47 protein-coding genes, 1 tRNA gene and 5 pseudogenes are annotated in these 55,899 nt (G+C 63.4%); 41 read left to right on the forward strand and 12 right to left on the reverse strand.

Annotated elements, in window-relative coordinates:
- From UYS_RS17530 to UYS_RS0214710, 6 genes are all read left to right on the forward strand, one after another.
- The coding region (locus UYS_RS17530) for a DNA polymerase III subunit gamma/tau C-terminal domain-containing protein (protein WP_040478638.1) at positions 1 to 382 on the forward strand (382 nt) is incomplete at its 5' end.
- 100 nt (positions 383 to 482) lie between these two features.
- A complete protein-coding gene (locus UYS_RS0214690; protein WP_026068584.1) occupies positions 483 to 809 on the forward strand; it encodes a YbaB/EbfC family nucleoid-associated protein in 327 nt (108 codons plus the stop codon).
- 88 nt (positions 810 to 897) lie between these two features.
- Positions 898 to 1,503, forward strand: a complete 606-nt coding sequence (gene recR, locus UYS_RS0214695; RefSeq protein ID WP_016856282.1) for a recombination mediator RecR — start codon at positions 898 to 900, stop codon at positions 1,501 to 1,503.
- 34 nt (positions 1,504 to 1,537) lie between these two features.
- Positions 1,538 to 2,665 (forward strand): ribonuclease D, encoded by a 1,128-nt coding sequence (gene rnd / locus UYS_RS0214700; RefSeq protein WP_026068585.1) that lies wholly within the window; start codon positions 1,538 to 1,540, stop codon positions 2,663 to 2,665.
- Entirely contained in the window at positions 2,662 to 2,964 is a 303-nt protein-coding gene (locus UYS_RS0214705; RefSeq protein WP_016856284.1) for a YcgL domain-containing protein, read from the forward strand. Before rnd ends, UYS_RS0214705 begins: the two co-directional genes overlap by 4 nt.
- 61 nt (positions 2,965 to 3,025) lie before the next feature.
- The gene (locus tag UYS_RS0214710; protein WP_016856285.1) at positions 3,026 to 3,478 is read left to right on the forward strand and encodes a YcgN family cysteine cluster protein; all 453 of its coding nucleotides are present in this window, start codon (positions 3,026 to 3,028) and stop codon (positions 3,476 to 3,478) included.
- 59 nt (positions 3,479 to 3,537) lie between these two features.
- Here the strand turns inward: UYS_RS0214710 and UYS_RS0214715 are convergent, their stop codons facing one another.
- Entirely contained in the window at positions 3,538 to 5,649 is a 2,112-nt protein-coding gene (locus UYS_RS0214715) for a S9 family peptidase (RefSeq protein WP_040478643.1), read from the reverse strand.
- Positions 5,650 to 5,721: 72 nt separating this feature from the next.
- On the opposite strand from UYS_RS0214715, the gene UYS_RS0214720 reads away from it, so the two are divergent.
- The 8 genes from UYS_RS0214720 to UYS_RS0214760 all read left to right on the forward strand — a co-directional run bounded on the left by UYS_RS0214720 (position 5,722) and on the right by UYS_RS0214760 (position 17,593).
- Complete coding sequence (locus UYS_RS0214720) at positions 5,722 to 6,147, forward strand: hypothetical protein (protein ID WP_016856287.1); 426 nt, start codon at positions 5,722 to 5,724, stop codon at positions 6,145 to 6,147.
- 9 nt (positions 6,148 to 6,156) lie between these two features.
- A complete protein-coding gene (locus tag UYS_RS0214725; RefSeq protein ID WP_016856288.1) occupies positions 6,157 to 8,019 on the forward strand; it encodes a vWA domain-containing protein in 1,863 nt (620 codons plus the stop codon).
- Positions 8,012 to 8,797, forward strand: coding sequence for a class II glutamine amidotransferase (locus UYS_RS0214730; protein WP_026068587.1), 786 nt, complete (start codon positions 8,012 to 8,014; stop codon positions 8,795 to 8,797). Before UYS_RS0214725 ends, UYS_RS0214730 begins: the two co-directional genes overlap by 8 nt.
- Before the next feature lie 145 nt (positions 8,798 to 8,942).
- Positions 8,943 to 10,634: an AMP-binding protein gene (locus tag UYS_RS0214735; RefSeq protein ID WP_016856290.1), complete on the forward strand. Its 1,692-nt coding sequence runs from the start codon at positions 8,943 to 8,945 to the stop codon at positions 10,632 to 10,634.
- Between the two features lie 357 nt (positions 10,635 to 10,991).
- Positions 10,992 to 15,008 carry an ATP-dependent RNA helicase HrpA gene (gene hrpA, locus UYS_RS0214745; RefSeq protein ID WP_016856292.1) on the forward strand — a complete coding sequence of 1,339 codons (4,017 nt, stop codon included), beginning with the start codon at positions 10,992 to 10,994 and terminating at the stop codon, positions 15,006 to 15,008.
- Between the two features lie 115 nt (positions 15,009 to 15,123).
- Positions 15,124 to 15,897 (forward strand): MlaA family lipoprotein, encoded by a 774-nt coding sequence (locus UYS_RS0214750; RefSeq protein ID WP_016856293.1) that lies wholly within the window; start codon positions 15,124 to 15,126, stop codon positions 15,895 to 15,897.
- A gap of 9 nt (positions 15,898 to 15,906) precedes the next feature.
- Entirely contained in the window at positions 15,907 to 17,097 is a 1,191-nt protein-coding gene (locus tag UYS_RS0214755; RefSeq protein ID WP_016856294.1) for a PP2C family protein-serine/threonine phosphatase, read from the forward strand.
- On the forward strand, positions 17,084 to 17,593 hold the full coding sequence (locus UYS_RS0214760) for an STAS domain-containing protein (RefSeq protein WP_016856295.1): 510 nt from the start codon (positions 17,084 to 17,086) through the stop codon (positions 17,591 to 17,593). The genes UYS_RS0214755 and UYS_RS0214760 overlap by 14 nt, the downstream gene beginning before the upstream one ends.
- A 140-nt stretch (positions 17,594 to 17,733) precedes the next feature.
- Here the strand turns inward: UYS_RS0214760 and tal are convergent, their stop codons facing one another.
- Positions 17,734 to 18,672: a transaldolase gene (gene tal, locus UYS_RS0214765; RefSeq protein WP_016856296.1), complete on the reverse strand. Its 939-nt coding sequence runs from the start codon at positions 18,670 to 18,672 to the stop codon at positions 17,734 to 17,736.
- A 129-nt stretch (positions 18,673 to 18,801) separates the two neighbouring features.
- On the opposite strand from tal, the gene UYS_RS0214770 reads away from it, so the two are divergent.
- From UYS_RS0214770 to arsJ, 7 genes are all read left to right on the forward strand, one after another.
- Entirely contained in the window at positions 18,802 to 19,986 is a 1,185-nt protein-coding gene (locus UYS_RS0214770) for a Bcr/CflA family multidrug efflux MFS transporter (RefSeq protein ID WP_026068588.1), read from the forward strand.
- Between the two features lie 180 nt (positions 19,987 to 20,166).
- Complete coding sequence (locus tag UYS_RS0214775; RefSeq protein WP_016856298.1) at positions 20,167 to 21,180, forward strand: substrate-binding domain-containing protein; 1,014 nt, start codon at positions 20,167 to 20,169, stop codon at positions 21,178 to 21,180.
- 117 nt (positions 21,181 to 21,297) lie between these two features.
- Positions 21,298 to 22,554 (forward strand): phosphate ABC transporter permease subunit PstC, encoded by a 1,257-nt coding sequence (pstC, locus tag UYS_RS0214780; RefSeq protein WP_016856299.1) that lies wholly within the window; start codon positions 21,298 to 21,300, stop codon positions 22,552 to 22,554.
- A gap of 18 nt (positions 22,555 to 22,572) precedes the next feature.
- The gene (gene pstA / locus UYS_RS0214785; protein WP_016856300.1) at positions 22,573 to 23,739 is read left to right on the forward strand and encodes a phosphate ABC transporter permease PstA; all 1,167 of its coding nucleotides are present in this window, start codon (positions 22,573 to 22,575) and stop codon (positions 23,737 to 23,739) included.
- Between the two features lie 93 nt (positions 23,740 to 23,832).
- Positions 23,833 to 24,615: a phosphate ABC transporter ATP-binding protein PstB gene (gene pstB / locus UYS_RS0214790; RefSeq protein ID WP_040478648.1), complete on the forward strand. Its 783-nt coding sequence runs from the start codon at positions 23,833 to 23,835 to the stop codon at positions 24,613 to 24,615.
- A 148-nt stretch (positions 24,616 to 24,763) separates the two neighbouring features.
- On the forward strand, positions 24,764 to 25,810 hold the full coding sequence (locus UYS_RS0214795; protein WP_016856302.1) for an ArsJ-associated glyceraldehyde-3-phosphate dehydrogenase: 1,047 nt from the start codon (positions 24,764 to 24,766) through the stop codon (positions 25,808 to 25,810).
- On the forward strand, positions 25,803 to 27,029 hold the full coding sequence (arsJ, locus tag UYS_RS0214800) for an organoarsenical effux MFS transporter ArsJ (RefSeq protein WP_016856303.1): 1,227 nt from the start codon (positions 25,803 to 25,805) through the stop codon (positions 27,027 to 27,029). The genes UYS_RS0214795 and arsJ overlap by 8 nt, the downstream gene beginning before the upstream one ends.
- A gap of 18 nt (positions 27,030 to 27,047) precedes the next feature.
- Here arsJ and UYS_RS0214805 read toward each other — a convergent pair whose 3' ends face one another.
- On the reverse strand, positions 27,048 to 28,250 hold the full coding sequence (locus tag UYS_RS0214805) for an MFS transporter (protein ID WP_016856304.1): 1,203 nt from the start codon (positions 28,248 to 28,250) through the stop codon (positions 27,048 to 27,050).
- A 96-nt stretch (positions 28,251 to 28,346) separates the two neighbouring features.
- Here UYS_RS0214805 and UYS_RS0214810 point away from each other — a divergent pair, with 96 nt between their 5' ends.
- Together UYS_RS0214810 and UYS_RS18920 are read left to right on the forward strand one after the other, a co-directional pair.
- Complete coding sequence (locus UYS_RS0214810) at positions 28,347 to 28,697, forward strand: metalloregulator ArsR/SmtB family transcription factor (RefSeq protein ID WP_016856305.1); 351 nt, start codon at positions 28,347 to 28,349, stop codon at positions 28,695 to 28,697.
- Between the two features lie 222 nt (positions 28,698 to 28,919).
- Positions 28,920 to 29,045, forward strand: coding sequence for a hypothetical protein (locus tag UYS_RS18920; RefSeq protein ID WP_237738479.1), 126 nt, complete (start codon positions 28,920 to 28,922; stop codon positions 29,043 to 29,045).
- On the opposite strand, the gene UYS_RS0214815 is transcribed toward UYS_RS18920, so the two are convergent.
- Together UYS_RS0214815 and UYS_RS0214820 are read right to left on the reverse strand one after the other, a co-directional pair.
- Positions 28,987 to 29,649, reverse strand: coding sequence for an NADPH-dependent FMN reductase (locus UYS_RS0214815; protein ID WP_016856306.1), 663 nt, complete (start codon positions 29,647 to 29,649; stop codon positions 28,987 to 28,989). The genes UYS_RS18920 and UYS_RS0214815 overlap by 59 nt on opposite strands.
- A gap of 173 nt (positions 29,650 to 29,822) precedes the next feature.
- Positions 29,823 to 31,010 carry an acetyl-CoA C-acyltransferase gene (locus UYS_RS0214820; RefSeq protein ID WP_016856307.1) on the reverse strand — a complete coding sequence of 396 codons (1,188 nt, stop codon included), beginning with the start codon at positions 31,008 to 31,010 and terminating at the stop codon, positions 29,823 to 29,825.
- A 119-nt stretch (positions 31,011 to 31,129) separates the two neighbouring features.
- Between UYS_RS0214820 and UYS_RS0214825 the strand changes: the two genes are divergently transcribed.
- The 3 genes from UYS_RS0214825 (at position 31,130) to UYS_RS0214835 (ending at position 34,407) form a co-directional block, all read left to right on the forward strand.
- Entirely contained in the window at positions 31,130 to 31,699 is a 570-nt protein-coding gene (locus tag UYS_RS0214825) for a TetR/AcrR family transcriptional regulator (protein WP_016856308.1), read from the forward strand.
- Between the two features lie 256 nt (positions 31,700 to 31,955).
- Positions 31,956 to 33,623, forward strand: a complete 1,668-nt coding sequence (locus UYS_RS0214830) for an AMP-binding protein (RefSeq protein ID WP_020476700.1) — start codon at positions 31,956 to 31,958, stop codon at positions 33,621 to 33,623.
- Positions 33,624 to 33,639: 16 nt separating this feature from the next.
- Complete coding sequence (locus UYS_RS0214835; RefSeq protein ID WP_026068590.1) at positions 33,640 to 34,407, forward strand: SDR family NAD(P)-dependent oxidoreductase; 768 nt, start codon at positions 33,640 to 33,642, stop codon at positions 34,405 to 34,407.
- A 223-nt stretch (positions 34,408 to 34,630) separates the two neighbouring features.
- On the opposite strand, the gene UYS_RS0214840 is transcribed toward UYS_RS0214835, so the two are convergent.
- Together UYS_RS0214840 and bioA are read right to left on the reverse strand one after the other, a co-directional pair.
- Positions 34,631 to 34,942, reverse strand: a complete 312-nt coding sequence (locus UYS_RS0214840) for a winged helix-turn-helix domain-containing protein (RefSeq protein WP_016856312.1) — start codon at positions 34,940 to 34,942, stop codon at positions 34,631 to 34,633.
- Positions 34,943 to 35,022: 80 nt separating this feature from the next.
- Positions 35,023 to 36,300 (reverse strand): adenosylmethionine--8-amino-7-oxononanoate transaminase, encoded by a 1,278-nt coding sequence (bioA, locus tag UYS_RS0214845; RefSeq protein ID WP_016856313.1) that lies wholly within the window; start codon positions 36,298 to 36,300, stop codon positions 35,023 to 35,025.
- Between the two features lie 423 nt (positions 36,301 to 36,723).
- On the opposite strand from bioA, the gene UYS_RS0214850 reads away from it, so the two are divergent.
- Together UYS_RS0214850 and UYS_RS0214855 are read left to right on the forward strand one after the other, a co-directional pair.
- On the forward strand, positions 36,724 to 37,410 hold the full coding sequence (locus UYS_RS0214850) for an HNH endonuclease (protein ID WP_016856314.1): 687 nt from the start codon (positions 36,724 to 36,726) through the stop codon (positions 37,408 to 37,410).
- 427 nt (positions 37,411 to 37,837) lie between these two features.
- A tRNA-Leu gene (locus tag UYS_RS0214855) sits at positions 37,838 to 37,922 on the forward strand.
- A 2-nt stretch (positions 37,923 to 37,924) separates the two neighbouring features.
- On the opposite strand, the gene UYS_RS18150 is transcribed toward UYS_RS0214855, so the two are convergent.
- Together UYS_RS18150 and UYS_RS0214865 are read right to left on the reverse strand one after the other, a co-directional pair.
- Positions 37,925 to 38,302: a MarR family winged helix-turn-helix transcriptional regulator gene (locus tag UYS_RS18150; RefSeq protein WP_026068591.1), complete on the reverse strand. Its 378-nt coding sequence runs from the start codon at positions 38,300 to 38,302 to the stop codon at positions 37,925 to 37,927.
- A gap of 106 nt (positions 38,303 to 38,408) precedes the next feature.
- Positions 38,409 to 39,458, reverse strand: a complete 1,050-nt coding sequence (locus tag UYS_RS0214865; protein WP_016856315.1) for an IS481 family transposase — start codon at positions 39,456 to 39,458, stop codon at positions 38,409 to 38,411.
- A 22-nt stretch (positions 39,459 to 39,480) separates the two neighbouring features.
- Here UYS_RS0214865 and UYS_RS17535 point away from each other — a divergent pair, with 22 nt between their 5' ends.
- The 4 genes and pseudogenes from UYS_RS17535 (at position 39,481) to UYS_RS18160 (ending at position 44,998) form a co-directional block, all read left to right on the forward strand.
- Entirely contained in the window at positions 39,481 to 40,485 is a 1,005-nt protein-coding gene (locus tag UYS_RS17535; RefSeq protein WP_237738477.1) for a sugar transferase, read from the forward strand.
- A gap of 572 nt (positions 40,486 to 41,057) precedes the next feature.
- A pseudogene (locus tag UYS_RS17540) lies at positions 41,058 to 42,015 on the forward strand (IS30 family transposase).
- Positions 42,016 to 42,023: 8 nt separating this feature from the next.
- Positions 42,024 to 43,589, forward strand: coding sequence for a lipopolysaccharide biosynthesis protein (locus UYS_RS0214880; protein WP_016856318.1), 1,566 nt, complete (start codon positions 42,024 to 42,026; stop codon positions 43,587 to 43,589).
- Positions 43,586 to 44,998: a Coenzyme F420 hydrogenase/dehydrogenase, beta subunit C-terminal domain gene (locus UYS_RS18160; protein WP_156821639.1), complete on the forward strand. Its 1,413-nt coding sequence runs from the start codon at positions 43,586 to 43,588 to the stop codon at positions 44,996 to 44,998. Before UYS_RS0214880 ends, UYS_RS18160 begins: the two co-directional genes overlap by 4 nt.
- A 266-nt stretch (positions 44,999 to 45,264) precedes the next feature.
- On the opposite strand, the pseudogene UYS_RS18570 reads toward UYS_RS18160, so the two are convergent.
- Positions 45,265 to 45,390 (reverse strand): annotated as a pseudogene (locus tag UYS_RS18570) (IS630-like element ISHsp2 family transposase); the annotation flags it as partial.
- 107 nt (positions 45,391 to 45,497) lie between these two features.
- On the opposite strand from UYS_RS18570, the gene UYS_RS18170 reads away from it, so the two are divergent.
- The 5 genes and pseudogenes from UYS_RS18170 to UYS_RS17555 all read left to right on the forward strand — a co-directional run.
- Positions 45,498 to 46,631, forward strand: coding sequence for a polysaccharide pyruvyl transferase family protein (locus tag UYS_RS18170; protein ID WP_083868160.1), 1,134 nt, complete (start codon positions 45,498 to 45,500; stop codon positions 46,629 to 46,631).
- Complete coding sequence (locus tag UYS_RS18175) at positions 46,628 to 47,635, forward strand: glycosyltransferase family 2 protein (RefSeq protein WP_083868161.1); 1,008 nt, start codon at positions 46,628 to 46,630, stop codon at positions 47,633 to 47,635. Before UYS_RS18170 ends, UYS_RS18175 begins: the two co-directional genes overlap by 4 nt.
- 21 nt (positions 47,636 to 47,656) lie before the next feature.
- Positions 47,657 to 48,757 (forward strand): polysaccharide pyruvyl transferase family protein, encoded by a 1,101-nt coding sequence (locus UYS_RS18180; protein ID WP_083868162.1) that lies wholly within the window; start codon positions 47,657 to 47,659, stop codon positions 48,755 to 48,757.
- On the forward strand, positions 48,754 to 49,734 hold the full coding sequence (locus tag UYS_RS18185; protein ID WP_083868163.1) for a glycosyltransferase family 2 protein: 981 nt from the start codon (positions 48,754 to 48,756) through the stop codon (positions 49,732 to 49,734). Before UYS_RS18180 ends, UYS_RS18185 begins: the two co-directional genes overlap by 4 nt.
- A gap of 104 nt (positions 49,735 to 49,838) precedes the next feature.
- Positions 49,839 to 50,621: pseudogene (locus tag UYS_RS17555) on the forward strand (IS30 family transposase); the annotation flags it as partial.
- Positions 50,622 to 50,734: 113 nt separating this feature from the next.
- On the opposite strand, the pseudogene UYS_RS17560 reads toward UYS_RS17555, so the two are convergent.
- Positions 50,735 to 52,017: pseudogene (locus tag UYS_RS17560) on the reverse strand (IS110 family RNA-guided transposase).
- Between the two features lie 68 nt (positions 52,018 to 52,085).
- Between UYS_RS17560 and UYS_RS0214905 the strand changes: the two are divergent.
- The 4 genes and pseudogenes from UYS_RS0214905 to UYS_RS18200 all read left to right on the forward strand — a co-directional run.
- Positions 52,086 to 52,400 (forward strand): annotated as a pseudogene (locus tag UYS_RS0214905) (IS30 family transposase); the annotation flags it as partial.
- Positions 52,401 to 52,541: 141 nt separating this feature from the next.
- Positions 52,542 to 53,576, forward strand: a complete 1,035-nt coding sequence (locus UYS_RS18190) for a glycosyltransferase (protein ID WP_192813937.1) — start codon at positions 52,542 to 52,544, stop codon at positions 53,574 to 53,576.
- Entirely contained in the window at positions 53,573 to 54,328 is a 756-nt protein-coding gene (locus tag UYS_RS18195; RefSeq protein WP_083868165.1) for an EpsG family protein, read from the forward strand. The genes UYS_RS18190 and UYS_RS18195 overlap by 4 nt, the downstream gene beginning before the upstream one ends.
- A gap of 303 nt (positions 54,329 to 54,631) precedes the next feature.
- Entirely contained in the window at positions 54,632 to 55,531 is a 900-nt protein-coding gene (locus tag UYS_RS18200; protein WP_083868166.1) for a glycosyltransferase family 2 protein, read from the forward strand.
- Positions 55,532 to 55,720: 189 nt separating this feature from the next.
- On the opposite strand, the gene UYS_RS18205 is transcribed toward UYS_RS18200, so the two are convergent.
- A partial coding sequence (locus UYS_RS18205; protein ID WP_016856324.1) for a transposase occupies positions 55,721 to 55,899 on the reverse strand: 179 nt, incomplete at its 5' end.

The raw sequence follows: 55,899 nt of genomic DNA on the forward strand, positions 1-55,899 counted from the left end.
GCTGGCGCGCTTCGACGCCCTGGGCCTGTCCGGGCTGACGCGCAACCTGGCGGCCCATTGTGTGGTCGAAGCCGACGACGGCGACGCCCTGACGCTGCGGCTGGATCCATCCCAGGCGGCGATGCAGGCCGACGTCCACGTCGAGCGTATCCGCGAGGCGCTGGCCGGGGCCGGCTTCGCGCGGCGCCTGACCATCGCCGACGGGCCGCTGCCCGAGGGCGTCGAGACGCCGCGCCAGCGCGCCGACCGCCTGGCCGCCGAGCGCCACGCCGAGGCGGTGGCCGCGCTGCAGGCCGATCCCCAGGTACAGAAGATCCAGCAGGCCTTCGGCGCCCGGCTGATCGAGACCACGGTGAAGCCCGCCGAGGCGGCGCGTCACTGAACGGACGCGCACGTCACGCGTCGGAAGGGGTAGCACCGACCGTACACGACACCGGCCGCCCGGGCGGCCGGACCGAACATCCAATCGAGAGGACGTCACCATGATGAAAGGTGGAATGGGCAACCTGATGAAGCAGGCCCAGGAAATGCAGGAGAAGATGCAGAAGGCCCAGGAAGAGGTCGCCAAGGCCGAGGTTCACGGCGAGGCCGGTGCCGGCATGATCAAGATCACCATGAACGGCCGCCACGACGTGCTCAAGGTCGACATCGACCCGAGCGTCATGGAAGAGGACAAGGAACTGCTCGAGGACCTGCTGGCCGCCGCCGTGAACGACGCCGTGCGCAAGGTCGAGGCCAACTCCAAGGAGATGATGGAAGGCGCCACCTCCGGCCTGAACCTGCCGCCGGGCTTCAAGATGCCGTTCTGAGGCGCCTCGCCGGAACGCAACGACGAGAGATGAGCGCCCGCGTGGCGCTCATCTCGTCCCATGACGAGACGTGAGTCCTGAACGACCCATGAGCTTTTCCCCCCTGGTCGAACGGCTGATGGAGGCCTTCCGGGTGCTCCCCGGCGTAGGCCCCAAGACCGCCCAGCGCATGGCCATGCATCTGCTCGAGCGCGACCGCGACGGCGGCCGGCGGCTGGTCGAGTCGCTCGGCACGGCCCTCGAGTCGGTCGGCTACTGTCGTCGCTGCCGCACCCTCACCGAGGAGGAGCTGTGCGGCATCTGCGAAAGCCCACGCCGCGACGACGGCGTGCTGTGCGTGGTCGAATCCCCGGCCGACCAGCTGGCCATCGAGGAGGCCGGCGGCTATCAGGGCCGCTACTTCGTGCTGCACGGCCATCTGTCGCCGCTGGACGGCGTCGGACCCGAGGACATCGGCCTCGACCAGCTGGAGGCGCGGGTCGCCGAGGCCGGCGTCGAGGAGGTGATCCTGGCCACCAATCCCACGGTGGAAGGGGAGGCCACGGCCCACTACATCGCCTCCCAGCTCGCGCCGCAGGGGCTCAAGCTCTCGCGCCTGGCCTATGGCGTGCCCATGGGCGGCGAACTCGAATACGTCGACGGCGGTACCCTGAGCCGGGCCTTCAACGGCCGGTTGCCCTTCCAGGGCGAATGATCGCCGTCCCATCCCTGCCATGCCGGATGACCGCATGTCCCTGACACCCGAGATCCGCTGGATCGACACTCCCGAGGCGCTGGACGCCGCCTGCGCCGAGGTGGCCGAGGCCGATGTCCTGGCCCTGGATACCGAATTCTTCCGCGAGCGCACCTTCCACCCGGTGCCGGCGCTGATCCAGTTCTGCGCCGGCGGGCCGGCCTATCTGGTCGATCCCCAGGAGGTCGCCTGCACCGAGCGCTTCCGCCGCCTGCTCGCCGAGGGGCCGCTGAAGCTGCTGCACGCCTCCAGCGAGGACCTCGAAGTCTTCGCCCACTGGGCCGGCGTGCCCATCGCGCCGCTGGTGGACACCCAGATCGCCCAGGCGCTGCTCGGCGAGGTGACCTCCATGGGCTACCAGAAGCTGGTCGAGTACTGGGTGGGCGAGACCCTGCCCAAGGACGAGACCCGTTCCAACTGGCTCGAGCGCCCGCTCTCCGACGCCCAGAAGACCTATGCGGCGCTGGACGTGGTCTATCTGCTGGACGTCTGGGCGCACCAGCGCGAGTCCCTGGAGCGCCACGGCCGCCTGGAATGGCTCGAAGAAGACTGCGCCGCCCTGACCGACCAGGCCTCGCGCAGCGACGAGGCCGACGGCCAGTGGTACCTGCGCCAGCGCAACCTGTGGCGCCTGGGTCCGCGCCAGATCGAGGCCTATCGCCTGATGACCACCTGGCGCGAGGGCGAGGTGCGTCGCCGCGACCTGCCGCGCAGCTGGCTGGTCAGCGACAAGCTGCTGTTCGCCATCGCCGAGCGGCTGCCCGAGAATCGCTATGAGCTGGCCGCGGTGGAGGGCATCAAGCCGCCGCTGGTCAAGCGCGAGGGCGACGTCCTGCTGGCGCTGGTCAAGGAGGCGCACCTGCTCGACGAGGCCGAGCTGCCGTCGGTGCCGCTGTCGCCCTTGTCGCCGGCCTTCAAGCGCTGCCTGAAGGCGATGAAGAAGGTGGTGAATCTCGAGGCCGAGTCCCTGGGCCTGGCCCCCGAGATGCTGATGCGCCGCCGTGACCTGGAGGCCCTGGCCAGCGCCCGGCTGCGCGGCCGCTCGCTGCCGCTGCCCGTCGGCTGGCGTGGCGAGCGCCTGGCCGATGCCCTGGAGAGCGCCCTGAACGAGGTCCCCGCATGACCACCATGAACGGCAAGCTGCTGTGCGAGGTCTTCAAGAGCTCGCGCAAGGACGAGATGTATCTCTACGTGGACAAGCGCCGCGGCCTCGAGGACGTGCCCGAGGCGCTGCTCGAACGTTTCGGCAAGCCGGTCTCGGCGCTGACGCTGATCCTCACGCCCGAGAAGCCGCTGGCCCGCACCCGCGGCGCCGAGGTGATGGCGGCCATCGAGGAGAAGGGCTTCTATCTGCAGATGCCGCCGGCCAAGGAGGACTATCTGCTGGATCTTTATCGCACGCCGACAGAAGCCCGTTACTAGTCTGAAGCATGGGCACAAGGGGCCTGCCTGAAGGGCTCCCCGTGAACGACACGAGAGACGAATGACCATGCGTGAAAGGTTCTGGGAGCGCTTCCCGCTGGAAGAGCTGACCGATGAAGAGTGGGAGGCGCTGTGCGACGGCTGTGGCCAGTGCTGCCTGCTCAAGTTCCAGGACGACGAGGGCGACCTGGCGGTGCTCAACGTGGCCTGCGAGCTGCTCGACATCGAGGGCTGCCGCTGCAGCGACTACGCCAACCGCTTCGAGAAGGTGCCGGACTGCCAGCAGCTCACCGTCGAGCGCATCGAGGCGTTTCGCTGGCTGCCCAAGTCCTGCGCCTACCGGCGCCTGGCCGAGGGGCGCAAGCTCGCCGGCTGGCATCCGCTGATCTCGGGCGACCCCGAGCGGGTGCACCGCAAGGGCATCAGCGTGCGCAGCTTCGCGGTGTCCCAGGCCGAGGTGCCCGAGGAGGAGCTCGAGGACCATATCATCGCCATCCTCCCCATTGATGGCTAGAACGAAGAAGGCGGCCTCTCGGCCGCCTTCTTCATTGCTGCGCCCGATGTTCTCTCCGCTCAGGCCTCCCGCGTCTCCAGCCCCAGCGCCCACAGGATGAAGGCATCCTGGCGGGCGTTGTCGTGCCAGCCCTTGAAGCGACCGGAGGCGCCGCCGTGGCCGGCCTCCAGGTCGGTACGCAGCAGCGTGGGGTGGTCGCTGCCGTCCACGCCGTGGGTCTCGGCCAGCTCGCTCAGGCGGGCGTAGAGCTTGGCCGGCTCCCAGTAGGGCACCCGGGTGTCGTGCCAGCTGCCCTGCAGGAACACCGGCGGCCAGGGCCGCTCGGGCAGGTTGTCCAGCGGCGAGTAGTCGCGGATGCGGCTGCGCGCGGCGGGCTCGCGCGGGTCGCCCCATTCGCTGTACTCGGCGGTGGTCAGCGGCAGGTCGGGATTCTCCATGGTGCGCAGCACGTCGACGAAGGGCACGTCGAGCACCGCGGCGCAAAAGCGCTCCGGGGCAAGATTGAGGCTGGCGCCGACCAGGAGCCCGCCGGCGCTGGCGCCGTAGGCGACGATGCGCTCGCCGTCGCTGACGCCCTGTTCGACCAGGGCGTCGCGGGCGGCCAGGAAGTCGTGGAAGCTGTTGGCCTTGTGCTCGAGCTTGCCGCTCAGGTACCAGGGCTCGCCGCGGTCGCCGCCGCCGCGCACGTGGGCCACGGCGAAGGCCGCGCCGCGGGCCAGCAGCTCCAGGCGGGCCACCGAGAACCAGGGGTCGAGCGTCTCGCCGTAGGCGCCGTAGCCGTAGAGCAGGGTGGGGAGCGGATGGCCGGCCAGGTCGGCGCGCATCACCACCGACACCGGCACGCGCTCGCCGTCGTGGGAGGTCGCCCACAGCCGCTCGCAGGTCAGCTGGTCGGGGCGCAGGTCGCCGTGCACCGACTGCTGCTTGAGGCGACGACGCTCGCCGCTGTCCAGGTCGAGCTCGGTCCAGGTCACCGGCAGGGTGAAGGATTCCTCGCGCAGCCGCAGGCGGCGCTCGTCGAAGTGCGGGGCGTCGGCGAGCCCCAGGCTGCAGGGCGTTTCGGGCAGCGGCAGGCGCTCGTCGCGCCGCACGGCGTGATCGGCGTCGAGCTCGATCACCCTCAGGCAGACCTGGGCCTGCTGATGGTCACGCTCGCTGGCCACCAGCCCCCAGCTGAAGGCATCGATGCCCTCGAGGGTGGTGTCCTGGCGGTGCTCGATCAGGCGCTCGGGCTCGCCCTGCGGGTCGGCCTCGTCGACCCGGTCGAGGCAGAAGTGCGGGGCCTCGCGGTTGTGCAGCACGTAGAAGTGGCCGGGGCGGTGATCGACGCCGTACTCCACGCCGCGCTCGCGGGGGCGGAACAGCCTCGGCGCTGTGGCCGGCGCGGCCGCCGGAACCAGGTGGACCTCGCTGGTGTCCTTGGAGGCGGACTCCAGCATCAGCCACTCGCGCGAGCGGGTCTTGCCGAGCCCCAGCCAGAATTCCGGGTCGTCCTCGCGCAGCATCAGCGCGGGCTCGTCGGCGCTCGGCGTGGCGCCGAGGGTCAGCGGCAGCCGCCAGATGCTCTCGGGGCGCTGGGTGGCGTCATAGCGCGTGAACAGCAGGGTGGCGCCGTCCTCGGCCCAGCACAGTTCGGGGCCGATCTCCTCGAGCAGCGCCAGCGGCTCGCCGTCCGGCAGCCGCTTGAGCCACAGGGTGAAGATCTCGTCGCCCTGGGTGTCCTCGCTCCAGGCCATCCAGCACTCGTCCGGCGACAGCGACATGTCGCCGACCTCGAAGAAGGCGTGGTCGGCGGCGCGGCGCTGCAGGTCGAAGAACGGCTCGCGGCGCTCGGGCTCGCCGTTGGGATGGCGCCACCAGACCGGATGGTCGGCGTCCACCGCGGTCTCGCTCCACACCGTGAAGTGGTCGAGCGCCGTGGGCAGGCCGTGCACGGCCAGCTCGCGGCGGGCCAGATGGCCGTGGTAGAGGCGCTCGGTGAGGTCGTCCAGGGGCGCGAACCAGGCCTGGGAGTGAGCATTGGCGGCCTCGAGGAAGGCCGTCACCTGCGGGTCGTCGCGCTGCTCCAGCCAGTGCCAGTCGGGGTCTTCGGCGCGCCGGAATCCGGCGGTCGGATGGGGGGCGTCGGTCATGTTCGTCTGGCCTGGGGCACGTGGCGGCTGTGCTTTCATGGTGCGGGATGTACCATACTCGGAGTGAATTCAACGGGGTGCGTCTTTCGACGCCGCAATGACGAGGTACCGATGCTGCTTTCGGATTCGATGTCTCTACTATGGCTGACCTATGCCGTGCTGTCTCTGGTGGTGCTCGGCACCGGCTATCTGGGGCTGGCCTTTCTGCCGCGACTGCCGCGGCTGGTGATCACCTGGGCCGTGGCCGGGGTGATGTGGGTGCCGGCCAGCTTCCAGCTGCCGCTGACCACCGGGGACGGCGTCTATAACGGGTTCGCGCCCGCGGTGGTGGTCGCCGGGCTGGCGTTTCTCTCCCACGACGGCGGCGCCATGCTGCCGGCGCTGATGCTGGTGGCCGTGGCGGCCGGCCTGGGCGCGCTGGTGGGCCTGCTGTTGTGGCGTCGCGGACGCCACTCGGCCGCTCGCCAGGCGCAGGAGGGCGAGGACAAGGGCCGCCAGGACGGCGGTGAGACGCGACGCGAGCCGATGATCGGCTAAGGACGTTCGATGCAAAGGGGAAATCCCGGCGCCCGGGGCGCGGTGCGCCTCGTGTGGCTGATAGCGCTGTGCCTGATCGGGCTCGGCGCGAGTTCGTCTCACGCCCAGGACCAGGACCGGACCGAGCCTCGGGCCGGGCAGGAGCAGGACGACGTGCGGGCGGTGGTCGACGTGTCGGGCAGCATGAAGAGCCACGACCCCGACCGCCTGGCCGAGAGCGCCATGGGGCTGTTGGTCTCGCTGCTGCCGGAGAGCGCCAGCGCCGGCGTCTGGACCTTCGGCGAGCGGGTCGACAATCCGCTGCCGCTGGGCCGCGTCGAGGCCGGCTGGCGCGAGCGCGCGCTGTCCCTGCCGCCGTCGCGGCGCGACCAGCAGTACACCGATATCGAGGCCGCGCTGCGCCAGGCCGCGAACGGCGAGGCCAACGGCGGGCTGCACCTGATCCTGATGACCGACGGCGTCATCGATCTGCCGCCGGGCCGCGGCGACAAGCCGGCCATCGATCGTGCCTCGCGCCGGCGCATCGTCGAGGAGCTGGCCCCCGAGCTGGCCGCGCAGGGGGTGACGGTGCATGCCATCGCCTTCTCCGACGAGGCCGATCTGGCGCTGATCGAGCGGCTGGCCCAGCGTACCGGGGGCCTGGCCACCCGGGTCGATTCCGCGGAAGGGCTGATGGGCGCCTTCCTCGATATCTTCGAGCGCATCTTCCCCGCCGACCGCCTGCCGCTGGACGACGACGGTGGCTTCGTGGTCGATCAGGGCGTGGATCGGCTCTCGGCGCTGATCTTCCATGATCCCGAGGCCGAGCCGCTGACGCTGATCGGCCCCGACGGCACCCGCTATCGGGCCGATTCGGCCCCGGAGGGGGCGAACTGGCAGGTCGAGCCGCGCTTCGACCTGGTCCGCATCCCCGAGCCCGAGGCGGGGCAGTGGCGCCTCGAGGGGCCGGTGGACGACGGCAGCCGCATCAGCATCAGTGGCCCCTGGCGGCTGCGCATCGGGTCGCTGCCGGCGACGCTGTATCGCGGCTTCCCGGTGCCGGTCGAGGCCTGGCTGGAGGCGGAGCGCGAGGCGCCGCCCCTGCCGGGCAACCTGACGCTGGAGGTGTCGCTGGCGTTGCCGGACGGCGAGGCGCAGTCCTCGGTGACCCTGACCGCCGACGATCAGGGCCGCTTCCAGGGCGAGCTGCCGGCGCCGGCGTTGACCGGCAACGCCCAGCTGGTGGTGCGTGCCTCCGGCGACGGCTTCACCCGCCAGCGCCGCCAGGCGGTCAACGTGCTGCCGTCCATCGGCGCGGTGCATGATCCGGCCGGGGGCCGCGTGGTGCTGGCCGCCGAGCATCCGCGCCTGAATCGCGACAACACCGAGATCCGCGGCGCGCTGGCCGGCGAGGCGCTCGAGGCTGAGCCGGTCGGCGAGACGCGCTGGACGATGGCGCTGCCCGAGCTCGATCCGGATCTCCGCCAGCCGCTGACCCTGAGCGCCCGCGTCACCCTGGACGGCGAGACCCGCGAACTGAGCCTGCCGCGGCTGATGCTCAACCCCGACGCCCGGGTCGGCATCGCCGGGGTCGACGCCGGCCCGACGCTGTCCGCCGAGCGCTTCGGCGATGCCGGCGAGGCCGCCGCCCCCGAGGCCGAGCCGAGCCTCGCCGATCGCCTCGTCGAGGGCGTCAACGACCTGCCGGCCAGGCTGCGCCTGGCCTGGCAGGAGGGCTGGCCCGGGCTGGTCGAGCGGGTCCGCGGCTGGTCGCAGGGGCCGATGTTCTGGATTCTGCTGGTGCTGACCATCGGTCTGGTGATGCTGCGCCTGCTGTGGCGCCATACCAGCCGTTCCGCTTCCACCCGCGAGCGCAGGGATCCGCATGTGTGAATTGCTGGGCATGAGCGCCAACGTGCCGACCGACATCTGCTTCAGCTTCGCCGGCTTCCTGACCCGCGGCGGCGGCACCGGGCCGCACCGCGACGGCTGGGGCATCGCCTTCTACGAGGCCGGCGGCTATCGCGAATTCCGCGACCCGCACCCCTCGGTGCATTCGCCCATCGCCCGGCTGATCTGCGACTACCCGATCAAGTCACACATCGTGATCAGCCACATCCGGCAGGCCAACGTCGGCCAGGTGCGCCTGGCCAACACCCATCCCTTCACCCGGGAAATGTGGGGGCAGCCCTGGTGCTATGCGCACAACGGCCAGCTCGCCGGCTGGGAGGACCTGGCGCTGTCGTTCTACCGGCCGGTGGGCGGCACCGACAGCGAGCACGCCTTCTGCTGGCTGATGGGCGAGCTGCGCCGGGCCTTCCCCGAACCGCCGGACGATCGCCAGGCGCTTTGGGCGCACCTGCACGGGCTGTGCGAGCGGCTGCGCGGGCTCGGCGTCTTCAACCTGCTGCTGGCCGACGGCGAGTACCTCTACACCTACTGCACCACCAAGCTGGCGCACATCACTCGCCGTGCGCCGTTCGGCCAGGCCAGCCTGTCCGACGCCGAGATGGCGGTGAACTTCGCCGAGCACACCACGCCCGACGACGTGGTCTCGGTGATCGCCACCGAGCCGCTGACCGACAACGAGGAGTGGGTGCGCATGGTGCCCGGCGAGCTGCTGGTGTGGCGTGACGGCGCGATTCAGGGGCGCTTCACCGCACAGGGATGAACGAAGGTTTAAAACATAAGTTTAAATCCTGTATTCCCAGATCGGCAGCGACTGGGATAGGGTGGGGCACAGCCGCAGTGCCATGACAGCGCTAATATAACAACAGGGCGCGATCCCGCAGGGTCGCCACAGCCTGGAGAATGCCATGAGCGAGCACGCCACGCCCGCCGTCCTCAGCGGCCCCGAGCTAGAGGGCCGCGACGACTACGCCTCGGTGATGGAGGTCTTCCACGCCGCCATCGAGCGCTTCGCCGACAAGCCCGCCTTCACCTGCATGGGGCGGACCCTGGACTATCGCGACCTCGATCGCCTGTCCGCCGACTTCGCCGCCTGGCTGCAGCACGAGGCCGGGCTCGAGCCCGGCGACCGCATCGCCATCCAGCTGCCCAATCTGCTGCAGTTCCCGGTGGCGGTGTTCGGCGCGCTGCGCGCCGGCCTGGTGGTGGTCAACACCAATCCGCTCTACACCGAGCGGGAGATGGCCCATCAATTCAAGGATTCCGGCGCCCGGGCCATCGTCATCCTGGCCAACATGGCGGCCAAGCTCGAGGCTATCCTCGGCGACACCGATATCGAGCGGGTGGTGGTGACCGAGATCGCCGACCTGCATCCTTTCCCCAAGCGGCCGCTGATCAACGCCGCGGTGAAGTACGTCAAGAAGATGGTGCCGGCCTATCGGCTGCCCGGGGCGACGAGCCTGCGTGATGCGCTCGCGCGCGGTGCGCGCCTCGAGCATCGCGAGGTCGGCCGCGGCCGCGACGACATCGCCGCCCTGCAGTACACCGGCGGCACCACGGGGCGGGCCAAGGGCACCATGCTGACTCACGGCAACCTGGTGGCCAACATGCTCCAGGCGCGCCAGGCGATCGGCCCGGGGCTCGCCGAGGGGGCCGAGACCATCGTCGCGCCGCTGCCCGTCTATCACATCTACACCTTCACGGTGAACTGCCTGTTCATGATGGAGACCGGCAACCACTCGGTGCTGATTCCCAATCCCCGCGACCTGGAGGGCTTCGTCAAGACGCTGAAGACGGTGCACTTCACCGGCTTCGTGGGGCTCAACACCCTGTTCAATGCCCTGTGCCAGCGCGAGGACTTCCGGCGCCTCGATTTCTCCGCCCTTCACCTGACCATCTCCGGCGGCATGGCCTTGACCAGCGCCGTGGCCCAGCGTTGGCAGGAGGTCACCGGCTGCCCCGTCGCCGAGGGCTATGGCCTCACCGAGACCTCGCCGATCGTCAGCTTCAACCCCATCGACGACATCCGGCTCGGCACCATCGGTCGTCCGGTGGCCGGCACTCGGGTCAAGGTCATCGACCTGGACGGCAACGACCTGCCGCTGGGCGAGCCCGGCGAACTGTGCGTCAAGGGGCCCCAGGTGATGAAGGGCTACTGGAACCGCGAGGAAGATACCGGCGCCTCCCTCGATGCCGAGGGCTGGTTCCGCACCGGCGACGTGGCGGTCTTCGACGACGACGGCTACATCCGCATCGTCGATCGCAAGAAGGACATGATCCTGGTCTCGGGCTTCAACGTGTATCCCAACGAGATCGAGGACGTGGTGGCGCATCATCCCGGGGTGGTGGAGTCGGCCGTCGTGGGCGTGCCCGACGAGGACAGTGGCGAGGCCATCAAGCTGTACGTGGTGGCCAGCGACCCCGACCTGGACGCCGCGACCCTGCGCACCTGGTGCAAGAAGAAGTTGACCGGCTACAAGGTGCCGCGCCACGTGGAGTTTCGTGACGAGCTGCCCAAGACGAACGTGGGGAAAGTCCTGCGCCGCCAGCTTCGCGACGAGGCGCAGGGCGAAGCGAAGGAGGAGGGCGAGGCCTCCTAGGGCAGCTCGGCTGCCCAAGACCCGATCATTGTTCAGGAAGGTCCTGCGCCGCCAGCTTCGCGACGAGGCGCAAGGCGAAGCGAAGGAGGAGGGCGAGGCCTCCTAGGGCGGCTCGGCTGCCCAAGACCCGATCATGTTCAGGAAGGTCCTGCGCCGCCAGCTTCGCGACGAGGCGCAAGGCGACGCGAAGGAGGAGGGCGAAGAGGCGGAGGGCGAACCCTCCTGATCCAGGGGGCACGGAGGGTCGATTAGCCCCCGACTGGTTCGCGGCGTTACAATGGCCGGCTCGCATCGCGCGACCGATGCGAGCCGTCCTGTCGTCCCGCCCGTTCGATCACCGGAGCCTTCGAGTCCATCGTGAGTACCCTGACCCCTGCCCCCGACGCGCCCGAATCCGATGTTGCCGCCCTGGAGGCCCTCAGGGGCGAACTCGACGGCGTGCAGCTGCGCGACGCGCCCCGCCTGGGCAAGCGCCTCGCCGGCCTGACCCGGCGATGCCGCCAGGGCAAGCCGGTGGACCGCGGGCTCGCCGAGCTGCGCCGCGAGGTCGAGCGTTCCCGTGCCCGGGTCGAGGCCCGCGCCTCGCGCCCGGTGACACTGTCCTATCCCGAGGAGCTGCCGGTCGCCGAACGCCGCGAGGACATCCTCGAGGCGCTGCGCGACCACCAGGTCGTGGTGGTGGCCGGCGAGACGGGCTCGGGCAAGACCACCCAGCTGCCCAAGCTGTGCCTCGAGCTCGGCCTCGGCCGGCGCGGGCTGATCGGCCACACCCAGCCGCGCCGGCTGGCGGCCCGCTCGGTGGCCACGCGCCTGGCCGAAGAGATGGAGGTGCCGCTGGGCGAGCAGGTCGGCTACCAGGTGCGCTTCACCGACCACACCGACGATGCCACCCAGGTCAAGCTGATGACCGACGGCATCCTGCTGGCCGAGACCCGGCACGATCCCGACCTCAGGCGCTACGAGGCGATCATCATCGACGAGGCCCACGAGCGCAGCCTCAACATCGACTTCCTGCTCGGCTATCTCAAGCGCCTGCTCGACCGTCGCCCGGACCTCAAGGTGATCATCACCTCGGCGACCATCGACGTGGAGCGCTTCGCCGAGCACTTCGCCCTGGCGGGCGAGGACGGCACCCGGCGCCCGGCGCCGGTGGTCGAGGTCTCCGGCCGCACCTATCCGGTGGAGGTGCGCTACCGGCCGCTGACCCGCGAGGCCGAGGACGAGGAAGACCGCACCCTGCAGGAGGGCATCCTGCACGCGGTGGAGGAGATCCAGGCCGCCGAGCGCGAGAAGGGCTGGCTGCACGGCCCCCGCGACATCCTGGTGTTCCTGCCCGGCGAGCGCGAGATCCGCGAGGCCGCCGATACCCTGCGCCGCGCCGAGCTGCGCGACACCGAGATCCTGCCGCTCTACGCCCGGCTCTCCAACGCCGAGCAGAATCGCGTCTTCGCCCCGCACCGCGGGCGGCGCATCGTGCTCTCGACCAACGTCGCCGAGACCTCGCTCACCGTGCCGGGCATCCGCTACGTGATCGACCCGGGCCTGGTGCGCATCAGCCGCTACAGCTACCGGGCCAAGATCCAGCGCCTGCCGGTGGAGGCGGTCAGCCAGGCCAGCGCCGATCAGCGCAAGGGCCGCTGCGGCCGCGTGGCCGAGGGCCTGTGCATCCGCCTCTACGACGAGGAGGACTACCTCGGCCGCCCCGAATTCACCGATCCCGAGATCCGGCGCACCAACCTGGCCTCGGTGATCCTGTCGATGCTGTCGCTCAAGCTCGGCAGCATCGAGGCCTTTCCCTTCGTCGATCCGCCCGACTCGCGCTTCGTCACCGACGGCTTCCGGCTGCTGTTCGAGCTCGGCGCGGTGGACGAGGGCCAGCGCATCACGCCGCTCGGCCGCAAGCTCGCCCGCCTGCCCATCGACCCGCGCCTGGCCCGCATGCTGCTGGCCGGCGCCGAGCAGGGTGGCCTGCGCGAGGTGCTGGTGGTGGTCTCGGCGCTGGCCATCCAGGACCCGCGGGACCGCCCGGCCGAGAAGCGCCAGGCCGCCGACCAGGCCCATCGCCGCTGGCAGGACCCGGACTCCGACTTCGTCGGCCTCGTGAACCTGTGGCACGGCTTCGAGGCCGCCCGCGAGGAGCTCTCCGGCAATCGCCTGCGCCGCTGGTGCAAGGACAACTACCTCAACTACCTGCGGCTGCGCGAGTGGCACGATACCTTCCGCCAGCTGCGCCAGCTGCTGCGCGACATGGACATCGAGGTGCCCGCGCCGGCGCCGCTGCCGGCCGAGGACGACGACGGCGAGGCGGCGAAGAAGGCCCGCCGCGAGAGCGCCGTGCGGCTGCACCAGGCGCTGCTGCCGGGGCTGCTCTCGCACCTCGGCCAGCTGCTGGAGAACCGCGAGTACCAGGGCGCGCGCAACCGCAAGTTCATGATTCACCCAGGCTCTGGGCTTTCCAAGAAGACGCCCAAGTGGGTGATGGCCTTCGAGCTGGTCGAGACCTCGAAGCTGTTCGCCCGCACCGTGGCGAAGATCGATCCGGCCTGGATCGAGCCGCTGGCCGGCCACCTGGTCAAGCGCAGCTACAGCGAGCCGCACTGGGAGATGAAGCGCGCCCAGGTGGTGGCCTTCGAGCAGGTCACGCTGTTCGGCCTGGCGATCGTCAGCCGGCGCCGGGTGCACTACGGCCCGATCGCGCCGGCGGAGTCCCGCGAGCTGTTCATCCGCCGCGCGCTGGTGGAGGGCGAGTTCAAGACCCGCGGGGCGTTCTTCGCCCACAACCGCGCGCTGGTCGAGGAGGTCGAGGACCTCGAGGATCGCGCCCGCAAGCGCGACATCCTGGTCGACGAGGAGGCGCTGTTCGACTTCTACGATGCGCGCCTCCCCGAGGACATCGTCAACGGCAAGGGCTTCGAGGCCTGGCGCAAGCAGGCCGAGCGCGACGACCCGGACGTGCTCAAGTTCGACCGCGCCGCGCTGCTGGCGCGGGAGGCCGAGGAGGTCACCCAGGCCGACTACCCGGACGAGCTGGCACTGAACGGCGTGCGCTATCCGCTGAGCTACCATTTCGCCCCCGGCGCCGAGGACGACGGCGTGACCCTGACGGTGCCGGCGGCGATGCTGCCGCAGCTGCCGGAGGGCCGCCTGGAGTGGCTGGTGCCGGGGCTTTTGCGCGAGAAGTGCATCGCGCTGCTCAAGTCGCTGCCCAAGTCGATCCGCCGCCAGGTGGTGCCGATTCCCGACTGGGTCGACGCCGCCCTCAAGGCCATGACGCCGGACGACGTGCCGCTCACCGAGTCGCTGGGCGAGTTCCTGCGGGTCAAGACCGGCGTGCGGCTGGCGCCCGACGACTGGCGGGTCGACCAGCTCGAACCGCACCTGATCATGAACCTGCGGGTGGTCGACCACGAGGGCCGCGAGCTCGGCCAGGGGCGCGACATCCGCGCCCTGGAACAGCGCTTCGAGGCCGCGGCCGGGGAGGGGGCGCGCGCGCTGGCCAGCGAAGCCAGCGAGGCGGACGCGCTGGAGACCCTGCCCGAGGCGCCGCTGCCGGAGTCCCGCGTCACCACCCAGGCCGGCATCCGCGTCGAGGCCTATCCGGCGGTGGTGCCGGAGGACGACAGCCTGCGGGTCGAGCTGTTCGACCATCCCGACAAGGCCCGCGAGGCCCATCGTCGCGGCGTGGTGCGCGCCGCCATGGCGCGGCTGCCGGACCAGGTGCGCGCCATCGAGCGCCTGCCCGGCCTGCAGCCCTGCGCGCTGCTGTTCGCCAAGGTGGGCAGCAAGCGCCAGCTGGCCGAGGACCTGGTCAGCGCGGTCTTCCAGCAGGTGGTGGCGGTCGACCCGCTGCCGCGCTCCCGCGACGAGCTGGAGGCGCGGCTGGCCGAGACCCGCGACGCCCTGGTGCCCCACGCCGAGGAACGCCTCGGCATCCTCAAGCAGGCGCTTCAGGGCCATCTGGCGGTGACCAAGGCGTTGAAGGGCAACCTGAACCTTTCGCTGGCGCTGGTATACAGTGACCTCAAGGCCCAGATGCAGCGCCTGGTGCATCCCGGCTTCGTCACCGAGGCCGGCGACTGGCTGGCCGAGTATCCGCGCTACATGGAGGCCGCCCAGATCCGCCTGGAGAAGGCCCCCCGCGAGCGCATGCGCGACCAGATGCACATGCAGTCGGTGCAGGACTTCGAGGCGCGGCTGGCGTCCCGGCGCGAGAGCGAGCGTCGCGGTGGCGTCGAGGACCCGGCGCTGGTCGAGTTCGGCTGGTGGATCGAGGAGCTGCGCGTGTCGCTGTTCGCCCAGCAGCTGGGCACCCGGATGCCGGTCTCGGAGAAGCGCCTCGAGAAGCACTGGAAGGAACTCACCGGGCGAGCCTGAGGGCCCCGGGCTGGAGTGTTGCGGCGCCGCGGGCTACAGTGCCCGCAGCGTCGTGGACGAGCGATAACGATCGACGATGGACACCAGAATGACGCGTAGGGAGACCGTGCGAGCCATGATTCCGACATTCCCCGGCCGCCGGGCCGGCCAAGGCCTGGCGGCGATGTGCGCCCTGTCACTGCTGACGGGCTGCGCCACCACCTCGGGCGTCGATGACGCCAATCCGGACGATCCCTGGGAGGGCTTCAACCGCGGGGTGTTCGCCTTCAACGACACGATCGATCGCTATGCGCTCAAGCCGGTGGCCCAGGGCTACCGCTTCGTGACGCCGGACCCGGTGCAGACCGGCGTCGGCAACTTCTTCTCGAACCTCGGCGAGATCAGCAACACGGTCAACAGCCTGCTGCAGGCCAAGCCGGCCAATGCCGGCATCTCCGGCGGGCGCTTTCTGATCAACTCCACGGTGGGCGTGCTGGGCTTCTTCGACGTCGCCTCTCACCTGGACCTGGTCGGCCGCGAGGAAGACTTCGGCCAGACCCTGGCCGTCTGGGGCGTGGGCGAGGGGCCCTATCTGGTGCTGCCGCTGCTGGGCCCGAGCACCGTGCGGGCCACCGCCGGTATGCCGGTGGACTGGTACACCGACCCGCTGACCTACATCGAGGAAGACGAGATTCGCTACGGGCTGCGCGGGCTGGACGTGGTCGATACCCGCGCCGGGCTGCTCGACCAGGAGCAGCTGATCCGCGGCGATCGCTACAGCTTCATCCGCGACAGCTGGCTGCAGCGTCGGCGCTTCGAGGTCAACGACGGCGAGGCCGGGGAAGACCCCTTCGCCAGCGACGACTTCGATTTCGATGACGCCGACTTCGATGATGCCTTCGCCGAGTGAGGCCCTAGGATGCCCGAAGCCAACGAGCTGGTCGGCCTGATCGACGTTCCCGGGGCCGAGCGCGATGCCCTGGCCGAGATCATCGCCCGCGACGGCCTGGCGGTCGTCGCCGTGGAACACCACGAGCAGCTGCCGGGCGACGCGGTGCTGGTGGTCGCCCATGCCCGGGCGGTGCCCAGCGAGGCCTGGGGGGCGCTGGCCGAGCGGCTGCCGACCCTGGTGGTCAGCGACGAACGTCAGGACAGCGATCTGCTCCAGGCCGTGGATGCGGGACTGGTCGACTACGTGATCGAGCCGCGTCGTCACGGCCACCTGCTGCGGCGCATGATCCGCCGGGTGATCGACCTCAATCGCCTGGCCCAGGAGCGCGAGCACGACCGGGCACGGCTGGCCGAGCTCAACGAGCGCCTGGAGACCCATCTGGCGATGCTGCGGCTCGACCAGCAGGCCGGTGGCCAGATCCAGCGCAAGCTGCTGCCGCCGAGCCCGCAGAGCATCAACGGCGTGAGCGGGGACTACTGGCTGGTGCCATCGCTGTACCTGTCCGGCGACTTCCTCGATTTCCAGCGCTTCGACGACCGCTACACCCTGTTCTACTTCGCCGATGTCTCGGGCCACGGGGCGTCGTCGGCCTTCGTCACGGTGCTGCTCAAGTCGCTGTCGCACCGCTGGCAGAACGAGTGGGACGGTCAGCGTCCGCAGGACCTGGCGCCGCGCTGGCTGGCCGGGCTCAACCGCGAGCTGCTCGATACCGGCATCGGCAAGCACGCCACCCTGTTCGTCGGCGTCATTGACCGGGAGCGTCGCTATCTGCACTATTCGCTCGGCGCTCAGCTGCCCATGCCGCTGCTGGTGAGCGACGGCGAGGCGCGCTACCTGGAAGGCGAAGGCATGCCGGTGGGGCTGTTCCCGGACGTCGAATACCCGTCGTTGGGCTGCGAGCTGCCGGCGGACTTCCGGCTGTGGCTGTGCTCCGACGGCCTCCTGGAGTGCCTGCCCGGCGAGACCCTGGAGGCGCGGCTGGAGGTGCTGCGCTCCCGCGCCGAGACCAGCGAGACGCTGGCGGCGCTGCGCGACAGTCTTGCCCTCGGCGACGACATCGTCGACGCTGACAACGAGGGCGACGCCTCCGGCCGGGACGAGCTTCCCGACGACCTGACGATCATGATGTTGAGCGGATTTGGCAATGATGATGCATGAAGGCCGCCTCAAGGCGGCGTTCGATTCCGGCGTGTTCGTGCTCAAGCTGTGCGGGGACGTCCGGCTGACGCTCTGCGCGACGCTCGATACCCAGGCACAGCGTCTGGCCGAGACGCCCGGGCTGGAGGCGGTGATGGTGGACCTGCGCGAGGCCACCAACGTCGACTCCACGGCGCTCGGCTTCCTGGCCAAGGTGGCCATGGCGCTGCAGGGTCGGCTGAAGCAGCCGCCGACCATCGTCGTCGATAACCCCGACGTGCGGCGCATGCTCGACGTGATGGGCTTCGCCCGCTATTTCACGCTGCTGGAGTCGCCGATCACCGAGCCCCACGAGCTGCGCGACCTGCCCGAGGTGCCCGCCAACGAAGAGGGCATGCGCGAGCGCATCCTCGAGGCGCACCGCATCCTGATGCACATGAACGACCACAACCGCGAGCAGTTCCAGCCGCTGGTCGAGATGCTCGAGGAGCAGAAGAGTCCCGCCGACCGGGAGTGAATCGCCGCCTGGGCGGGCCTTCCAGCGCTCGCCGCGAGGCGGGGCGGAAGCGGTCGGAGCAAGCGCTGGACACAGTCGAAGAGGGGGAGGCGCCGGCGGCGCCTCCCCCTCTTGGCGTTCTTGCGTCGCCCGGGGCCGGATCAGCCCTGGCGCAGCTCGCTCAGCAGCGTCTCCAGCTTGCGCTGGTCGGCCATGAACTTGCGGATGCCCTCGGCCAGCTTCTCGGTGGCCATGGGGTCCTCGTTCATCGCCCAGCGGAAGTCGGCCTCGCCCTGGGGCTCCGGCGCGCGGGTCTCGGCGTCCAGCGGCGAGAGGCGGCGCTCCAGCGTGCCCTCGGTCTCGGCCAGCTCGCCGAGCAGGGCCGGGGAGATGGTCAGGCGGTCACAGCCGGCCAGGGCCTTGATCTCGCCGCTGTTGCGGAAGCTGGCGCCCATCACGATGGTCTCGTAGCCGTGGCCCTTGAAGTGCTCGTAGATGCGCTTGACCGACTGCACGCCCGGGTCGCGGTCGCCGGCGAAGTCGGCCTCTGGATCCTGGGCCTTGTGCCAGTCGAGGATGCGGCCGACGAAGGGCGACACCAGGGTCACGCCGGCATCGGCGCAGGCGCGGGCCTGGTCGAAGTTGAACATCAGCGTCAGGTTGGTGTGGATGCCCTCGCGCTCCAGCACCTGGGCGGCGCGGATGCCCTCCCAGGTGGCGGCGAGCTTGATCAGGATCCGCTTCGGGTCGACGCCATGGCGCTGGTAGCGGTCGATCAGCGAACGGGCGCGGTCCAGCGAGGCCTGGGTGTCGAAGGAGAGGCGAGCGCTGACCTCGGTGGACACGTAGCCGGGGACCAGGGCACTGATCTCGCTGCCGATGTCCACCGCCACGGCGTCCATGGCGTCGTCGATATCGGTGGCCTGGCGGGCGATCTCGGCCAGCCGGGCGCGGCGGCCCTCCTGCTGGGCGGCCTGCAGGATCAGCGAGGGATTGGTGGTCGCATCGGTGGGCTGGAAGCGACGGATCGCCTCGATGTCGCCGGTGTCGGCCACCACCGTGGTCATGCCTTTGAGTTGCGTCAGCAGGTCGTCTGCCATGGGTCCTGAATCCTCCGTGTGTCGAGGGTCCACTCTATCAAGCACAGGGGGATGAAATACAGACGCACGGCATCGGCCAGTGAGGTGCGTTATCATTAGCGCCCTCGTGGAAATCCCTTTGGAGGTCGCTTGAGACTGAACGCCCGACGGGTGGCCCTGCTGGTCGCCACCAATACCGCCCTGGCGCCCTTCGCCATCGATGCCTACCTGCCCGCCATGCCCGCGCTGGCCGATACGGTGGGGGCGAGCATCCATCATACCGAGCTGTCGATCAGCCTGTTCCTGTTCGGCTTCGCCATCGGCCAGCTGGTCGGCGGGCCGATGTCCGATCGCCTGGGGCGCCGGCCGGTGCTGCTCACCGGGCTGGTGATCTTCCTGCTGGCCAGCCTGATGATCATGCGCGTCGACACGCTCGGCGAGCTGTTGACCTGGCGCTTCGTGCAGGCCCTGGGCGGCGGCGCCTGCGTGGTCAACTCCGCGGCCATCGTGCGCGACTGCTTCAGCGGGCGCGAGGCGGCCAAGGTGATGTCGACCATGGCGATGATCCTGATGCTGGCCCCGCTGGTGGCGCCGGCGGTGGGCAGCGGCCTGCTCTACCTGGCGGACTGGTGGCTGATCTTCGCCTTCCTGGCGGTCTATGCGGCCTTCCTGCTGTGGCTGATGGGGACCCGCCTGCCGGAGACCCGGCCAGCCGATGCGCCGATCGCCTCGGCCGGCCAGGTGCTGCGCAACTATGCCAGCGTGCTGCGTCATCGCGAGGCCATGGGCTATGTGCTGTCGGTGGCGTCGACCTTCTCCGGGATGTTCGCCTTCATCACCGCCTCGCCGTTTCTCTACATGACCCACTACGGGGTCTCGCCGGCGGTCTATCCGGTGGTGTTCGGCGCCAACGTGGTGGTGATGGCGCTGTCGAACCGCCTCAATATCCGTCTGCTGAGCCGGCGCACGCCCCAGCAGAACATGCGCCTGGGGCTCGGCGTGCAGTGCGGCGTGGCGCTGGCGCTGGTGACGCTGGTGGCGACCGGGATGGACTCGCTGTTCACGGTGGTGCCGCTGATCATGCTGTTCATGGGCATGGTCGGGCTGATCACGCCCAACGCCATGGCCTCGCTGCTCGAACACTTCAGCCACATGAGTGCCACCGCCACCGCGCTGCTGGGCTGCATCCAGTTCACCAGCGGCGCCCTGGCCGGGGTGGTGGTCAGCGCCTTCGAGGTCGACAGTGCCTGGCCCATGGTGCTGACCATGCTGACGGTGTCGCTGGTCGGCAACCTGGCCCTGCGCGGCCTGGTGGGGCGCGCCGCCCTGAACTGAGTCGTCCTGCCGCTCCGGCCCGCCCGGGCCGGGGCTCTCTTGCCCGTCGCCGGGCCCTTCGTCTCCGTCTGCCGACACCGATGTCGGCCATCGAGCTCGCTTGTCATGAAGCTGTCATTTTCGTGGGGCATCTTGTGTATCGCGAAAGGATGATCACTTCCCCGAACAGGAGCTCTCTCCATGAACCGCATCCTCAAGACCACTGCCATCGCTGCCGCCGTCATGGGCGTCGTCGGTGTCGCCCAGGCCCGCGATCAGGTGCGCATCGTCGGCTCCAGTACCGTCTACCCGTTTGCCAGCTACGTGGCCGAGGAATTCGGTGCCACCACCGACTTCCCGACGCCGGTCATCGAGTCCACCGGCTCCGGCGGCGGCGCGCGTCTGTTCTGCAACGGCATCGGCGAGGGGACTCCTGACATCACCAACGCCTCGCGTCGCATGAAGCCCTCCGAGTTCGAGCGCTGCGTCGAGAACGGCGTGACCGACATCACCGAGGCCTTCATCGGCTACGACGGCATCGCCTTCGCCCAGTCCAACGAAAACGACGCGATGGACGTGACCCTCGAGCAGATCTTCCTGGCCCTGGCCGCCCAGGTGCCGGTCGACGGCGAGCTGGTCGACAACCCCTACACCCAGTGGAACGAGATCGATGATTCGCTGCCGGCCCGCGAGATCGCCGTCTACGGTCCGCCCACCACCTCCGGCACCCGTGACGCCTTCGAGGAGCTGGTGATGGAAGCCGCCTCCGAGGAGATGGACGCCTACGGCGGTGAGGGCTACACCGACATCCGCACCGACGGTGCCTTCATCGACGCCGGCGAGAACGACAACCTGATCGTCCAGCGCCTGGCCGAGAACACCGAGGCCTTCGGCATCTTCGGCTACTCCTTCCTGGAAGAGAACTCCGACAGCATGATGGGCTCCAGCATCGACGGCGTCGCGCCGACCCCGGATGCCATCGGCAGCGGCGACTACCCGGTGTCTCGCTCCATGTTCTTCTACGTGAAGAACCAGCACGCCGACGAGGTCCCGGCGATGAACGAATACGCCAACCTGTTCATGAGCGAGCAGATGATCGGTGATCTGGGCTACCTCAAGGGCATCGGCCTGATCCCGGCGCCGGAAGAGATGCGCGCCGAGGCTCGCAGCGCGGTCGAGAACCACGAGACGCTCGAGCTGGCCGACCTCAAGTAAGCAGGGCCGGGCCTTCGCCCTGTCACGGCCGGCAGCCAGGAGCTGCCGGCCGGTGCACGTTCCGCCGGCTCACCGGCCTCGCCGGTCCCCGCGGATTCATTCAGACGAGAGTCAACTATGCAGACCAACCAAATCCTCGCTCTGTTCTGCGGCACCCTGCTGGTGCTGGGTCTGATAGCCTATTTCCTGGGGCGGGCCAAGGCCTCCAGGGTGCGCGCCGCCGGCGCCGCCATGCACGCCCAGCCCGACCAATATGCCTGGTTCAGCGTGCTGTCCAGCGCCGGCCCGGCCATCGCCGTCGGCGTGGTGGGCGCGTTCGCCATGCTGCTCCTGGGCGCCGAGATTCCCACGCTGTATCTGCTGGCCGCCAGCCTGGTCGTCGGCTGCGCCGGTCTGGCCATGGGCATCGCCCTGGTGCGTCCGGACTTTCATGCGCGCAAGGCCATCGAGAGCGTCATCCGCTTCTTCCTGGCCGGCGCCGCCCTGATCTCGATCTTCACCACCTTCGGGATCCTGATCTCCATCGTGGGAGAGGCCATCCGCTTCTTCCAGATGCAGAGCTTCTGGGACTTCATTACCGGCACCACCTGGAATCCGGGTGCGAGCTTCCTCGCCGCCGCGGGCCGAGCGGAGGAGGGGGCAAGCGCCGCCCAGTTCGGTTCGATTCCGCTGTTCGCCGGTACCTTCATGATCACCGCCATCGCCATGCTGGTGGCGATTCCGGTCGGCCTGCTGTCGGCCATCTACATGGCCGAGTTCGCCCCGCAGCGAGTGCGCACCCTGGCCAAGCCGGTGCTCGAGGTCCTGGCCGGCATCCCGACCGTGGTCTACGGCTTCTTCGCCGCCATCACCGTGGCGCCGATCATCGTCGACGTGGCCGGGTTCTTCGGCATCGATGCCTCGTTCAACAACGCCCTGGCCCCCGGCATCGTGATGGGCATCATGATCATCCCCTTCATCTCCTCGCTGTCCGACGACGTCATCAACTCGGTGCCGGACAGCATGCGTCAGGGGTCGCTGGCGCTGGGCATGACCAAGGGCGAGACCATCCGCGACGTGGTGGTCCCGGCGGCCCTGCCGGGCATCATCTCGGCCTCGCTGCTGGCGGTGTCCCGGGCGCTGGGCGAGACCATGATCGTGGTCATGGCCGCCGGCATGCGCCCCAACCTCACGGCCAACCCGTTCGAGGACATGACCACGGTGACGGTGCGCATCGTCGCCGCCCTGACCGGCGACCAGGAATTCGCCAGCGCCGAGACGCTGTCGGCCTTCGCCCTGGGCCTGGTGCTGTTCGTGGTGACCCTGTCGCTGAATCTGGTCTCGGTGATCATGATTCGCCGGTTCCGCGAGAAGTACCGGATCAACAACCTTTAACGCTGGGAGCTTTTTCCGATGAGCCAATCCTTCGACGAGATCAGCGCCCAGCTCCGGCGTCGTCACCGCAAGTCCGCGCGCCTGAAGTGGATGTCCATGGGGGCCCTGGGCCTGGCCGGGCTGTTCCTGGTGCTGTTCTTCACCGACATGATGATCAAGGGCCTGCCGGCCTTTCAGCAGGCCCAGATCCAGGTCGAGGTCGACTACAGCGAGCAGGCCAGCCAGCTGCCGCTGGCCGCCGTCCAGGAGGACGTGCGCCCGCTGGTCAGCCGCGGCTACCTGCGCCTGATTCCCGGCCGCATGGAAGACAACGCCGAGCTGCTCGGCACCACGCGCATGGAGTGGGTGCTGGCCGACAGCCAGGTCGATCAGTACCTCAAGGGGCATCACACCCGCCTGAGCGACAGCGAGCAGGAGGTGGTGGACCGGCTGCAGGCCGAGGGCCGCGCCGAGCTGCGCTTCAACACCACCTTCTTCACCAGCGGCGATTCCAAGATGCCGGAGCTCGCCGGCATCGCCTCGGCGGCCATGGGCACGGTGATGACCCTGCTGGTGACGCTGGCGGTGTCCTTCCCGATCGGCGTGATGACCGCGGTGTACCTCGAGGAATTCGCCCCGGACAACCGCTTCACCCAGCTGATCGAGATCAACATCAACAACCTGGCGGCGATCCCCTCGATCCTGTTCGGTCTGCTGGGCCTGGCGATCTTCATCAATTTCTTCGGCGTGCCGCGCTCCTCGCCGGTGGTCGGCGGCCTGACGCTGGCGCTGATGACGCTGCCGGTGATCATCATCTCCACCCGCACCGCGCTGCGCAGCGTGCCGGATTCCATCCGCCACGCCGCCTTCGGGGTCGGCTGCTCGCGCTGGCAGGTGGTGCGCGACCATGTCCTGCCGCTGGCCCTGCCGGGCATCATGACCGGCTCGATCATCGGCCTGGCCCAGGCCATGGGCGAGACCGCGCCGCTGATCATCGTCGGCATGGTGGCCTTCATTCCCGACGTCGCCGCGTCCTTCAGCGAGGCGGCCACGGTGCTGCCGGCGCAGATCTTCACCTGGGCGGGTGAGCCCGAGCGCGCCTTTATCGAGAAGACATCGGGAGGCATTCTGGTGCTGCTGGCCGTGCTGATCTCTCTCAACGCCACCGCCGTGGTGCTGCGCAAGAAATTCGAGCGTCGCTGGTAAGTCCCGCGGCCAGACACAGGATATGCCAAGATGAACATTCACGTTTCCGAGCGGAAGATGGGCCCCATGAGCGGACACAGTGCCGGTGAACCGGTGGTACGCAACGAGAACGCCAATCACGAGCTGAGCGTGCGAGTGCGCGACCTGAACCTCTGGTATGGCGACAACCAGGCCCTCAAGAACATCAACGTCGACGTCTTCCAGAAGAACGTCACGGCGCTGATCGGGCCGTCCGGCTGCGGCAAGTCGACCTTCCTGCGTTGCCTCAACCGCATGAACGACCTGATCCCCAGCGTGCGCATCGAGGGCCTGATCTCGATGGACGGTCGCGACGTCAACGAGCCCAAGATGGACGAGGTGGCCCTGCGACGCCGGGTCGGCATGGTGTTCCAGAAGCCGAATCCCTTCCCCAAGTCGATCTACGACAACGTCGCCTACGCGCCGCGCATGCACGACCTGGTGAGCCGCAAGGCCGACGTCGACGAGCTGGTGGAGCGCGCGCTGCGTGACGCCGGCCTGTGGGAAGAGGTCAAGGACAAGCTCTACGAGCCCGGCACCTCGCTGTCCGGCGGCCAGCAGCAGCGCCTGTGCATCGCCCGGGCCATCGCGGTCCAGCCCGAGGTCATCCTGATGGACGAGCCGACCTCGGCCCTGGACCCGATCTCCACGGCGACCATCGAGGACCTGATGGACAAGCTGAAGCAGCAGTTCACCATCATCACCGTGACTCACAACATGCAGCAGGCCGCGCGGGTCGCCGACTACACCGCCTTCTTCCACCTGGGCGAGCTGATCGAGTACAACGATACCCAGACCATGTTCTCCAACCCGGCCACCAAGAAGGCCGAGGACTACATCACCGGCCGCTACGGCTAAGCGCCACGCGCGTGTGACGGTTCGACGGGGAGGCCAGTGGCCTCCCCGTCGTCGTTTGCGGCTGTCATCGAGGTGTCATCGATCTCGAATATATATGGTTTGTCATATATATTGGCGACGACATCATTCACGATCAGGAGAGCGACCCATGACCCTGTCCATCGGCATCAACGGCTTCGGCCGCATCGGCCGTCTCGCGCTGCGCAGCCTGTGGCCGCGCGTCGAGGCCGGCGAGGTGGTCATCGCACGCCTCAACGACCCGGGCGGCGACGCCGCCACCTTCGCCCACCTGCTGGAATTCGACTCGGTGCACGGCCACTGGTCCCCGGGGCAGGGCATCCAGGCCGAGGCCGAGGCGCTGGTGATCGACGGCCGACGCATCGCCTTCAGCGGCCATGACACCATCGCCGCCGCCGACTGGTCCGGCTGCGACGTGGCCCTGGAGTGCTCCGGCCACATGAAGACCACCGACAAGCTCCAGGCCTACCTCGACCAGGGCGTGGACCGGGTGGTGGTCAGCGCGCCGGTCAAGGAGGACGGCGTGCTCAACGTGGTGATGGGCGTCAACGACGGCGCCTTCGATCCCGCTCGCCATCGCATCGTCACCGCCGCGAGCTGCACCACCAACTGCCTGGCCCCGGTGGTCAAGGTGATTCAGGAGACCTTCGGCATCCGCCACGGCTCCATGACCACGGTGCACGACATCACCAACACCCAGACCATCCTCGACGCCCCCCACAAGGACCTGCGTCGCGCCCGGGCCTGCGGCATGAGCCTGATCCCGACCACCACCGGCTCGGCCAAGGCCATCACCGCCATCTTCCCCGAGCTCGAGGGCAAGCTGAACGGCCATGCCGTCCGCGTGCCGCTGGCCAACGCCTCGCTGACCGATATGGTCTTCGAGCTCGAGCGCGAGACCACGGTGGAGGCGGTCAATGCGGCGCTCAAGGCCGCGGCGGAGGGCCCGCTCGCCGGCATCCTCGGCTATGAGGCGCGCCCGCTGGTCTCCATCGACTATCGCACCGACCCGCGCAGCGCCATCGTCGACGCCCCGTCCACCATGGTGGTCAACGGCACCCAGCTGAAGCTCTACGCCTGGTACGACAACGAGTGGGGCTACGCCAACCGCACCGTCGAGCTGGCGCTCAAGGCAGGACGAGCGACGGTCGGCAGGGAGTCGACGGCCGATGTCTGAGGTCATCGCCCGGCTGAAGGCGTTGCCCTTCGAGGTGCGCCAGTATCTGCTGATCACCGGCAACTACTGGGCCTTCACCCTCACCGACGGTGCCCTGCGCATGCTGGTGGTGCTGCATTTCCACCAGCTGGGCTACTCGCCGCTGGAGGTGGCACTGCTGTTCCTCTTCTACGAGGCCTTCGGCGTGATCACCAACCTGGTGGGCGGCTGGCTCGGGGCGAGGCTCGGGCTGAACCGCACCATGAACATGGGGCTAGGGCTGCAGATCGTGGCGCTGGCCATGCTGATGGTGCCGGCCACGGCGCTGACGGTGCCCTGGGTCATGGCCGCCCAGGCGCTGTCGGGGATCGCCAAGGACCTCAACAAGATGAGCGCCAAGAGCGCGGTCAAGGTGCTGGTGCCCAAGGACAGCCCCAGTGCCGGCTCCGCGCTCTATCGCTGGGTGGCGATCCTGACCGGCTCCAAGAACGCGCTCAAGGGCGCCGGCTTCTTCCTGGGCGGGGTGCTGCTGACCCTGATCGGCTTCCGTGGCGCCGTGATCGCCATGGCGCTGATGCTGGCGGGCGTGCTGGTGCTGTCGCTCGTGCGGCTCAAGGCCGATCTGGGGCGGCAGAAGCGCAAGCCGGCGTTCGGCGAGATGTTCTCCACCTCGAAGGCGATCAACGTCCTGTCGGCGGCTCGCCTGTGCCTGTTTGCCTCGCGGGATGTCTGGTTCGTGGTGGCCTTGCCGGTCTTCCTCTACGACCAGCATGGCTGGAGCCACTGGACCGTGGGCGGCCTGCTGGCGCTGTGGGTGATCGGCTACGGGGGCGTCCAGACCCAGGCGCCGCGCCTGACCGGCCTGGTCAAGGGCGGCGCTCGGGGGATCACCGCCTTCTGGGCCCTGGCGTTGGCCGGCCTGCCGGCCCTGCTGGCGCTGCTGCCGCTGGCCCAGGTGGGTTGGCTGGTGGTGGGGCTGCTCGCCTTCGGCGTGCTGTTCGCGGTCAACTCGAGCTGGCACAGCTACCTGATCGTCCACTATGCCCGCGCCGACGGGGTCTCCATGGACGTGGGCTTCTACTACATGGCCAACGCCATGGGCCGCCTCGCCGGCACGCTGCTCTCCGGCTGGGTCTACCAGGCCTTCGGGCTCGCCGCCTGCCTCGGGATCTCGTCCGCCCTGGTGGCCGCCAGTGCGCTGATGGCCCTGGCCCTGCCGCGGGAGGCCACGCCCCGCTGAGGTCGGGGCGCGAGCCGCTCAGGGGGCGGCGCGCGGTGCCTGTCGGGGCGCGGTCTCGGTCAGGCCACGCAGCGCCCAGAGCCCCAGCGCCGGCCCCGGCAGCAGCCACCACAGCACCCAGGGGCCCTGGGCGGCCCACAGGCTCGAGGTCAGCGAGATCGCCGGGAGGGTCAGGGCGAAGCCCACGGCGTTCATCACCGAGAGCGTCGAGCCGACCCGGGCGTGGGGCGCGGTGGCCGCGGCCAGGGCCGAGAACTGGGGCGAGTCGGCGATCACCGTGAGCCCCCAGACGGCGAGCAGCGCGAGCAGCAGGCCGGGCGGCGCCCAGGCCAGCAGCGGGTAGGCCAGGCAGGTCAGCCCCGAGACGGCCAGCGCCCACCGGGCGACCCAGAGGCTGCCCAGCCGGCGGCTCAGCTCGCCGCCCCCCACGCAGCCGACCAGCCCCAGGGCGATGACCCCGAAGGCGAGCCACGGCACCAGGTCCATGGGGGCCGCCAGGCGCTCAAGCTCTCTCGCCACCAGGAAGGGCGTCAGCATCCACAGGGCGTAGAGCTCCCAGCAGTGCCCGAAGTAGCCACCCGCCACGGCACGAAAGCGCGGCGCGCGAAGTCCCGCCAGGCCCTCCCGCAGCCGGGTGGGGCCGGCCGGGGGTGGCAGGTGCGGACCGTCGCCGAGGCGGTAGATGGCCGCGCCACCCGCCAGCGCCAGCAGCGAGGCGCCGAGCAGCGGCCACGCCCACGGCAGCCCCGGGGTCGAGCCCCGCAGCAGGTGGGGCAGGGCGGTGCCCAGCGTCAGCATGCCGACCAGCCAGGCCAGGGCCGCCCCCTTGTGGGTCGGCGTCCAGCCGATCACGAGCTTCATGCCCAGGGGGTAGATGCCGGCCAGGCACAGGCCGGTGGCGAAGCGCAGCAGCAGGCCGGCGGTGGCGTGCTCGGCGGCCAGCACGAAGCCGGCGTTGATCACTGCGCCGAGCAGGCAGGAGACGGCGAAGAGCCGGCTGGCCCGGAAGCGGTCGGCCAGGCCGCTGGCGGCGATGGCCAGGGTGCCGAGGATGAAGCCGGCCTGGACGGCCAGCGTCAGCCCGCCGAGGTCGGCCTCGGTGAAGCCGAGGTCGCGGGCCAGCGAGAGGCCCACGCCGTTGACCGAGAACCATAGCGAGGTGCCGCAGAGCTGGGCCAGCACGATCACGGCGAGGGGATGGCGGCGCAGGAGGCGGCTCATGGGCACCTCCCCGGCCGCTCGCCTTGCCGCGGGGCGTGCTGCGCGCCCCGACCCTCGTCGCGTAGAATCATGTCGATACTCCCTGGAGAAACCCTGATGTCGCTGGACCCGGTCCGTGTCTTCAAGTGCCTGGGCGACGAGACTCGCCTGATGCTCACGCTGCTCGTGCTGCGCGAGCAGGAGCTTTGTGTCTGCGAAATGACCCACGCCCTGGAGCTCTCGCAGCCCAAGGTGTCGCGGCACCTGGCGCAGCTGCGCCAGTGCGGCCTGCTCGAGGATCGCCGCGAGGGCCAGTGGGTCTACTACGGGATCGAGGCTAGCCTACCGGGATGGGTCATGGCCACCCTGGCGGCGGCGGCCGAGGGGCGAGCCACGCAGCTCGAACGGGTGTGCGCGCGCCTGGCGCGGATGGGCAACCGGCCCGAGCGTCGAACCGCGCTTTGCTGAACGCGGAAAGGCCTCGCGCCTGTCCGCGGTGAGGCGATGAGCGGATCCTCCTCCCATCGATGCAGCCCCTAGCGCAGTGAAGAGAAGAGGGCGTTCCCCCGTCGACGTTCACGCCCATGCCCGGGGAGATGGCGTTGCCCCTCCGTGGAGCCGGGTGGCGGGGAGCGGGGAGCGATCAGCGTCAACCTGACCGCCTTGCCCGACGACGCCCGCTGTCACGCCGTGATCGAGATTCCTCACGAATCGGATCGGCAGGCCCTCGTGCACCCCGAGAACATGCGGCTGGATGTCAGGCCCCGTCGTCAGGAGCGTTACGCTGTGAGGGGGCCTCGCGGAACGCGGGGCTGATCCGCTGGGGGTCGGCCACCTCCCGGTAACGGGCAGCGGCCTGTGCCCACCAGCCCAGCTGGCCCAGGGTGCGGCCGAAATAGTCGACCCAGCGCTCCGTGTCGTCGTGAAAGCGGCCGTCTTCCTCCAGCGCCTGCTGGGCATGGGGGACATGAATCATGGCCGAGACCGGCAGGCAGCCCAGCTCCGCCAGGAAGGTGCGCATGTTGACCGCGGCCCTGGCGCCGCCCCATTGGCCGGCCGAGTAGGTCACGATGGCGCTGGGCTTGAAGGCATAGAGCGAGCTGCCGAAGTGGTTCAGCAGATGCGCCAGGGCCGGACTCATGGCGTGATTGTACTCCGGACTCACCATCACGTAGCCGTCGGCGGCGGCGATCCTGTCGGCGAGGGCATCCAGCGCATCGGGTACCTGCGACCTCGTGTAGGCGAAGTGCGGCTTGAAGACCGCGCCTAACTCGAGCTCCAGCGGGTCGATCAGCTCGACCGAGGCGCCGTCGGCCTCGAGCAGTCGTTGGCAGGCACGGGCCACCCTGAGGCCCAGCCGAGCCGGTGCGGGGGGCGTCGAGTCGCGCGCGGTGCCGATAAAGATCAGATAGTGGGGCATGGCATGTCCTCCTTGACGTCATCTTGCCGAGCTCTCTGCGGCGTCTCAATGGCACCCGGGACACCACGGCGGCATGGGGGCGGATGATGACGCTTGCCTTCAAGGCAACGGCCGTCGCGCCAGTGAGGGCGCCCGCCCGTGAGGCGGGCGCCTGGGGCAGCAGGGCCGAGGCGTCAGTCGATCAGTTCCACGGCGACGGCGGTGGCCTCCCCGCCGCCGATGCACAGGCTGGCGATGCCGCGTTGGCCGCCGGTGGTGCGCAGGGCGTGGATCAGGGTAGCGATGATCCGCGAGCCGGTGGAGCCGATGGGGTGGCCCTGGGCGCAGGCGCCGCCGAAGACGTTGACCTTCTCGTGGGGCAGGCCGAGGTCGTCCATGGCCATCAGGGTGACCACGGCGAAGGCCTCGTTGATCTCGAACAGGTCGACGTCGTCCACGCCCCAGTCGAGCCGCTTCATCAGCGTGTCGATGGCGCCCACCGGGGCGATGGTGAACTCGCTCGGATGACGCGAGTGGGTGCTGTGGCCGAGCATGCGGGCGATCGGGCGTGCGCCCAGGCGGCTCGCGCATTCCCGGCTGGCCAGTATCAGCGCCGAGGCGCCGTCGGAGATCGAGCTCGCGTTGGCGGCGGTGATGGTGCCGTCCCTGGCGAAGGCCGGGCGCAGGTCGCGGATCTTGTCGAGCCTGGCCTGGAACGGCTGCTCGTCGTGCTCGACCAGGTTCTCGCCGTGGCGGCTGGCGACGGTGACCGGCGCCATTTCCGCGGCCAGATGACCGGCGTTGGTGGCCTCCATGGCACGTTCCAGCGAGGCGATGGCGAAGTCGTCCATGCGCTCGCGGGAATAGCCGCGGGCGTCGGCGATCTGCTGGGCGAAGCCGCCCATCAGCTGACCGGTCTCGGCGTCCTCCAGGCCGTCGAGGAACATGTGATCCTTCAGCTCGCCGTGGCCCAGGCGGTAGCCCGAACGCGCCTTGGGCAGCACGTGGGGCGCGTTGGACATCGACTCCATGCCGCCGGCCAGCATCAGCTCGCCGGCGCCGGCGCGGATCAGGTCGTGGGCCAGCATGGTGGCCTTCATGCCCGAGCCGCACAGCTTGTTGACGGTGGTGGCGCCGACGGCGTCCGGGATGCCGGCCTGGCGCATCGCCTGTCGGGCCGGGCCCTGCTTGACGCCGGCGGGCAGCACGCAGCCCATGAAGCCCTCGTCGATGGCGGCGGCATCGATGCCGGCGCGCTCGACGGCCGCCCGGATGGCGGTGGCGGCGAGTTCCGGGGCGCTCAGGCGGGAGAGGCCGCCCAGCAGGCCGCCCATCGGCGTGCGGGCGGCGGAAAGGAAGACGATCTCGCGTGAATCACTCATGGCGTGGCTCCCGATAGGGATTGTTATGTGGGAGGGCGGCGGGCGCGTTGACCCGCCGAAGGGGCTATGGTTCTCTCGAGCTAACCAAGCAAGCGCTAGTGTGAATGTCGATGAATGTAATGAATGACTCCCCGCGTCGCAAGGAGCTCACCCGCCAGGCCGCCCAGCTGTTCGTGCAGGAGGGCTTCGACCGGACCACGGTGCGCATGCTGGCCGAGGAGATGGGCATCAAGTCGGGGAGCCTCTTCCATCACTTCCGCGACAAGCAGGAGATCCTGGCCGCGGTGATCGAGGAGGGCACCCGCAACGCCCTGGCGATCGCCCATGCGGCCCTCGAATCATGCGACCGCGATCCACAGGCGAGGTTGCAGGCCATGGCCCGCGCCCACCTGGAGACCCTGCTCACCGACCGCAATGCCCACGTCGTGGCGCTCTACGAATGGCGCCGCCTGGACGACGACGCCCGCGCCCATCTCGGCCACCTGCGCGATGCCTACGAGGCGCTGTGGGAGGCGGTCATCGACGAGGCCCTGGCCGCCGGGCTGATTCACGGCGACCGCTTCCTGGTCTCGCGCTTCGTGATGGGCGCGCTCAACTGGACGGTGCGCTGGTACGACCCCGAGGGCGAGCGCTCCCCCGAGGAGCTGGGCCGCGAGCTGGTGGCCATGCTGATGGCGCCCCGGGGCTGAGACCAGAACGCCGAGACGGTGCGCCGAGGGCCGAGCCAGGGCCCGTGGTGGGGCGGGCTCGACCATGGTCTAGCGCTCGAGTCTCCCACGCTTCTTGCCCCGCCCGGCGGAAACCTCTAGCGTGACCAGTACGGCGACAAGTTGACGTTTACGTCAACGGAATAATGGCGGCGCGCCGGCCGCGACCCGCACAGGCATAACAACAACCCGCGGGCGTTCCGGGCCGTTGCCCGGGCGTCCGTCACGGAGGCCTTCCATGAGCACGCCCGAGACGCTTGCCGATCCTGCCACCTATCTCGAGACCTTCTCCGTCGAAACCGTGAGCGCCCGGCTCGACGATCACGCCGACGGCCGCCTCAACGCCTTCGAGGCCTGCTGCGGCCGCCACCTGCGCGAAGGGCGCGGGGCGACCACGGCGCTGGTGCATGAAGATGCCGAGGGCCGCGTCACCACTCTGAGCTACGCCGAGCTGGCGACGGCCAGCGAGCGCCTGGCCGGCTGGTTCGCCGACCAGGGCCTGGGCGAGGGCGACCGCATCGCCGGGATGCTGCCGCGCACGCCGGCGCTGTTGATCGCGGTGCTCGCCGCCTGGCGCATCGGCGCGGTCTACCAGCCGCTGTTCACCGCCTTCGGGCCGGACTCGGTCGGCTATCGCCTCGAGCGTGCCGGAACGCGGCTGGTGATCACCGATCCCGCCAACCGGGCCAAGTTCGACGACCTGGCCGAGTGCCCGCCGGTGCTCGCGGTGGGTGGCGTTGATGCCACGCATGGTGCCGACCGCGACTGGGCCGCCGCCCTCGCGCACGCGCCCATCGCCACGCCGCCCCCGCGCCAGGCGCCGGACGCGCCCTTCCTGCAGATGTTCACCTCGGGCACCGTGGGCAAGCCCAAGGGCGTGGCCGTGCCGCTCTCGGCGCTGCCGGCCTTCGCGCTCTACATGGAGCTGGCCGTGGGCCTCGAGCGAGACGACCGTTTCTGGAACATGGCCGATCCCGGCTGGGCCTACGGGCTCTACTACGCCATCACCGGGCCGCTGCTGCTGGGCGCGACCACCCACTTCTGCGAGGCGGGCTTCGGCGCCGAGGTGGCGCGGGAGTTCCTGCAGCGCCACGGCATCACCAACTTCGCCGCCGCGCCCACCGCCTACCGGCTGATGAAGGCCTCGGGGCTGTTCGACGAGGCCGGCGCGCGCCTCGCACTGAGGCGCGCCAGCTCGGCGGGCGAGCCGCTCAATACCGAGGTGGTGGACTGGGTGGAGCGCACGCTGGGCTGCCCGGTGATGGATCACTACGGCCAGACCGAGACCGGCATGACCTGCTGCAATCACCATGCGCTGGATCATCCTCGCCCCCATGGCGGCATGGGCGCGCCGCTGCCCGGCTATCGGCTGGCGATCCTCGACGCCGAGGGCCGCGAGCTGCCGCCGGGTGAGCCCGGGGTGCTGGCGGTGGACATCGCCCGCTCGCCGGCGCACTTCTTCGCCGGCTATACCTGGCAGGAGAAGGATCCCTTCATCGACGGCTACTACCTGACCGGCGACGTGGTGATCGGCCACGAGGACGGCACCTTCCAGTTCGCCGGGCGCAACGACGACATCATCACCACCTCGGGCTATCGCGTCGGCCCCACCGACGTGGAGAACTCCGTGCTGACGCACCCGGCGGTGGCCGAGTCCGCCGCCGTCGGCCAGCCCGACGCGCTGCGCGGCGAGATCATCCGCGCCTACGTGGTGCTGCGCGACGAGCATGAGCCCAGCGAGTCGCTGGCCGAGGAGATTCGCCAGCAGGTGCGCGAGCGGCTCTCGACCCACGCCTTCCCGCGGGCGATCGAGTTCGTCGACGCCCTGCCCAAGACCCCCAGCGGCAAGATCCAGCGCTTCAAGCTGCGCGCGGACGCCGCCGACAAGGCGGCGGTCGCCCCCTGACCGTGGAGACATGACCATGCAAGTGAAGGACAACGCCTTTCTGATCACCGGCGCCGCCTCCGGGCTGGGCGCCGCCACCGCCGAGCGGCTGGTGGCGGCGGGCGGCCGCGTGACCCTGTGCGACCTGAGCGAGGGCGTCGAGGCCCTGGCCGAGCGGCTGGGCGCGGCGGCCATCGCCGTGCGCGGCGACGTGACCTCGGCCGATGACATCCGGGCCGCGGTGGACGCCGCCGTGGCCCACGGCGGCGAGCGTGGCCTTGCCGGCGTGGTGCACTGCGCCGGCGTGGTCAGCGTGGCCAAGCTGCTCGATCGAGAGGGGAATCCGGCCGACCTCGACGACTATGCCCGCACCCAGCAGATCAACCTGGTCGGCACCTTCAACGTGATGCGCCTGGCGGCGGCGGCCATGGCAGGGAACGCCCCGGGGGAGGACGGCGAGCGCGGGGTGATCGTCAACACCGCCTCGGTGGCGGCCTTCGACGGCCAGGTGGGACAGTGTGCCTACAGCGCCTCCAAGGCCGGGGTGGTGGGCATGAGCCTGCCGGCGGCCCGGGAGCTCTCGCGCCACGGCATCCGGGTGATGGCCATCGCCCCGGGGGTGTTCGAGACGCCGATGATGGAAGACCTGCCCGAGGCCGCCGTGGAGGCGCTCTCGGCGGCGGTGCCGTTCCCCAAGCGGCTGGGCCGGCCCGGCGAGTACGCCCGCCTGGCCGAGCAGATCATCACCAATCCGATGCTCAACGGCGAGGTGATCCGCCTGGACGGCGGCATTCGCATGCAGTGAGTGGGGGCGTCACCGTGAACAGTCAAACACCCCCGGGCGCCGGCCTGGGGGTGTTGCGTCGACGGGGGCGGTGGCCGTGTTCGGCGATGGCGATCCTGCCGGATCGATCCGCCTGGCAGCCTCCCGGCACTGGGTGCCTGTGTTGCGCTACCCGATAGCCCCCTGACAAATGTCGTCTTGCATGACGAGGCGTCACGCCGTGCCGGGGGGCATCGGTGCGCGATCAGCGGGCCGGGTCGCGCGGGGGATAGCCCAGGGCCTGGCGCAGCATCTCGGCGTGGCTAGTCACCCAGTCGGGGGCGATGGGGCCCCAGTCCTGGATGACGTAGTGACCGATGTTGTGGCGCTGGCCGGGTTCGGGCACGAACTCGCAGTGGATGTCGAGCTCGGCCAGCGCGGTGATGGTGTCCTGGGCCGTGCGTCGCGGCATGCCCGTGGCCTCCATGATCGCCGGCACGCTGGCGGTGCCGGTGGCGATCAGGTGGGCCACGTAGAGGCGGCGGTAGAAGCTGGTGCGGGTCTTGCTCAGGCTCATGGTTCACGTCATCCCTGAAGGTTTGCCCAAGGCTGACACGCCGCCGCGGCGAGTGCCAGCCCGAGGCCGAACGGGACGCCTCAGCGTTCCCGGGACAGGAACCAGCCCTTCATGGCGCCGGTGATGCGACGCATGTCGTCGTGCGGGGTGATGTAGGCGGGCATGGTGTACAGCCAGCGGCCGAAGGAGCGCAGCCACACGCCCTGGGTGCGGGCGAAGTCGGCCGCCCCCTTGAGCGATTCGGGGTCGTGGACCTCGATCACCGCGGTGGCGCCGAGCGCGCGCACGTCGGCCACGTCCGGGTGGGCGCGCAGCGCCTCGTCGTCTACCAGTTCCTCGCGCAGCACGCCGTTGAGCGCCTCGATGCGCCCGAGGTAGTCGTCCTCCTCGAACACCGCCAGGCTCTCCAGCGCGACGCGGCAGGCCAGCGGATTGCCCATGAAGGTCGGGCCGTGCATGAAGGCGTGCAGCTCGCTGTCGCCGATGAAGGCATCGTGGACGCGGTCGGTGGCCAGCGTCGCGGCGTGGCCCAGATAGCCGCCGGTCAGGCCCTTGGACAGCACCATGATGTCCGGCGTCACGTCGGCATGATCGGCGGCGAACATCCTGCCGGTGCGGCCGAAGCCGGTGGCCACCTCGTCGAAGATCAGCAGCACGTCGAACTCGTCGCACAGCTCGCGGGCGCCGCGCAGGTAGTGGGGCGAGGTCATGTTGAGCCCGCCGGCCGCCTGCAGCAGCGGCTCCATCAGCAGCGCGCCGATCTCCTCGTGATGGGCCTCCAGCACGCCGCGTAGGGCGTCGAGATCGGCCTGCACCTCGTCGCGGCTGGCGTCGAAGCCGGCGGTGGGCGCGGGGGCGAAGTGGTGCTGCGGCAGGAAGCCCGCGAACAGCGAGTGCATGCCCTCCTCGGGATCGCACACCGCCATACAGCCGGCGGTATCGCCGTGGTAGGCCTTCATCAGCGTCAGCATGCGGTGCTTGGCCGGCTTGCCGCGTAGGTAGTGGTACTGCACGGCCATCTTCATGGCCACCTCCATGCCCACCGAGCCGCTGTCGGAGAAGAACACGTGGTTCAGCCCCTCCGGCGTGACGCGCACCAGCTCGCGGGCCAGGCGGTCGGCCGGCTCGTGGGTCAGCCCGCCCAGCATCACGTGGCACAGCTCGTCGGCCTGGCGCTGGATGGCCTCGACCAGCCGCGGATGGCGATAGCCGTGGATCATGCACCACCAGGAGCAGGTGGCGTCGAGCAGCGACTCGCCGGTGTCCAGGGTGAAGCGCGGCCCGTCGCCGCCGACCACCTTGGGTGACGGGGTCTGGGTCTTGAGATGGGAGTAGGGGTGCCAGACGGGGGATGTCATCGGGCCTCCGGGGCATGCGTGTAGGGCGCCGCCGATGCACGCAAGGCACCGGCGGCCGGATGGCGCATACCTTACATGTAAACCTTGTGGTTATGAAGGTGTTGACTGTGGTGTGCCTGAGCACGGGGCTGACCGCTAAGCGCGAGTGAGGGGGCTTCGATGGTCGGCCGGCTGTTCGCCATGTCGGTGGGGTCGGTCGGACAGTAAGGAAAACCCAAGAGTGTGGAGCAGGCCCTGCCGTCCGGCATGTTGACCTCAGGGCAGCGGCGTATTTCATGAGGCGACCGCGCGTCTCGCATCGACAAGGCGGCGACCGTGTGGTGTGACGGTCCGGTCGGGTGGTGCGACATGCGAGCGTTGGCGTTTAACATTAGTAATCTCTTACTCTATGGTGTCGTATCCATTACCGATAAGGAATGCGGGATGCCGACGCCATGGAGCGATGAGGAGCTCAAGGCTTCCGTCGAGGCCTATGTCGAGATGCTGGATAAGCAGCGCCGGGGCGAACGAGTGATCAAGGCCCGTTATTACCGGACGCTAGAGAAGCGGTTCGGCAGGACTGCCAAGGCCTTCGAATATCGGGCTCAAAACATCTCTCATGTCTACGCGCTGCAGGGACGTACTTGGATCGCAGGGCTGAAGCCGGCGGGCAATGTCGGCGTTAATATCGTGGCCCGATTGGAAGCCTTAATCGCCGAGGTGGAAGGGTATCACCCCTCGACATCGGCCACCTTCGCAACCGAAGTCAACGAACACCGAGGCCTGTATCGCGATAACGCGTCGACATCGCCGACGGGACGGCTTGTGCCTGACAAAAAAGCGGTCAACACAACGGTCTATGAGCGCGACCCCGCCGTGGTGGCGTGGGTGCTGACGAAGGTCGATGGCGTCTGCGAATGCTGCGATTCACCCGCGCCTTTTACTCGCGAGGATGGCAGCCTCTTCTTGGAGGTACATCATCTCAAACGCTTGGCGGATGGTGGTCCCGATATCGTGGAAAACGCCGTCGCCTTGTGCCCGAATTGCCATCGCGAGTTGCACGCCGGTGTGGGCAAGCATGAGCTGGCCGCACGGCTTATCGACAAAATCGAACGGCTTGACGCTTATTGATAAGAGGCCGGAAAGATCGAGAAGAAATAGCCAAAGGATTGTCGACGGCTAAGTCACAATCTGGTCACAGGGGATAATCGAATGCCTCGAGGAAGGGTCGTCGAAATGTCGAGACCGTGAGGCAAATCAGAATGGTGCGGATGGGGAGACTTGAACTCCCACGCCCGAAGGCACCAGAACCTAAATCTTGAGTTTAGTGGGCGCCATCTTTCAAGTATATGATTTAAAAGGTTTTTTGGTATCCGCTGTAGTAACTATCATGCACCACGCCACTGTGCGTACCACAGTGTGTGGCATGAGGTGTCGGCGAAGATTACAATCTGATGTGCTAACAGCAAAGGCATACGCGTTCCAATTAGGCTTCAATATTGCATTTTTGTGTTGCAATGTCGGTCCTTATGAGGTACGGTATGTCACCGTGAAATCTGCGTCGGTGGTGGAATTGGTAGACACGCGAGGTTTAGGTCCTCGTGCCTCCGGGTGTGTGGGTTCGAGTCCCACCCGACGCACCACGTTATTCGTAGTGCTGCTCCCCTCCCTTTACGATCGAAGCTAACGAAGTGGCTATCCGCTTTCCTTTCGGTGTCAAGATAACTATTTTTCGACGTCTTTCTTCTGGGTCTTCTTTGGCAACAAGAAGCCCGAACCCTGCTTGATTATTCCTGTTGCTTTTTCCTTTGTCAGATAATAAAGAGACGTTGCGAGAGCAAGATGCTTGAGTTAATCCGGTTCGGACTTGCATCTCTCGCATTGTGATTCCTTCATTAAGTGCGACTGAGATAAAGACGCTTGCCGTTTGCATCTGCATGTCGGGGTAAATCTTTCTAAACTCTTCTAATATTTGAAATACTTGCGATAAAGATTTCTTGTTATATCCGCTTATGCTGCTCATGGGTGTCTCTCTTATCGCTGGTGGCTAAGCGAATGCTTTGTGTAAATAATTGTATTTTGCAATGGTAACGCGTCTGTTGCGCCACATCAAAGATGTGTGAGTTTTATTAATGCAGATGCGGATTCTTTGGTGTAAGCAAAAAAGCCCTCCACAATGGGAAGGCTTTGTATCTGTCGGGTCCCGTGTGATTGACTACCCGCTTGGTAAATAACTCAGGACGCTTGGTCTGCCATTCCTTCATCATCGCAATCGGTGATTGATGGTGCAGCGCCTTCTGCGGGATGTGGTGATTGTACAGCCAGGTGTAGCGTTTGAGCGTCTGCTCCAGGTCCTCGCCTGAGGTATAGCGCCGAGTCGCCAGCACATCGCTGATACGGCCGTTGAAGCGCTCCACCATGCCGTTTGTCTGCGGTCTTCCCGGCTTGATCAGACGGTGCTCGATACCAAGGGCCTGGCACTCTTGGTCAAACGGGTGATTCCCGCTGGGCTTGCGCTCCCCCGCCCGCGTGAAGCGATCGGTGAATGACTTGCCGTTGTCGGTCAGTACCGTCTGGACCTGGAAGGGAGCCTTCTCCTCCACCCGCTTCATGAACGCCCGCGCATCCTTCGCGGACTGGCTGCGTCTCACCTCCAGATGGACCCAGCGCGTGGCGCGATCGATGGCGACGTACAGGTAGCGTTTTTGCTCCTCATCGGGCATCCGGGGCAGGTGCTTGATGTCGATGTGCACGTAGCCCGGCTCATAATCTTTGAAGGGCTTGTGCCGGGGTTTCTCATCGTCGCCCGCGTCCCGTCTAGACAGCTCTGCCAGTGTCGGCACCTCGCGCCGCTTGAGCATGCGATGCAGACCAGAACGCGACAAGCCAGGATTGAGGAACTCACGCGCCACGACGAGCAGATCATCCAGGCCGAGGCGCAGGAATTCGCGCGCCGCGATCAGCACCTCTTCCTGTTCGGAAGTGAGCGTGGCCAGCAGGTTGTGACGCGTGTGCGGTCGGTCCTGGACATCGTCACGGTACCGCCAGCGCCGGATGGTCGAGACGGCGACGCCGTACTGGCGTGCTAGCTCGCTGTCGCTGATGCTGGAAGGCGCTGCCTGGATCTCGGCCCGGATCTTCGGAGTGGTGGTCGCCTGTTTATGTAGCTTGATGTCCATATCCTTGCTCCCGGATGAACTGGTGAAGAAGCTCCTTGGCGGCCAGCAAAGGATAACTTCTATAGCTCATCTGATCATCCGGGACCCTACATTTATCAGCTATCTTGTTGCGCTGGTGTATTGCGGTGGCGGCTACCTTCTTGGTGCTCGTTTACGCATTCCAAAGCTGGCGGTAGTGCCTTTCGGTAAGGCGCCGGAGCTTTGCCATAACCATGGCGTGGACTGGCGAGTGCTTGATGTGCCTGACCTCGACCAGACCCGTATCGATGGCGTGGTCGCCGACCTGCGCGGTGACATGCCTGAGGAATGGGAACGCTTCCTCGCCAATTGCACCATCCACCGTATTCCCGTCTATCACGCCACCAGTGCCTTCGAAATGTTGAGCGGGCGCGTGCAGCTGGGGCACCTCTACGAGAACCGTTATGGCAGTCTTCAGCCCGATGAAGGCTACGAAGTCATCAAACGCGGGCTCGACTTCCTGGCAGCCCTGGTGCTGATGCCTATCGTGCTACCGGTGATGGCCGTTACGGCCGTGGCGATTCGAATGGACAGCCCCGGCCCGGCGATCTTCAAGCAGCAGCGCATGGGGTTTCACTGCCGACCCTTTATCGTCTACAAATTCCGCAGCATGTATACCGACCAGAAGGGTGCGGGTTTCACCGTAGATGGGGAGGATCCTCGCATTACCCGCGTCGGTAACGTCATCCGTAAATACCGCATCGACGAGCTGCCCCAGCTGTTCAACGTGTTGAAGGGCGACATGAGTCTGATCGGCCCGCGTCCCGAGTCCATGAATCTGGCGGACTGGTATGAAAAGGATGTACCGTTCTTCCACTATCGCCACGTGGTGCGCCCCGGCATTTCTGGTTGGGCCCAAGTAGAGCAGGGCTATGCCGCCGAAGTGGAAGGCATGATTCGCAAGCTTGAGTACGACTTCTACTACATCAAAAATTTCTCTTTCTGGCTTGATGTGCTAATCGTGATTCGTACGCTCAAGACGATGTTAACCGGGAGCGGGGCACGATAACCGCCCACTTATCGCTACATATTTAAGGAATCAACAGGTTGGCGACGCTAAATTCGTAGATCTGCGAATATAGTCCGCATGACCTTTCGCCTACCTTTTATCCGCTAATACTTTTTTCGCTTCACTATTCTTCAGAGGACGCTCATTACCGTTCTGGTGACCAGGGGAAACGCATGAAAAACCGCTCTACGACGGGCTTTACAGTGCTTTACCAATAGGAGCTGATGCGGTCCTCTAACAGCTTTGCTCATGGGTGATTCGATGCTGACACTATCGCTTATGCATCATTTATCGATCGTTCCCGACTTCGGCCAGGCTGGAAAGTGCAGCATTAGCTGTCGATTATCCTGTTTCTGACCGCCTTACCTTTACTCCTTTTAGCTTGTATTTGACATGCGATGAAACACTTTATTACCTCCATTACAATCCTTGTTGGCTCTACAATGATTCGCCGTGACCCATTAGGACAGACGGCGGTCTCAATGACCAAGTGCAACACGTAACCCATCAGGTACGGTGTTGCCATGACTCACCGCTAACGTCATCTCTCTGCTGAAGACCGAGCCGCCATCATGATGATGCGAGCTACTCATTCGATACGGACCATCGCCACTCACCTGAGCCGTGAACCGAGCACCGTGTCGCGAGAAATCGCTCGCCACACGGTCGACCCTATCAAGGAATACGATGCCAGTTTGGCGGGCTACCGGGCCCACTTGACGCGTCATCAACCTCGTCAGCGTCCCAAGCCCCATCCCGGTGGGGAGTTATTAGAGGTGGTGGTCCACCTGTTGCGCAAGTACTGGTCTCCGGAGCAAATATCCCGCACACTCAAGCGCATGTCTCCCAACGATTAGTCGGCAAGTCTCGCATGAGGCCATCTACGACACGCTCTATGTGATGCCTCGCGGCAGTCTCAAGAAGGAGCTCATCGCTTGTCTCCGGAAGGGCAACGGCAAGCGTCGCTCACGCAGTCGTGGCCAGCAGATTCCCGATCTAGTCAACATCCACATGCACCCGCCTGAGATCGAGGGCCGCCTGATGCCTGGCCACCTGGGAGGGCGATCTCATCATTGGCGCCAATAATCGCTCCGCCGTTGGTACGCTAGTGGAGTGCACTACGTGCTTGGGGACCCTGGCGAAAGTGGATGGCACCACCGCCACGGCGACGGCCGTGGGATTCAGCGATAAGCTTAACGAGGTGCCACGAGCTCTGCGTCTTTCCATGACCTACACCAAGGCAGAGAGATGGTGAAGCATGCCGCGATTACGCAGAAAACCGGTACGACCATCTACTTCGCTGACCCGCATAGCCCATGGCAGCTTGGCTCCAACGAGAACACCAACGGGCTGTTGCGGCAGTACCTGCTGAAGGAAACTGACCTCTCGGTCTATAGCCAGGAAGAGCTTGATGCGATCGCCGACTCACTGAACACGCGACCGCGCAAGACATTGAACTGGCGCACGCCGCTGGAAGTTTATGCGGAGGTGCTCAACAAATCGGTCGCAGGCCCGAGCACTCTTAAATAGCGTTGCGCTTGGAACTTGAGACCGCCGACCTTTCCCAACTGCACAGTAGCGATGCTCTCGAAGTGACAAATTCCAAAGACGAACTCTTCAAGGCCGACCATCTCAAAGCCGGCATGAAAGAACGCGCGGTAAAAAGTACAGGCATCACCTTAGCCGCTCAATGTATAACACTAATCCTGCAGCTAGGCTCCATCGCTATCCTGGCCCGCTTGCTGGAGCCGTCAGACTTCGGCCTTATTGCCATGGTCACAGTGTTTACCGGGTTGGCTCTCCAGTTTATGGAAGGTGGGCTCTCCATGGCCACCATTCAACGTGACCAAATTACCCACGCCCAGGTGTCCAACCTGTTTTGGGTAAACGTCGCTTTAGGCACGGCCCTGTGCCTGTTGGGCATTCTGATCTCTCCGCTAGTTGCCATTATCTATGACGAACCCCGCCTAACACTGGTGATGGCAGCCATGAGCCTGACTTTCCTGATTGGCGGGTTATCCGTACAGCATGATGCCCTATTACGCAGACAGATGCGTTTTAAAGCCATCTCGGTGATCGACATTGTGTCTATGACGGCAGGAATTATCGCCGGCATAGCGGCAGCCTTGGGCGGCCTTGAATACTGGGCGCTTGTGATCAGCCCTATCACTACCTTCATAACCAAAACGGTAATGCGTTGGCTGAGTGCTCGCTGGGTGCCATCGATGATGAGTCGGGGCTCCGGCGTACGGCCGCTACTGGACTTTGGAGCAAATCTTACCGGGGCGAATTTTATTGGGTATATGGCTACAAACCTGACCCCATTCGCCATCGGTTATATAGGTGGAACGCAGTCGCTGGGGCTGTTTAACCGCGCCAACATGCTAACATCCATACCTTCAAGACAGATGCTGCCGCCGGCCATGAGTGTATTGCAGCCAACGCTGGCCAGGGTTGCCAACGATCCGGAACGGCTGCGGAGCACCATAACGACTGTCATGGGTAAGCTGGTGCTCGGAACCATGTTCGTAACGCTCACCATGGCTGTCTTGGCAGACTGGATTGTCCAATTGTTTTTGGGCTCCGGGTGGGACGGTGCCGTTCCAATTTTCCGGGTACTAGCGGTGTTTACTTTAGTAGAGCCCATTGCGGGCTTTCTGGCTGTTTCCCTTGTTGCGATAGGTAATGCGAAAGCACTGTTGCGGTGGAAAGCGATTACTTTGTCTATTCTAATTGTCTCCGTAGGCATCGGCTCGTTCTGGGGGGCGGTTGGTGTGGTTGCGGCCTATGTGTTTTCTGGTGTTTTCATTCGTTTGCCAGGGTTTCTGTATTACGCTAGCTGGTTCCTGCCAGTTAATTTTGGTGAGTTCGTCAAGTCATTAGTTCCCTCGGCAATGTGTTCCCTGGGAACTATTGCAGTTTTATTTTTCCTTCGACAGTATATTGTGATAGTAAACCCGATAGTGGGTTTGGCAGTGTTTATAGTAGCCGCCGCACTGATCTATCTGGTGCTGTGTTTACTGATAAAGCCCACTCGGCGTGAACTGATAGAAACCTTAGACCTGCTCAAACTTCTAACTTCCAGGAAATTGGCCTCAAAGTGATATCAAACCAAAGCCCACAGGCACTGAACGATACCGTTGTCGCGAATGGCTATTGTGTAGGCTGCGGTGCCTGTGCAGTACCGGAACAAAGCCCATTCAAAATCGTTATGGACGATTACGGGCAGTATCAATCTACTCTAAAAGACCCCAGCGTATTTGCGACAACGCAAAACGACTATGAGAAGCTCTGTCCGTTTGGCTCGGGTGCCCCGAATGAAGATGAAATCGCAAACCAGCACTTTTCCGAATCCTGCGAACACAATAATCAGGTAGGTTATTATAACGGAGTGTTCGCCGGGCATGTTACCGAAGGAAAGTTTAGGGAACAGGGTAGCTCTGGCGGGATGGGTACCTGGGTGCTCAATGAGCTTCTTGAAAAAAGGCTGGTGGATTACGTGGTACACGTTAAATCCGAAAAAGCCGACCAAGACCTTAGCAACATCCCTTTCAAATATCAGGTTAGCGAAACACTTGAAGAAACCCAACAGGGTGGCAAATCACGCTATTACCCGATTGAGTTGTCGGAAGTACTTAAAATCATCCGGAGCCAGCCGGGGCGTTATGCCATCGTTGGATTGCCGTGCTTCATCAAGAGCGTCAGGTTACTCCAGGCCCAAGACCCAATCCTCGCAGAGCGTATCCAATACTGTGTAGGCTTAGTATGCGGCCACCTGAAAAGCGCCCACTACGCACAAAGCCTAGCTTGGCAAATGGGCATAGCTCCACAGGAGTTTGAGAGCATAGATTTCCGAGTCAAAGATCCCGCACAACCCGCCAACCGCTATAGCACCTACGCCAAGGGTAGCTATGGTGAAAAAGTAGTGCCCACCAACCAACTGATCGGTACAGACTGGGGCGCAGGCGCTTTCAAGTACAAGGCCTGTGATTTCTGTGATGACGTGTTTGCCGAAACCGCCGATGTGGTGCTGGGTGATGCCTGGTTGCCTGAGTATGTTCAGGACAGCCATGGAACCAATGTGGTAGTAACCAGAAACCAGCACATCAGGCAGTTGATTGTGAATGCGCGCACGGAAGGGCGTTTGGAGATGGATGACCTGGGCGTAGAAAAGGCTGTGCAGTCACAGGATGCGGGGTTGCGGCACAGAAAAGTTGCAATAGGCTATCGGCTTTACTGTGAGAAAATTTCTGGGACTTGGGTTCCGACTAAAAGAGCAGACCCAGCTAATAAGTTAAAGCCGCGCTATGAAATGAAGCGACAGCGGTTGAGGACAGAGTTGAGGTCCCTATCGCACAAGTCGTTCTTGTCTGCAAAAAGAAATGGCGATATAACAAGTTATCTGGATGCGCTGAAACCTGTTTATTCCCGATATTCCAGTCAAGGGCGTTCTTTTTTTCGTAGAGTGCTTTCTTTTGGGAAGCGCAAGATTAAGGGTTGTTTTCAATTTTAGTCGAGCTGCTGTGAGTAGTGGGGTAATAAGTTATCAGTTCTTATGAGTAAGATTTAAATCATAGCACCTTGAGTAATGGATCCACAGTTCCGTTGCTTCGCCTCAGTCAGTTAAATCTATTATTGAAATTTAAAATATTAATGTGTCAATCATGGACTCATAGAATAACTGCAGCACTTTGGATCACGAGATAGAGGCGGGAAGGCCAGCGTCGGTACCCTTCTCGGCTCACCGCCAAAGTGAAGCAGAGCATGGGATACCGACAGTTGATCACTCAGCAGAATGGCATGCGCACGCCGACGTAGGGCCCGCTTGTCACCGTGGTGATAGGCCGAGGTCAGCGTCTGCTGTTCAGACTCAGTGAGAGGGGCAACAAAGCGGCGCCTTGCCATGGGTTCGTCCGTGTCAATGATCCAAATATCGATACTACACGAAAACTTTAGATCAGGCACTTAAGAGAGCGTGGTTTTTACGTGTTAAAAAAAGGTTTGGGTAAATAATGAAAGTCGCAATTCTCACTCAGCCACTGGCTACAAATTACGGTGGCATCCTGCAAGCTTGGGCTCTTCAACAGATTCTTTACCGAATGGGCCATTCACCAGTGACCGTAGATCGTCATTACGACCAACGGAGTGAAGTGTCCCTAATGCCCGGCCGAGTTAAGCGATTTCTGCAGGACGTTGCTTTACGCCTGAAGGGAAAGACACTTTACCAATGCCATCTTGATTACGTACGCGAACAGCAAGCTGCTTTTATCAAGAGCCACATCCAGCTCTCACCGCGTCTAGAAAGTGATGTTGCCTTACGGAAATATTTTGCCGCCAACCAGTTTGATTCTGTTGTTGTCGGTAGCGATCAGGTGTGGCGACCACGATACTCTCCTCGGCCTCAAACTTACTTTCTTGACTTTTTTGACTGTTTTAAAGATTCGCACCCTAGGCGCGTAGCGTACGCAGCATCGTTCGGGGTCAACGAGTGGGAGTATTCTCCACAACTGAGCTCTGAATGTCGATCACTGGCCCAAGAATTCGACGGTATCTCAGTTCGTGAAAAGTCGGCTATCGAACTGTGCCGTGATAACTTGGGTGTTGATGCAGAGTTGGTGCTTGACCCGACCTTGCTTCTAGATCACCACGATTATGTGGCATCTTTCTGTGATGGCAAGGAATGTCGAAACAAAGGTGTGTACACCTATATACTCGATGATGATCCAGCTAAGGCCACGTTTGTGTCCGAGGTGGCACGCAGACTAAAACTTCCAACTTACATGTGCCAACCGCGATCTCGGCAAACGGTGATAAATCACAGCGAGTTGCCGGAATACCAATTTCCTCCAACTGACGCTTGGGTTCGTGGCTTCCGAGATGCCGATTTCGTAGTCACCGACTCATTCCACGGAACAATATTCGCACTGCTTTTTGAGAAACCTTTTATCTCAATAGTCAATCTTGATCGTGGGTCTGCCCGGTTTGAGTCACTTCTTCGTCTAGTAGGGCTAGAAGACCGTATGATAACTAACATAGCCGAAGCCTCTTTCGATCACCTACTAGCCCCTATGGATTTTTCGATGCCTCGTGAGCGGCTTGCAAAGGCTCGCGCACGCTCCTTTGCGTTTTTGGAATCACATTTATGAACCCGTACATCTCATTGATTGTACCTGTATTCAATGGTGAGGCGTACTTGCGCCGGTGCGTGGAGAGCGTAATTTTCGCGGCAAATGGATATTCGGTTGAGATAATCATCGTCGACGATGGTTCAACGGATGGTTCAGCAGAGATTGCTCAAGCACTTGCAGCAACCGAAAGCTGCATACGATATGTACACCAAGTTAACCATGGTCCATCCGCTGCACGTAACAAGGGTTTAGCGCTGGCCACAGGCGACTATATAGGATTCCTTGATTGTGATGACTGTATTGCGCCATCATATATGTATAAGTTAATAGATGCTTGCGAAAAGTCACCAGATATAATTGTCTTTGGCTATGAGGAAAAGCTTTTAGACGGATCTTCGATTGTTTATGCTCCATCTGTGAATTGCCACAGGAATGAGGCTGACCAGCTTCTTGCTAATGTGAGTCTTGATCGTGAGCTCTTTTGGTTTTCTTGGACAAAGCTATTTAGAGCAGAGCTTTTGAGTGGCGTCAATTTTGACGAAGAAATGCGGCTTGGTGAAGATACCATTTTCAATATTCAGGCCGTAGCTAAGGCAAAATTGATTATTCGCGTTCCCGATGTTCTCTATTCATATTATGAAACACCCGGGTCTCTTTCAAGCCCGAACTATAAGCCTGGTTTATTGGAGAATATGGAGAAACACTTTGCAGCGAGATTGCGGGTTCATGAACAGCACGGACAGTCTATGACAGAACAGGTACGTGTAGACGTATGCAGATATTACCTTGGCCACATAGTCCCGTGGTTGGTCTCGAACGCCATGCGTATGGAATCGCGAGAGCAGCTTGGTGAGCTAACCAGAATTCGGGCGTCATGGCTTGTTACGACGTGCTTTGCATGGGGCGTTGATGTGGGAGGTTCTCGCGGTGTTGTTGTTATGTTGTTATTGTTGAGATTTCGAATGCTTCGCTTGTTGCGTTGTATGCTCGCACATAGGATACAAAATGTATACTCATGTTGACCGGAAACAAGGAGCAGGGGCGTGAAAAAAGCATTTCGTAAAATACTCGCCAAAGTGCTTCCGAGGCCATGTAAGATTTGGTTGGATACTTTGCTGCGCAGCCGTGCGTTCCCGCTACCGCCGGGATCACGATTGTTCGTCTTCCTGTCTGCCGATTATGGAAATATCGGCGATATTGCCATCTCGCGAGCACAGCAGGCATTTGTCTCCTCCGTGGCGGGGGCACGTACGATCGTTCCGATACCAATCAGCCAGACGCGCTACGTGCTCCAATCGATCCGGGTTCAAATGAACGATGACGACCTCGTTACCGTGATCGGCGGCGGTAATATGGGTTTTTTATATCCGGATATCGAGGATCTACGACAGTTAGTTATTCGTTCTTTTCCGAACAACCGGATTGTCTGCTTCCCGCAAACGCTGGACTGGAACGAGTCTAGGCAGTCGCGACACGCTCTTGACAGAATCGTACGTGTGTACTCGCAGCATCCTGACCTATATTTGCACGCGCGTGAAGCAGTTAGTTATGAGAAGCTCAAAGAACTGTTTGCTGATCAGTCAGCAGTCAGGATTGGGTTTGTCCCTGACATCGTCCTTAGCGCAACGGCAGCTGAGCTTGGAGCAGACGGTGATGACTCACCTCGCGGGGCCCTGTTGTGTCTACGGGACGATCGCGAGCGCTTATTGGATGACAGCCATCGCCAAGTACTCTCGCAAGCACTCATCGATGCAGGTCTAGACAGCGAGGTAACCGATACTCATGTCGGTGGTTCCTCCCTATTGCCTGAGCGATGCGCCCAGTTGCTTGCGGAAAAGCTAATGCAATTTCAGGCCGCGCGGTTGGTCGTTACCGACCGCCTGCACGGAATGATTCTTGCGGCTCTTGCCGGAACACCTTGTTTGGTCCTGCCCAACTCGAATCACAAGATTCGCCAGACTTGGAAAGACTGGCTAGCTGATGTGCAGCAGGTGCGCTTTTTGGCGCTGGAGGAACTGGGCGAAAGGGAAGGAATTGATGAGGCCGTTCGACAACTTCTTGCAACCCCGCGACGCGATCCTGCCGAGCCCGTAATAAACCGTGCACACTACGAAGATCTACGAAGGGCCATTGCTCGGTTATGACAATTCAACAACGCCCTTTAGTTTCGATTATTATTCCTGTTTACAACGTAGAGGCCTACATTGATGAGTGTCTTAATTCGATTTGTGGCCAGAGCTATGATCGGCTAGAGGTCATCATAGTTGAAGACTGTTCTACTGATGGGTCATTGACTAACCTGAAACCGCATCTCTCCGATTCGCGCGTGCGTTTGATTCAGCATGATTGCAACGCCGGTTTGTCAGCTGCGCGCAATACGGGCATTGAAGCTGCGTGCGGGGACTTTGTCCTGTTCGTGGATTCAGATGATGTCATCGATCTGAAGTTGGTGGAGGCATGCCTTGTCCATGCATCGGCAAACGGATCCGATGTAGTCGTGTTTGATTTTTCTGCCTTCAATGACGGAGAAGAGTTGCCTGAAGTTGGTGCTCGAGCGTCGTCGGCCAGTGCACGAGAACTTAAAAGAACTGAGTACTTGACATTACCTCACTTCGCTTGGTTGAAGTTTATTCGTTCTGATCTGCTGCGTGATCAGCGTTTACGCTTTCCGGTGGGCTATTACTATGAAGATTGGCCGTTCCATTGGGAGCTAGGGTTTTCTGCAATGTCAATCACTATGCTGGAGGGTGAATGGTACGGTTATCGCCAGCGCGAAATGTCGATTACGGCTTCAGTCGGCTGTAAACTGCTTGACCAGTTCAAAGTGCAGGAGAAAGTGCTGGATATTGTTCGCGCTCGCGGCGACCATGCTGAGGCGACTATATTATTCACTAAAGCCAGTGAGGGGTTTTGGGCGGTGTTATTAAGTATCGACATGGGCCTACTACCGGAGGCTCTTAATAATGCTAAGCGACTACAGAATGAAATACGATATGTCGGTCTACAGTTTCCGCGTGGTGCTCATGACCGTGCTAAAGTCTCTAGTATCTCTATTCATGAATCGTTTGCTTTTCCATGTGTAAAGCTCCTCAAGGTTATTGGGAGAGTCGTTCGGTCGTGAAACCTGGATTCATAGAATAACTGCAGCACTTTGGACCACGAGGTAGAGGCGGGAGGGGCAGCGCCGGTACCCTTCTCGGCTCACCTACCAAAGTGAAGCAGAGCATGGGATACCGACAGCTGACCCAGACCCAACGATACCAGATCTATGCCCGTCATGACGTGGGCATGAGCCGACGTCAGATCGCCAGAGAGCTTGGCATCCACAACAGCACGGTCAGCCGGGAGCTGCGCCGCAACGCCACCGACAGCGGTTACGATCCTGAGCAGGCGCAGTCCTGCAGTGATCATCGGCGACGCACCGCCTGGAAGAGGACAAAGCGCTTGCCCAGCATGATTGCCGCTGTCGTCGACCGGCTGCGAGAGGAATGGAGCCCAGAGCAGATCAGCGGTTTCATGGCGCCCTTGTCTGGCGTCGGCGTCAGTCACCAGTGGATCTATTCCTTAATCTGGGATGACAAGGCCCGCGGTGGCGATCTCTGGCAGCACCTCCGCCAGCCCAAGCGGCGGAGCAAGCACCGGGCTCAAGCGAAGAGCGCAGGACTTGGCAAGATTCCCAACCGCGTGGGCATCGAGCATCGCCCGGCTGAGGTCGATGACAGGCGCTTCATTGGCCACTGGGAGGGTGACACCGTGGTCCAGGGCACAAACAGTCGGGCCTGGTGAACACTGGTCGAGCGACGGAGTGGCTACCTGCTGGCGGCACGCTTGCCCAGGCTGTCGGCGGAGCTGACACAAAAGGCCATGATGCGGTTGCTCAAGCCTCGCCGCGGTGCCGTCCAGACCATCACCCTGGATAACGGCTCGGAATTCGCATCATGGACAAAGAGGTCCCAGCCGATAACGGCAGCGACATACTTCTGCGATCCCTACTGCTCCGGGCAGCGTGCCATATCCGGATTAGTGGCTCACCATAGTGACAGGAGTCCGAAACAAGGTGTTCGGCTCGACAGGGCTTAACAGAGGCTCATAACATCCTGGCGGGCGGGCTCAACCATTATCTACGAGGTCCTTGCGGCCCTACGGCTTTGTAAAGAAGTCCCGCCGCCAGGAATGCAGTACTCATGATAGCCGCGATAGTCGACTTCATGCTTGATCAAGGAATGTGCCACTCGGGCCATCTTCACCGCCACGGCCGTTAGCGCTTTCCTCTTCAGATCGCCATCGGTCGGGTCTTTGCCTATGTAGCGATCGAATTTGGTGCGAAAGCTGTTGTCTCGCATCCTCACAGCAACCGTGGCTGCAAGCCAGTAGGCATAGCGCAGTCGGGCATTACCCCGCTTGGCCAATCGATAGCGGCTACACGTGTTACCGCTCTGTGACGCGGCGAGGTTGAAACCACAAAACTTCAAGTATTGGCGGTGGTGCGAGAAACGCCGCAGATCACCGCTCTCCGCCAGAATCATCAAGGCAATGATTGGCCCCACGCCGGGAAGCGTCTGAAGGCGAGCGAAGTCCTTGTTATCTCTCATGCATGTCGTTGCCATCGCCTCCAAAGCCTGACGTTGCTCTGTCAGTGAGAGGTACTGCTTCACCTGAAGCTGGAAAGTGTGCACCGCGGGAGAGTCCGGCACGACCGGCAGGCCCATGCTGGTCTGGGCTGCTTCGTAGATGCTTTCCAGAAACTGCTGCTTGGCTATCTTTCGCCCCACGCTCTCCCAGGCGGCTTCGACAAACGCCTCGCGGGTCAACGCGGTGATACTGGCTGGCGTGGGAAACGCCAGCAGGAAATGACAGAACCAGTGGGCTCGGGACGCACTGAGGTAGCGTTCCATCTCCGGGAAGTAGAGCGCCAAGTAGTGATTGACCAGACTATGCTGGCAGCGTGTTCGGGCTCGAGCGATCTGCTGATAGGTATTCGAGATCTCCTGAAGGTCGAAGTACCCTTCACGAAGGGGATCGTGGAAAGGGTGCGTCATGCCTTGGGTCAGCAGATACATCAGAACACGCGCATCTTTTCGATCATGCTTGTCCCACGAGGTATACAAGGCCTCTCGAACCCGAGCGCCCGCCAAGGATGAGGCGAGATGCACCGGTATCCCGCATGAGCCAGTCGGTAGGCAAGAGGCCGATGAAAGTCCGCTGTAGGCTCCAGAACGGCGAGCACAGGGGCTTTCTGCTGCTGTAAGAATCGAATCAGGTCGTCGTGCCCAGCACGTGTGTTGGGCATTTTGAGCACTTTCTCACGACCATCGGGCCAGCGAATCAGCACATCGTGGTAACGCTTGGCAATATCGATCGCGACACACACAGTGTCTGGCGTAAGCTGAGTGGAGGCAGTCATCGTCGGTCTCCTTGTGATGATGTGGGTCACACAAGGATCTTTAGGTCACGATGGCTGCCGCTCACCAGACCATCACCCTGGACAACGGCTCGGAATTCGCTGATCACGAGACCGTGGCCCAGGCGGTAACGGCAGCGACGTACTTCTGCGATCCCTACTGCTCCGGGCAGCGTGGGACCAATGAGAACACCAATGGCCTGATACGGCAGTACTTCCCCAAGGGAACGGACTTTCGACAGGTCACCGATGCCAAGCTGCGCAAGGTGGTCGAGAAGCTGAATGACCGACCCCGAAAGCGTCTCGGCTATCGCACACCGGCACAGGTGTTCCTGGGGGAATATTCAGGAGCCCTGGATACCGCAGGTGCTGCGCTTGTTGCTTGAATTCAGGATTTTCTGTAAAGTTTGATCAAGTCGAAAATCTGTAAACACCCTTTAAGATAGCATATATAAGATACTGGTGATATTTTGACAACCCGCATCCTCCACATCGTCGGCCGAATGGATCGAGCCGGCGCTGAAACTATGATCATGAACATTTACCGGGAAATAGACCGAACCCAGTACCAGTTCGACTTCGCGTATTTTACCAGTGATCACTGTGATTTTGACGAAGAAATTCAATCACTTGGTGGCCGTATTATTCGCTTGAGAGGCGATAATCCCATCCAGCGCTTCTGGAGCTTGTTCAGAGCGCTTCGAGCCGGTGAGTGGTCAATTGTTCAGTCTCATATGCTATTCAGCATCGGCTTGAACTTGCTCGCTGCCAAGCTCGCGGGAGTACCCGTTCGAATTGCGCACTCTCACAATACCAACGACAGCAATTCCGAATCTATTGTTGGTCGCATGTACCAACGTGCGATGTGGTGGCTGATATCCTGGGTGCCAACCGAGTACGTAGCCTGCGGCGCCGCTGCTGCAGCCTACCTTTTCCCTAGGCAGGCGGACGTGGAAGTTATTCCCAATTCAGTAGATATTAACAGCTTTGCGCAGGCGGATGGAATGGCCGTTAAAAGTGAGTTGACGATAACTGATAATTGTCTCACGATTTTGCAGGTTGGGCGGTTGATGCCGGTGAAAAACCAAGCCTGGTCTTTGAAGATTGCTGCTGCAATGCGGAAGTTTGGCACTGATTTTCAAATGTTTTTAGTTGGTGCGGGGCCGGATCAGCAGGCTTTAGAATCTCAAATTGCTAGAATGGGGCTCACTAAAAATGTGAAACTTTTAGGGCTCCGCGAAGACATCGCTGAGTTAATGGCTGCGGCAGATGTAATGTTGATGCCGTCCCTTCACGAGGGGTTTCCGCTTGTGTTGGTCGAGTCGCAGGCTGCCGGGCTGCCTTCGGTGATTTCTAGTACGATTTCGCCAGAGGTTGACCTCGGGATGGGCCTTGTTGAATTTCTTGGGTTGGAAGAAAGTGCTGAACTGTGGGCAGCTCGTATTTCTGAGGCTGCCGAAAAAAAAGTCAAACTCGCCATGCGAAATGAAGTGCTTGAGAGGTACGGTTTCTCTTCGAAAGGTGGTGCTAAACGCATGGCTGAGTTTTATAAAGTATCATGATTCCATACCTTATATTGCTGTTTGTGACGGTGGGGCTTGCTCATGTTGGCCGGCGATATCGTGACTTGGTGATAGAACGATTTACATTAGTTGTGGTGGTGGGTGTTCTGGTTTTTTTTGCAGGAGCTCGAGACCTATCCGTTGGCACTGATACATGGAGCTACGTTGGGTGGCTTGATGCTATAACTTCATTAGAGAGTATTTTTAAGCTCCCTGTGGAACCAGGGTTTAGTGCTTTGGTTTTAATTAGCGGGCTTGTTTCAGATGGCTATTTTTTTTATTTGACAGCCATTGCTCTTGTGACAGTATTCTTTTGGATAGCCACAATTTATCGTTTGGTTCCTCGTTACGAAATAGCAATTTTTGTTTTTATAACTTTAGGCTTCTATACTTTTGCTTTTAATGGTGCTAGGCAAGGAGTCGCTATCGCTATATGTTTTTCTGCATTTCCATACTTATTAGAGCGAAAGTTTATAAGGTATGTAGCAATAATTGCTGTCGCTACTCTATTCCATAAGACGGCTCTCATAGCAATTCCAATTTACTTTCTCGCGATCCCTCAAGCTGGATGGCGTCAGTTTTGGATAGTGATAAGTGCTGGTCTGATAATGTCAGTTATACTTCCGCAGTTTTCAGATTTGGCTGCCAGTTTTATTGATAAGAAGTATGCTAAGTATGGAGTAGAAGAGGCTGGGGGTGGTGAAATTACCTTGGCATTTTGTTTTCCAAGGGTTGGTTTTTATCATTTTTAGGCGTCAAGTCAATGACCCTCAAGGCTACTATGGCCGGTTGCTAAATGTCTATCTAGCTGGTTTGGTTCCTGCGTTGGCGTCTGTGATAGCCAGTGTTCACGCATCTGGGGTGATGAGGTTGGTTCTTTACTTCTCTCCTGCAGCAATATTGCTATGGCCTATGATATTCATGAGTTTAAGAGCTGGATATAATAAATATATTATATCTGCTATTTTTTTCTCTGTTGCGATTGCTTACTTTGTCATGACTACGCTCTCTTTTCATGATCTTGTTCCTTACGAAGTAAATGTGGAGCCCTTTTTGTGAATGCTAACTTGCCCTCGGTCACTATTGCTATACCGTTCTATAATGCTGAAAGTACTTTGTTAGATGCAGTTCGCTCTGTTTTTGCGCAGACACATCAGGACTGGGAGCTGATACTGATAGATGATGGGTCGACAGATAACTCACTGGATTTGGCTAGATCAATCAAAGATCCACGTGTAAGAGTGTATTCTGACGGTCTAAATCGTCGTTTGGCTGCTCGGCTTAATGAAGTTGTTAGCTTGGCTTCTTTTGATTTTATAGCAAGGATGGATGCAGATGACCTGATGGCAAAAGATAGAATTGAAAAGGAACTAGAGGTGCTGGTGAATTATGAAGAGTGTGACCTGGTTTCCACTGGAGTTTTGTCTTTAACTGACGATTACCAGCCCGTAGGGTTGCGAACGGTTAATTCATCGCATGTTGTTTCGCCGCGCTCTTTGCTTCTGTGTTCACATGGAATCGTGCATGCATCTATCCTTGCAAGGAAGTCTTGGTTCGAGAGGAATAGATATCGTGAAGCGCTACCTTTTGCAGAAGACTATAGTTTGTGGATTTCCTCCTACTCTAAAGGCGACTTAAGAATACGATTCTTGTCAGAGCCAATGTATTTTTACAGAGAAGATAGTAGTGCGTCTCCCCAAAAGCTTTTAAAAGCCTACAGCGTGAATAGAAGTATAATATTGCAGGATGCTAAATCGAATTTTTCGTTCCTCGATAAGGCCTTTGTTTACATACGAAGCCTTTCTCAGTCTTTAGTGATTTATTTGTTGGACAAGTTTGGTGGGGTTGGTTGGGTTAGAGGATTGCGTGTTAAGCAAGAGTTAACAGTGGGTGATCGAAGTTTTTATCTGCACGAAATTGATGAGATCAAGAGTTTTGATTTGCCACTATCTTGATCTTGGTTTATTTTTTAAGGGGGTGTAGGTGGAAAAGATTAAACTGGCGCATTTGCAGCTTTTGCCTATCATATCGGGTGTTCAGACTGTGACTCTCGAAGAGTTTTCATCGTTAGATGGAGAAAGATATAGTCCTGCGTTGATATGTAAAGAGAAAGGCCCGTTGACTGAGGCTGCTAAAAGTAAGGTTCATCGCACTTTGCCGGGAAATGCGGCACGGATCTTCAGGAAGAAGTACGCCGTGTCGCGATACCCGTAGGCCATCCGCTTGATGACCTTGATCCGGTTGTTCATGCCCTCCAGCACGCTGGTGTTCAGCCGGTGCCGGGCGCTGGACAGGATCCCTTCGAGGAACGAGGCAAACCCCT

It is taken from the genome of Halomonas smyrnensis AAD6, assembly GCF_000265245.1.
Taxonomy (GTDB): Bacteria; Pseudomonadota; Gammaproteobacteria; order Pseudomonadales; family Halomonadaceae; genus Halomonas; species Halomonas smyrnensis.

Excerpts from the sequence above, each read along its gene's own strand:
- UYS_RS0214690 (WP_026068584.1), top strand. The coding sequence starts at position 483 with ATGATGAAAGGTGGAATGGGCAACCTGATGAAGCAGGCCCAGGAAATG.
- recR (WP_016856282.1), top strand. The coding sequence starts at position 898 with ATGAGCTTTTCCCCCCTGGTCGAACGGCTGATGGAGGCCTTCCGGGTG.
- rnd (WP_026068585.1), top strand. The coding sequence starts at position 1,538 with ATGTCCCTGACACCCGAGATCCGCTGGATCGACACTCCCGAGGCGCTG.
- UYS_RS0214705 (WP_016856284.1), top strand. The coding sequence starts at position 2,662 with ATGACCACCATGAACGGCAAGCTGCTGTGCGAGGTCTTCAAGAGCTCG.
- UYS_RS0214710 (WP_016856285.1), top strand. The coding sequence starts at position 3,026 with ATGACCATGCGTGAAAGGTTCTGGGAGCGCTTCCCGCTGGAAGAGCTG.
- UYS_RS0214715 (WP_040478643.1), bottom strand. The coding sequence starts at position 5,649 with ATGAAAGCACAGCCGCCACGTGCCCCAGGCCAGACGAACATGACCGAC.
- UYS_RS0214720 (WP_016856287.1), top strand. The coding sequence starts at position 5,722 with ATGCTGCTTTCGGATTCGATGTCTCTACTATGGCTGACCTATGCCGTG.
- UYS_RS0214725 (WP_016856288.1), top strand. The coding sequence starts at position 6,157 with ATGCAAAGGGGAAATCCCGGCGCCCGGGGCGCGGTGCGCCTCGTGTGG.
- UYS_RS0214730 (WP_026068587.1), top strand. The coding sequence starts at position 8,012 with ATGTGTGAATTGCTGGGCATGAGCGCCAACGTGCCGACCGACATCTGC.
- UYS_RS0214735 (WP_016856290.1), top strand. The coding sequence starts at position 8,943 with ATGAGCGAGCACGCCACGCCCGCCGTCCTCAGCGGCCCCGAGCTAGAG.
- UYS_RS0214750 (WP_016856293.1), top strand. The coding sequence starts at position 15,124 with ATGATTCCGACATTCCCCGGCCGCCGGGCCGGCCAAGGCCTGGCGGCG.
- UYS_RS0214755 (WP_016856294.1), top strand. The coding sequence starts at position 15,907 with ATGCCCGAAGCCAACGAGCTGGTCGGCCTGATCGACGTTCCCGGGGCC.
- UYS_RS0214760 (WP_016856295.1), top strand. The coding sequence starts at position 17,084 with ATGATGATGCATGAAGGCCGCCTCAAGGCGGCGTTCGATTCCGGCGTG.
- tal (WP_016856296.1), bottom strand. The coding sequence starts at position 18,672 with ATGGCAGACGACCTGCTGACGCAACTCAAAGGCATGACCACGGTGGTG.
- UYS_RS0214775 (WP_016856298.1), top strand. The coding sequence starts at position 20,167 with ATGAACCGCATCCTCAAGACCACTGCCATCGCTGCCGCCGTCATGGGC.
- pstC (WP_016856299.1), top strand. The coding sequence starts at position 21,298 with ATGCAGACCAACCAAATCCTCGCTCTGTTCTGCGGCACCCTGCTGGTG.
- pstA (WP_016856300.1), top strand. The coding sequence starts at position 22,573 with ATGAGCCAATCCTTCGACGAGATCAGCGCCCAGCTCCGGCGTCGTCAC.
- UYS_RS0214795 (WP_016856302.1), top strand. The coding sequence starts at position 24,764 with ATGACCCTGTCCATCGGCATCAACGGCTTCGGCCGCATCGGCCGTCTC.
- arsJ (WP_016856303.1), top strand. The coding sequence starts at position 25,803 with ATGTCTGAGGTCATCGCCCGGCTGAAGGCGTTGCCCTTCGAGGTGCGC.
- UYS_RS0214805 (WP_016856304.1), bottom strand. The coding sequence starts at position 28,250 with ATGAGCCGCCTCCTGCGCCGCCATCCCCTCGCCGTGATCGTGCTGGCC.
- UYS_RS0214810 (WP_016856305.1), top strand. The coding sequence starts at position 28,347 with ATGTCGCTGGACCCGGTCCGTGTCTTCAAGTGCCTGGGCGACGAGACT.
- UYS_RS0214815 (WP_016856306.1), bottom strand. The coding sequence starts at position 29,649 with ATGCCCCACTATCTGATCTTTATCGGCACCGCGCGCGACTCGACGCCC.
- UYS_RS0214820 (WP_016856307.1), bottom strand. The coding sequence starts at position 31,010 with ATGAGTGATTCACGCGAGATCGTCTTCCTTTCCGCCGCCCGCACGCCG.
- UYS_RS0214825 (WP_016856308.1), top strand. The coding sequence starts at position 31,130 with ATGAATGACTCCCCGCGTCGCAAGGAGCTCACCCGCCAGGCCGCCCAG.
- UYS_RS0214830 (WP_020476700.1), top strand. The coding sequence starts at position 31,956 with ATGAGCACGCCCGAGACGCTTGCCGATCCTGCCACCTATCTCGAGACC.
- UYS_RS0214835 (WP_026068590.1), top strand. The coding sequence starts at position 33,640 with ATGCAAGTGAAGGACAACGCCTTTCTGATCACCGGCGCCGCCTCCGGG.
- UYS_RS0214840 (WP_016856312.1), bottom strand. The coding sequence starts at position 34,942 with ATGAGCCTGAGCAAGACCCGCACCAGCTTCTACCGCCGCCTCTACGTG.
- bioA (WP_016856313.1), bottom strand. The coding sequence starts at position 36,300 with ATGACATCCCCCGTCTGGCACCCCTACTCCCATCTCAAGACCCAGACC.
- UYS_RS0214850 (WP_016856314.1), top strand. The coding sequence starts at position 36,724 with ATGCCGACGCCATGGAGCGATGAGGAGCTCAAGGCTTCCGTCGAGGCC.
- UYS_RS18150 (WP_026068591.1), bottom strand. The coding sequence starts at position 38,302 with ATGAGCAGCATAAGCGGATATAACAAGAAATCTTTATCGCAAGTATTT.
- UYS_RS0214865 (WP_016856315.1), bottom strand. The coding sequence starts at position 39,458 with ATGGACATCAAGCTACATAAACAGGCGACCACCACTCCGAAGATCCGG.
- UYS_RS18170 (WP_083868160.1), top strand. The coding sequence starts at position 45,498 with ATGAAAGTCGCAATTCTCACTCAGCCACTGGCTACAAATTACGGTGGC.
- UYS_RS18175 (WP_083868161.1), top strand. The coding sequence starts at position 46,628 with ATGAACCCGTACATCTCATTGATTGTACCTGTATTCAATGGTGAGGCG.
- UYS_RS18185 (WP_083868163.1), top strand. The coding sequence starts at position 48,754 with ATGACAATTCAACAACGCCCTTTAGTTTCGATTATTATTCCTGTTTAC.
- UYS_RS18190 (WP_192813937.1), top strand. The coding sequence starts at position 52,542 with ATGATCATGAACATTTACCGGGAAATAGACCGAACCCAGTACCAGTTC.
- UYS_RS18195 (WP_083868165.1), top strand. The coding sequence starts at position 53,573 with ATGATTCCATACCTTATATTGCTGTTTGTGACGGTGGGGCTTGCTCAT.